Origin of the sequence: Paenibacillus sp. BJ-4, assembly GCF_020404765.1 — a bacterium.
Classification (GTDB): Bacteria; Bacillota; Bacilli; order Paenibacillales; family Paenibacillaceae; genus Paenibacillus.
In genome coordinates this window covers 57,672-98,722 of record NZ_JAIVEM010000190.1, presented here as the reverse complement: position 1 = coordinate 98,722, position 41,051 = coordinate 57,672, and the positions used below count along the sequence as shown (strand labels likewise).

Sequence of the window (41,051 nt, the reverse complement as noted above, 5' to 3'; positions counted from 1 at the left end):
TCCGTTCTATACAATAGTTACCTATATTATACAACATTAACGCGGTGTCGTCTTAAACAAAATCAACATAAAAAAAGCTGTCGAGACTTTCTCGACAGCCTGAGGAGCCGAAAGGCTCCTTTTTCTTTTTTTAGTGCTGAGAGTTGTTATAAAAACAGATCAAGCGGGTAATAACAAAGCGTGATAGACAAACGAAAACTTGCCGTATTGTCGTATTTTCGTATTGTCATATAAGTAACTTTAGACTTGTCTTGATGATAACCGGAAAGGAGATCTGAACGATAATGAGTAAAATTGCATTTTTGTTGGCTGACCAGTTTGAGGATTCTGAAATGCAAGTACCCTATGATGAATTAAAAAAGGCCGGACATGAGACAGATATTATTGGCTTGAAACAAGGTGAGAAGGTGAGCGGAAAGCAAGGCAAAGCAAGCTATACCATTGAAAAAGCGATTGCAGATGTGAAATCAAGCGACTATGATGCGGTTGTTATCCCGGGCGGCTCATCTCCGGAAAATCTGCGTCTGGATGCTAATGTTCTGAAATTTGTGACTGAAATTAACGAATCCAAGAAAACGATTGGCGCTATCTGTCACGGTCCACAAATATTGGCGAGTGCAGATTTGCTACAGGGCCGGACCATTACTGCGTATCCTCCCTTAAAGGATGATTTGATTAACGCAGGTGCCCATTTTGAAGATCGTGAGGCAGTGGTAGACGGTAATTTTATTACGTCTAGAACACCTAAGGATGAACCTGCATTTGTGCGTGAGTTGTTGAAGGCATTGTAATTAGCACTTTGAATGCTTCCATAGATGTATGCCCGTACAATTCCCATACAAGGAGGATTTGATATGGCAAAGCAGATTCAGGCTTATTTTCGTACAGAGGATGAAGCTGAGGGCGCCAGAGCTTCGCTCCAAGCCTATAGAACTGAACATTTGGAAGTAGGTAGGCTTGATAGTGCGCTAAGCCGGGAAACAAGGGTTTTGATTCCGTTGGTCCCGTATAACAATACGAGCACTGTGAGCACAGGTGGCTCTGTTGGTGCGGCGATCCCTGCCACGGGTGCTTATGGCGAGGATATTCTGCCGGATACGGAGAATGACGAGGCAAACCGTAGCTCAACCCAAAGGGATTTGAACGAGGATCGGAGCGGAATGATGGATCACGACAGAGGTTTGCTTGGCGCGACAGAAGTCTATATTAACGGTGATCAGGATGAATTACGATATGTTTTGTCTGCTAAGGTAAATGATGCCGATTATGATGAGGTCATTTATAAAGTGCGTTCAAATCGTGGATATGTGGCGCAGCTGGATTAAAGCCGAGAGATGGTCACAAGAATGTCGATACTTGAGGGAATTAGTCTGTTACAGAATGGCTGTAATGAAATTGTAATATTCGAAACATCATTCCTTAATATTCGTTGTTTATAATAACAGCATGACCCCCTTTTGATATATCTTTTTAAACCTGCGGACCGTTTCCGCAGGTTTTTTTCTTTTTTTAAGACTTATTTGTCTGCTTCTAGTGGGAATGTCTTGACTTTGTCTAAGCAGTTCATTAAAATCATAAAATAATGAAAAATGATTTGATGACGGGACCAAGTACTCCGAACCCACAAGCGCAGAGAGGAATTTCCAGGCTGTAAAAATTCCCTTGATGAGCGGACGAATGACCTCCCCGAGAACAGGCGGCGAACAATTGAGGAGCACCTGCCGAGAGTGCACAGGTAACTGTGCCAAACAGCGGACCATCCTGCATAATAGCCGTACTGCGCGTTACGGGCGTTATACGTATGAGCGGAGTCAGTGTAAGGCTGACGGGCACTTAGCGTTTTTTACACGCTGGCTGTCCCGGTAAACTCCGGAATGTGGGTGGTACCACGGGTGATTTGTAAACGACAATCCCTCGTCCCTGTTAATTTTAACAGGGCGAGGGGTTTTTTGTTTTTATTATGAGCTTAGGTAGCGAGTGATCAAGAAACAAAAATCAAGAAATATACAGACGGGGGGATACGTTTAATGGCCTTTCAAAAGCCGACGGGAACGCAGGATTTGCTGCCGGGCAATGTAGAAAGATGGCAAGTTGTCGAGGAAAAAGCCCGTGAAATTAGCCGCCGCTTTAATTACCGTGAGATCCGTACACCGATGTTTGAACAAACGAATTTGTTCGTTCGGGGTGTGGGGGAAACGACGGACGTCGTGGAAAAGGAAATGTATACTTTTGAGGATAAAGGAAAACGTAGCATGACGCTGCGTCCAGAGGGGACGGCAGGGGTTGTTCGCTCCTATGTGGAGAACAAACTATACGGTGAGCCGGATGTGACCAAGCTGTATTATATTGGCCCGATGTTCCGGTATGAGCGTCCACAGGCTGGACGTCAGCGTCAATTTCACCAATTTGGTATTGAAGCATTTGGTGCGGTTGATCCAGCGCTGGATGCAGAAGTTATCGCTTTCGGGTATCAGTTCTGCCGTGAGCTGGGCTTGAAAGGGGTAAAGGTGGAGATTAACTCCGTCGGCAATGCCGCTAGCCGTGCAGCCTATCGTCAACATTTGGTTGACTTCCTGCTGCCTATTAAGGACACATTGACCAAGGAGAGCCAAGCGCGGATTGATCGTAATCCGCTGCGGGTGCTGGATAGCAAAGATGACCAGGACAAATTTGGCGGTGCACCTTCTATTTTGGATAGCCTCGATGAGGAATCCCGCACGCATTTTGAGAAAGTGAAGCAAAATTTGGATGCAATGGGCGTGGAATATACGGTCAACCCGCGTCTGGTACGGGGGCTGGATTATTATACGCTGACAGCGTTCGAATTCAAAGCCGAAGGTATTGGTGCCATTGACACGATCGGTGGAGGCGGCCGTTACAACGGATTGGTCGGAGAGCTGGGTGGACCGGATCAGCCGGGTATCGGCTTCGGTATCGGCCTGGAGCGTATTCAGCTGATCCTGGAGCATCAGGGTATCCAACTGAACGAAGCCAAGCCGCTGGATGTCTATATGGTGGCATTGGGTGAAGCTGCAGAAACGGAAGTGACCAAACAGTTGTTTAAGCTGCGTCAAGCCGGATTTTCTGCAGAGCGAGATTATCTGGGCCGTAAAATGAAGGCGCAGATGAAATCAGCAGATCGCTTTAAAGCGAGATACACTGCGATTCTGGGTGAGGATGAGCTGGCACAGGGTGAAATCGCACTGAAAAACATGGAAACTGGCGAGCAGCGTACCGTTAAGCTGGATCAACTGGTAGAAGAGCTGGGCTAAAGAATATGATGTAATATCGGTCGGGGGCAGCTTCCTTCGATGGATTCACATAGCATGAACCACTAAAACAATAAACAGGAGTGTGTATAATGAAAAGGAGTCATCAATGCGGCGCATTAACCCATGCGCATATCGGAGAAACAGTTACATTGAACGGTTGGGTACAAACCCGTCGTGACTTGGGAGGTGTACTGTTTATTGATCTGCGTGACCGCAGTGGGATTGTACAAATCGTGTTTAATCCGGCATATTCCGGTGACGCACTGCAAATTGCGGACCGCGTTCGTAGTGAATATGTGCTTGAGGTTACCGGTACCGTTGTCAAGCGTGATGCGGAAACGATCAACCCGAACCTGCCTACTGGTGAAATTGAAGTGCGTGTTACTGAAATTGAAGTGTTGAATGCAGCCAAAACACCTCCGTTCTTCATCGAAGATGGTGTAGAAGTGGACGAGTCGTTGCGTTTGAAATACCGTTACCTGGATTTGCGTCGTCCGCAGATGTATCAGACGTTGAAACTTCGTTCCAAAGCGGCTAAGGTGTTCCGTGACTTCCTGGACGGTGAAGATTTCATCGAGGTGGAAACACCGATTCTGACGAGAAGCTCGCCAGAGGGTGCTCGTGATTATCTGGTGCCAAGCCGTGTGCATGAAGGCGAGTTTTTCGCCTTGCCGCAATCACCGCAAATTTACAAGCAATTGCTGATGGTGAGCGGCTTGGAGCGTTACTACCAAATGGCACGTTGCTTCCGTGATGAAGACTTGCGTGCTGACCGCCAGCCTGAATTTACACAGATCGACATTGAGACCTCCTTCATGGAACGGGATGACTTGCTGCCTATGATGGAGCGTCTTATGGTCAAACTGTTCAAAGAGACGATTGGTGTAGAACTGGAAACCCCGTTCCAACGAATTACACATGCAGAGGCGATGGACAAATACGGCTCAGACAAGCCAGACCTGCGTTTTGGCCTTGAGTTGATTAATGTAAATGATATCGTGGCAAGCAGTGGTGTCAAAGTGTTCGCTTCTGTGATTGAAAAGGGTGGCGAGGTAAAAGTCCTCAATGCCAAAGGATGTGGCACATGGAGTCGTAAGGACATTGATGACTTGGGTCCTTATGCTGCACGTTATGGAGCTAAAGGCTTGGCTTGGATTCAAGTGAAGGAAGGCGAATTCAAGGGACCTATCGTGAAATTCTTTACACCGGAAGAAATCGAAGCACTGAAAGAGCGCACGGGAGCTGAAGAAGGCGATCTGTTGCTCTTCTCTGCAGATAACAAAAAAGTCGTTGCTGATGTATTGGGCGCGCTTCGTCTGAAAATTGGCCGTCATTTGGGACTGATCGACGATAACACATTCAAATTTGCATGGGTTGTAGACTTCCCGCTTCTCGGCTATGACGAAGAACAAAAACGGTATGTAGCGGAACACCATCCGTTCACGCGTCCGAAGGATGAAGACCTTGCCATCTTGGATACAGATCCAGGCCAGGTTCGTGCCGAGGCTTATGATATCGTGCTGAACGGCTACGAAGTAGGCGGCGGCTCGATGCGGATTCACAAACGTGATGTTCAGGAAAAAATGTTCAATGCTCTCCGCCTGTCACCGGAAGAAGTTCAAGATAAATTCGGCTATCTGTTGAGTGCGTTCGAATATGGTGCGCCTCCACATGGAGGTATTGCCTTCGGTTTTGACCGTCTTGTGATGCTGCTCGCAGGCCGTACAAATCTGCGTGAAACCATTGCATTCCCGAAAACAGCCAGTGCGACAGACCTGCTTATGGATGCACCATCCGAAGTGGATCAATCTCAATTGGAGCAGCTTCATATCCGTCTTGCTCCGAAGCCTGTTGTGCCTAAAGCCTAAGACAAACATTTGGCTTAAGCAAGTGCCATCCATTGGCTTGTGAATAGCTTATAAATTGCCATGAACCCGTTACCCTTTTATGGATAATGGGTTCATGGTTTGTATGTTGGTGTTTAAGCCTAAAGTTAAAATCAGTAAGGGAGGATATACCACATGCTGCATCAATTTTCACGAACAGAGCTGGCCATTGGCTCTGAGGGTCTGGAAGTTATGAAGAATAGTACGGTAGCCGTGCTGGGTATTGGCGGAGTTGGCTCGATTGCAGTCGAGGCACTGGCGCGGACGGGTGTCGGACGTATTATTTTGATCGATAAAGATGTCGTAGACATTACCAACATTAACCGCCAGATTCATGCGCTGACAACAACGGTAGGTCAAAAAAAGGCTGATCTGATGGTAGAGCGCGTGAAGCTGATTAACCCTGAATGTGAAGCCATTGCGCTGAACATGTTTTACACCGAAGAAACATATGAAGAGCTGTTTAAATACGATCTGGATTATGTGCTGGATGCCTCGGATACCATTATTTACAAAATTCATTTGATCAAGGAATGTCTGAAACGTGGGATTCCGATGATCTCCAGTATGGGCGCCGCGAATAAAATGGACCCGAGTCGTTTTCGGGTGGTGGATATTTCCCAGACAAGAATGGACCCGATTGCCCGTGTTATCCGCACCAAGCTGCGTAAGGAAGGCATTACCAAAGGCGTTAAGGTTGTCTTCTCCGATGAGGAGCCAATGAAGCCGCGCGAAGACATTACGAAGAAAATCGTACCTGCGAATGCACCTGAAATCCGAAAAGCGAAGCAGCCCCCTGCGAGCAACGCTTACGTACCTCCGGTAGCAGGCTTAATCATGGTCAGTGTAGCCGTTAAGGATTTGCTAGAGCGCGCTGGCGTGTAGTTTCTAAGATAGCATGGCTGTATACTTGTATATTTTGTAGCAGTATGAATTTACTTTAAGACCTGTAGTTCTGTGCGTCACATTCATTGTGTCACAGTCGACTGCAGCTCTTTTTGTTTTGAAAAAGTGCAGCTTGCTGCAACTAGATTGGACAACTTGCTGGAGGGTTTTGCTATGAAGGATGGACTATGGTCCAGAAGTCTCGGTTTCAAAGCCGAGCATCATTGGAAAAAGGAATTGGCCGCCGGTGCCATTTCTTATTTTTCCGTTGTATATATTGTAATGGTCAATGCGACCATTTTGGCAGATGCCGGGATTCCCCTGCAAGGGGCGATGCTCGGGACACTGCTCACGTCCATTATCGGCTGTCTGCTGATGGCTTTTGGTGGAAAATCTCCTATGGTCGTTGTGCCAGGGATGGGGATTAATGCGTTTTTCACTTATACGCTCGTACATTCGATGAAGCTGAGCTGGCAGGAAGCGTTGATGGTGGTCACCGTCACAGGGCTTTTGTTCGCCGTTGTAGCATTTACATCTTTGTACAAGCTGATTAGCCAGGCAATACCCCATAATTTACAGCACGGAATTACGGTAGGAATTGGCTTGTTTTTAACCTTTATTGGATTGCAAAAAAGCGGTATCGTGATTGCTCATCAAACGACCTTTGTGGCCATCGGTCATTTTAATGACCCTAAGGTGATCACGGCTTGTGTAACGTTGCTGCTCGCTATTGTATTGTTTGTCCGTAACGTTCAGGGAGGGCTGCTGATCAGTATTTTGGCGGGAACGGGGCTGGCTTACGTGCTGGGAGCTGTAGAGCCGACAAGTACGGTGCGAACGTCTGAAACCGTGCGGCAGTATGGGCAGTTGTTTGGAGAGCTGTCCTTTTCAGGTATCGCTTCGGTAGCCTTCTGGATCGCTGTTTTTCTCCTGCTGCTTATTGTGCTATTTGAGAATATTGGTATGATTACTGCGCAGACCAACATGATTGGAAGACCGGACACTTTTAAGAATAGCCTGCGTGTATTGGCGGTGACCAATATTTTTGCCGGTATTTTAGGCAGCAGTCCGGCAGTAGCTGCGGCAGAATCGACAGCGGGTATTGCAGCAGGGGGACGTTCGGGCGTAACACCGCTAGTAACTGCTATATTATTCGGGGCCACGTTCTTCTGCATTCCGCTGCTGGCTTATATTCCTGATAGCGCTATTGCCCCCGTGTTAATCATTATTGGCGGGCTGATGGTGCAAAATGTGCGTGAGATGGATTTTAGCGATTTTACCGAGGCCTTTCCGGCATTTCTGATCATGGTGATGATGCCCTTTACTTACAGCATTGTAGACGGGATGGCATTTGGTTTTATTGCATACCCTGTTGCCAAGCTGGCAGCAGGACGAGGCAAGGAAGTGCCTGTCGCTCTGTATATCATTTCTGCACTGTTTGTAGCTAACTTTGTGCTTCATTCTCTGGTGTAGTAAAATCGAAGATAGGATGTATTTTTCATACCCGCGCAGAGCGCGGGTGTTGTTGTTTGGACAAGAATGGTCAGAATCGGAAGCGAGGTTAAGGGTTTATGGAAAATGAGCATCATTTACAGCAAGATGAACAACAGGACTGGAAGCAGAAAAAGCCAACTAAAAGACCCAATAAGGCCGGCATGGGTCGGTTCATCAAATTAATTGCGAGTGCACATCCACCCAAAGCCATTCTCACTATTGCCATGATCCTGACTCTGGTTCAGACGATTGCCGGTTTAATTGTACCGCTGATGACCAAGGGACTGATCGACGGTTTGACCTTTTCTTCACTGAATCGTATGGTCATTTTGGGTTTGCTTGGCGCTTTTGTGCTTCAAGCTGTAGCTTCGGCGGTTTCTATCTATATGCTGAATTATGCCGGACACAAAATTGTGGCTAATTTGCGCAAACGCTTATGGCATAAAATTTTGTCTCTCCCTATCCCGTACTTTGACCGGAATAGGTCAGGAGATACGATGAGTCGTGTCACCAATGATACAAGCCTGATTATGAACCTTATTACGGAGTATCTTGTCAACCTGATTTCTAATGTGATTGCAATTATTGGCGGTATTGCGTTGTTATTTTATCTGGATTGGGTTATGACGCTCATTATTATGACGATTGTTCCGCTAACAGCTCTTATTTTGTTTCCGGTAGGGCGGAAAATGTATCGTATCTCCAAAAAGCAGCAGGACGAGATGGCAGATCTGACCTCAGTGCTGAGTCAGGTTATTGGTGAAATTAGGCTGGTGAAGGCTTATGGAACAGAAAGCAGAGAAGCAGAGGCCGGGGAGGATCGCATCTTCCGGATGTTCCGCTTTGGTCTACAGGAATCCCGTATTTTGGCTCTTGTAGGGCCTATTTCTACCTTTCTGCTAACTGCAGTACTGGTCATTATTTTGGGTGTAGGTGGCGTACGAGTGGCATCGGGCATGCTGACTGCCGGGGATTTGGTGGCTTTTATTTTGCTGCTGTTTCAGGTGATTACACCGATGGCACAATTCACGACCCTGTATTCACGTTTGCAAAAGGTGGTTGGAGCTACTGAGCGGATTCAGACTATTTTGGATCATGAAGAGGAGCCATTGGAATTGAAGCTGGAAGCGGCAAAAGAGAGCAGGGATATTGTGCTGCATGATGTTGCTTTTTCCTATACCGAAGGTGAAGAGGTTCTTCATCACGCAAATTTGGTCATTCCAGCTAACCGTACGACAGCGTTTGTAGGTCCGAGCGGAAGCGGTAAATCCACCCTGTTTTCATTGTTGGAGCGCTTTTATGTACCAAATACCGGGGAAATCTGTTATGGAGATGAACCGATATCGTCATATACATTATCCTCCTGGCGTTCCAAAATCGGCTATGTGTCGCAGGAAAGCTCAATGATGACCGGAACGGTCAGAGATAATATCACGTATGGCTTGGGACGGGAAGCTGATTTGGAAGAGGTAAGACAGGCAGCCAGGATGGCATATGCGGACACGTTTATTATGGATTTGCCTCAAGGCTATGATACTGAGGTAGGGGAACGTGGGATGAAGCTGTCCGGCGGGCAGCGCCAACGGATTGCCATTGCGCGTGCGCTTCTTCGCAGCCCCGACATTCTCATGCTGGATGAGGCTACCTCCAGCTTGGACAGCTCATCCGAACATGAAGTGCAAAAGGCGCTGGCGAACTTGATGGAGGGACGAACGACGATTGTTATCGCTCACCGTTTGTCTACGGTCGTTCACTCCGATCAGATTATCGTGTTGGACAAGGGCAGGGTGACAGGTGCAGGAACTCATGCCGAGTTAATAGAGTCCCATCAGGTATACCGCGAGCTGGCCCAAAAGCAGTTTGTGGAGATGGGGGAAAGGAGTATGGAGCATTAGAGGCCGCTTCGCGTGTGATTTGATCCTCCGATCACTGTTGCCTCTGAATTCCTCTGATTGTAATAAGAGCAGAAGGTTGGAATTCAGAGGCAAAGGCGAACGCTCCGCTTCTTCGGATTCAAATCACTCGCTTCGCTGACGCTTCAAAAGTCCATACATAGGATGAAAACAGGCGGAGATGTTCCACTCACGACAGCAAGTGGGCGGAATTGGTTTTTCCAAAATATTGACGAAAAGGTTTTATAAAGACATTCAACAAGGAATTAGGGATTTTTTGGAGATGTATGACATACAACATATAGAGTTGGCCCAAATGATGCTAGACTAAAAGGTGGACACCGAGAAGCGAGAATAAAATCATCCTTCAAGCTGTCGCCCAAGTGGAGAGAGAGTTGGGCATTTTCGCAAGCACGCTGTATCGTGGGATTGCCAAATACCATTTTTCTTCCCTCACCACATGTATCTTACGGATTATAAAGTGCGCTTACCCGACGAGTGCGTAGCAACTGTAGCCAAGGTACGTGTCTTGATCGAGTCTGCACACAATGGCTATACTTGAAGTATCATAGGTGTTTCGAGCCGTAGGGGCGTTTTTTTGGGGGGGGCATTGCTCCCATTTTTTTGTTTTTTTTGTATTGTTAAAAAGGGTTTTCGTAGGAAGAATTTTAGAAAGGAATGGGGTCAAGAATGAGCAAACCGAGAGTATTGGTTGTTGACGATGAAATCGCTATCAGAAAATTGATTAAAACGGTTCTTGAAGGCGATGGAATGGTTGTGCTTCAGGCTGAAAACGGCATGGAAGCCATGCGGATGATTAGCGAGGAGCCATTCGATCTCGTCCTCCTGGACATTATGATGGAAAATATTGATGGCTATGATGTGCTTGGTCAAACGCGTAATATGGGCATCCATACGCCAATCATTTTTCTGAGCGGAAAAAAAGAAGACACAGATCAGATCATTGGACTTGGACTTGGGGCAGATGCCTATATTACCAAGCCATTTAGTCCTCCTGTGCTTTGTGCTCAGGTAAAGAACCAGATTAAAAGATATCGCCAGCTTCAGGAATCAAAACAACAAGCCTTACACATTGCGTTGGGACCATTTCTATTCAATCATCATACCTATACGTTTCAAAAAAATAATCAGGAAATCGCGTTGTCATCAAAAGAATTACAACTCATGAAATTTTTTATGGAGAACCCCAATCAGGTCTTCTCGAAAGAACAGCTATATCAAAACATCTGGAAAGATACGGTTGTCGATAATAATACGATTATGGTCTATATCAGACACCTGCGGACCAAAATTGAAGAAAATCCCACGAATCCGAAATATATCAAAACCGTCTGGGGAATCGGATATCGTTTTTCAGTTGAAAGATAGATTAACAATATACTTCTATTCAATTGTATACGTTCTCTTGAAAGCACGCCGATGGACTCGGGGGGCTTTTTTTCTACGGCTGATTATTTCTCTAGCCATCCTTAATTTGGTAATAAAAGAGAATACATAACTTTAGAGGGCGGTATCACAAGACCGCAAACTTAAAACTGGACACAAAATCCCTCGCACAAATAATGACCATGAACATTTTTTAGTCAAAATAGGACGATGCACCGACGAACCACGGGACGCCGCAGTGGGAACGAACATATTCTCCGCTGCGGTGAGTTTGTCGTGCTCGTCAAGATCCTTTGGCCTACCTCAAATACGTTGAAAAAAAGCTGTATTAGTAAATGAGTCAACCATAGTTTTTTTCTTGAAAACGCTGACATAATTTTGTCGCATGATTCTTAAAAACATTTAAGAATTAATCAGGATACTTTAAGATTTGCTTTTTACAATATAGTTATCTCGAATCATCCAATGAGTGAAAGCGTTCTACTACAAATCTTGTAAATACCTGGGCCAGCGATTGATTCGAGAATAAAACGCAGATTGATCTCAAGGAGGCGATCAAGTGGTCACTAATAATCTACAAGAAGCCGCAGAGCTTAAGCTACAGCCACGAACAGAGTCCAAATGGCAAAAGGTGTTGAATTACAAGATTGGAGGGGTCATTCCTGTAGGCCTTTACATCCCGTTTATGGCTGTTGTCTACTTGCTGATGAACTCCGGAAAGCTCGGTAATGATATGCCCGGGGCTGTATCTGTCATGGTATTGTATGGCTTTATTCTGGCGGAAATTGGAAAGCGCATCCCTATTCTAAAGGATATTGGAGGCGCTGCAATTATGGCAACGTTTGTTCCTTCTTACATGGTGTATGCTCATCTTCTCCCGCAGTCAGCCATTGATTCCGTTACTGTCTTTATGGATAATACCAATTTCCTGTATGTGTACATCGCAATTGTTATCGCTGGTAGTATCCTTGGTATGAACCGTGAACTCATGATAAAAGCGGTCATTCGATTGGCTGTCCCTTTGACGATCGGATCCATTCTCGGAACAGGCGTCGGTTTGCTTACAGGTGTGGCTTTGGGAATCCCTGCGTATGATACCTTGTTTTACATCCTTGTTCCTATCATGGCGGGAGGCGTTGGTGAAGGTGCGATTCCACTATCTATCGGCTACAGCCAAATTTTAGGTTCGACCCAAGGTGAACAATTTGCCATGGTTATTCCTGCGGTCATGTTGGGTAGCTTGTGTGCTATTATCCTGGCGGGCTTGTTGAAACAACTGGGAGATAGAAAACCAGAACTTACCGGTAACGGCACGCTCCTCAAAACAGGGGATAGCGATGTTTTGGGACTTGCAGAGGATAAAAACAAAAAACCGCTTGATCTTTACCAAATGGCTGCCGGAGCAATTTTAGCTATCGGATTCTTCATGGTAGGTATCTTAGCCGCTGAGTTTATTGGTCTGCCTGGTCCGATCGTAATGCTCTTTGCGGCATTCCTGGCTAAATATTTTGGTTGGTTGCCAAAATTCCTTGAAGACGGAGCGCAACAGATGCAGCGTTTCTTTGTTATCGCCGTAACGTACCCGCTCCTGCTTGCGGTAGGTGTTGCTAAAACACCATGGGAGGCACTAATTTCTGTAATTAGCCCTGCTTATTTCATCACCATTTTTGTAACTGTATTAACCGTGGTTGTGGGTGGATATTTTGCTGGTAAGTGGATGAAAATGTATCCGGTTGAAGCTGCGATTATTACTTCTACTCGATGCAGCCAAGGTGGAACAGGGGATGTTGCGATTCTTTCCGCAGCCGATAGAATGGGACTCATGCCATTTGCCCAGGTATCCACACGTCTCGGTGGTGCAGCAACGGTAACACTTGCTATTTTCCTGCTGCGATACCTTACACACTAAGATAGTGAAATCTTAAAAAAAATTAATAATTTGACAGGATACTTTAAGATCTTGTCATTACAATGAAGTTGTCTTGAGACACCATTTAGTAGACGAACGTGAATAACTGATATAATCGGAAGCGAATTAGCCCTAGCACTGGGGCTAGGGACTGATGGGCTACTAGCTCGATGGAGATGGTAAAACAGGATGAGATTTCAACGAGAGATACTGTTTCATTATCGAAGCCATTTTTCATTCATCATTATGCTAGCGCTTCCGATTTCTTTTCTAGTTCTGCTGTGGATGGCCTACGGCTCGTATATGGACGGAGAACGTACCGTAATTGAGCAGCAGCAGCAGCAATTGCTAACGATTGCCAAATTAAACAGCACGTCTATTGAATCCTTTTTCGACGAACAAATGCACACGCTGCAAATATTGACGGACAACCGACAGATGTCGCTCGCCATAGCAAATAAGAATGAAGCTGTGATTGACGAAAATCTATCTGCTTATTATGCCGCCAAAAAAGATAGCATCTATCGGATTAGCCAGGTGAACCTGGAGGGGAGAGTGGTACACACTTTTCCCAAGCGCAATCGTACGGATGCGATTAAAGCCTATGAATTAATCAAGGATGATATACAAAGGGTGCTGCGAGAAAAAAAACCGTTCATCGCAAGTGCCAAGCTCGAGAAGCAAGGCAATTATATTGTGCATCTGTTTCAGCCTGTTTATCTCGATGGGAAATTTCAAGGTGCGCTCATCAGTGTGGTAAATCTAAACGCTGTGTATGAGAGGCTACTAAAGCCGATTCGCGTGGGGACCAAGGGTTACATCCATGTCAAGGATCAGCAAGGCTACTATCTCATGCACCCAAGCGAAGAAAATATCGGGTTATCGCTATCAGCGATGAAGGCCAAATACCCGGGGCTTGATTACCACGACCTTGAGAAACTGTTCAAAATGCAGCTTACCCATGAACAAGGCTCAGCTTTTTACCATTCGTACTGGTGGGGTGACGAATTCTATACCAAGACGAAAAAGATCGAAGCATTTTCCCGTGTTCATCTCGGTGACTCGTTTTGGGTGGTGGCCGCCGCCATGAACTACGATGATGTGAGAGAACCGATTGCACAAAATCGAATTAAAACCATTGAGATTTTTTCAATGATCGTCCTGACGTTGGCTTGTGCCGTTTATATCATCATGAGGACGAAGAAAAATAAAGAGGCTCTGGAATACGAGACGAGGTATTTGCGGGAACTGAATAACAAAAACGAGCTATTGAGAAAAAAAGACCTACAATTGCAGCACTCGCAGAAGCTACAGTTGATCGGTACAATATCGGGGGAAATTGCCCATGATTTCAATAATTTGCTAACCCCCATCAAAGGCTATGCAGACATCTTGCTTAGCAGGATAGAACCTACTGAAGAAATTTATGATTACGTCAGTGAGATTTATGATGCTTCCGAGAAAGCAAGATTGATAATCGAGGAAATCCTGCTATTGAGCCGGCTGGAGAGTGGAAAGGTCAAGAAAAACGCTCCGGTCAAAGTTGAAGAGCAGGTCAAAGAGGCACTGGGACTCATAAAATCCTTCCTCTCGCCCAAAGTGAATGCTGTATTCAAAAAACGGGTAGATTCAGCCGTTATTTTTGCAAATAAAGTACAGATTCATCAAGTCATTATGAACCTGTGCAATAATGCCTATCAAGCAATGAAAACAACCGGTGGCGAACTAAAAATCATATTGGATACCATTCCCTTGCAAGAGATAAAAAAAATCCGCGAGAACGTCTTGGAAGTCAGCGATTACGTTACTTTATCTGTCTCGGATACGGGAAGAGGGATGAGTGACGACACCTTGCAGAAAATCTTTGATCCTTTTTTCACAACCAAACCGACAGGAGAGGGTACGGGGCTTGGATTGTATATCGTACAAAGTATTCTCGAAAAACATCAAGGATTTATTACCGTGGATTCGGAGCTGGGCAAGGGTAGTACGTTTACGGTGTATCTGCCGAAAACGGAGTTTGTAGCAAAAGAGACAGAGATAAATAAGAACCCTGTGTTTACTGAACAAAAGCGCATTCTTTTGGTCGATGATAAACAGCGCGTATTGAAAGCGATGAGAAGAGGACTGGAATCGTATGGTTTCCACGTTGAGACAGAATCAGACAGTGTGGAAGCATTGCAGCGGTTCGAAAAGTCCCCAAACCATTACGATCTGGTCATTACGGATCAGGCAATGCCTTATCTGACGGGTACGGAATTAGCTGAACGTATCAAGGTAATCAACCCAAGCATGAAGATCATCCTGATTACCGGTTATGTCGAGGATCATGTGGTGACGTACAAGGAGAGATTGATTATTGATGAATACATGTGTAAGCCTGTAGCAGGTTCAGATATGGCACAAATGATTTATAAGGCTCTGCAATCCTGAAGATGGAGAGCATCTACCATCCAATTGGCAAAAGAGGTGTAGACATTGATTATTCAGCAAGTAGGTATGGCCGGCACACTGGAATCAAGCGATATTACGATTTCCATCGAGCCGAACGGGACAAAAGGTATTGAAATCGAGTTGAAAAGTACCGTAGAGAACCAGTTTGGGAACCAGATTCGCAAAGTGATTCTCGAAACATTACAAGAAATGGGCATTGAACATGCATATGTCCGCGCGAATGATAAAGGCGCACTGGATTGCGCCATTAAGGCTAGAGTAATGACAGCCGTAAGCAGAGTGGTCGAGGGCGACTGCCGACCATGGGAGGCGGAATAGATGCAGAAACTGAGAAGGACCATGTTGTATGTTCCAGGCAATAACCCAGGGATGATCCGGGACGCCCATATCTATGGGGCAGATTCGATTATGATCGACCTTGAGGATTCCGTTTCCCTATACGAAAAAGATGCGGCACGTTTGCTGGTTTACCAGGCCTTAAAAACCTTTGATTTCGGGGGCATCGAGGTGCTGGTCAGGGTAAACCCACTCAATACGCCGTATGGCAGAGACGATTTTGAAGCGATTGTACGAGCGAAGCCAACTGCCATTCGATTGCCGAAAACGGAGACAGCCGATGACGTGATTGAGGCCGATGAATTGATTACCGAAATTGAACAAAAGATCGGCATGGAGCATGGGACAATCAAGCTTTTTGCAGCGGTTGAGAGTGGTAAGGGCGCATTGAATGCGGCGCAAATTGCGGTTGCCAGCAAGCGGCTTATCGGCATCGCCATTGGAGCGGAGGATTTTGTCACCGACCTGAAGACAACGCGCTCGCCAGAAGGCATTGAGCTATTGACAGCACGAAGCCTTATATTATTTGCGGCAAGAGCTGCTGGCATTGCTGCTGTCGATACAGTCTACTCGGATGTAAATAATGAGGAGGGCTTTGCCAACGAGGTGAAGCTGATCAAACAGCTAGGCTTTGATGGCAAATCCATTATTAACCCACGTCAGATCGAGATTGTAAACCGCATCTATACACCAACAGAAACAGAGATCAAAAAATCAAAGCGGATCATTGAGGCCAGTCTCGAAGCGGAGGCAAAAGGCTCAGGTGTGATCAGTCTCGACGGTAAAATGATCGACCGTCCGATTATAGAACGTGCACGTAGAGTACTTGACTTGGCGGAAGCGGCAAAAATAAACGTAGAGTAAGGTGAATGTTATGCTAAACGGTGCTGGGAGAGAAATTCCTCTAGCTATTGAGGGACTTGATGCGATAACTCCCTTTGATCGCAAATCAACTTACGGGCAATTTAAAAATACAGAGCGGTTAAAAGACCGCCAGCAAAACCCTGCCAAAAACAAAATCATGGATTCGATGGAGAAAGCCATTGAAGCTACGGGCCTGCGTAATGGGATGACGATCTCGTTCCACCACCATTTCCGCAACGGGGACTTTATCTTGAATATGGTTATTGATAAAATCGCCAAAATGGGTATTCGTGATCTTGTCCTGGCAGCCAGCTCCTTGACGGATATTCATGCGCCGTTGGTAGAGCATGTGCGAAATGGTGTCATCCGCAGAATCGAGACCAGTGGCCTTAGAGGCGAGCTGGCTCAGGCATATTCCTACGGATTGTTTGATATCCCGGTGACGATTAACTCTCACGGTGGTCGCGCAAGAGCGATTGCATCAGGGGAATGCCCGATTGACGTAGCCTTTTTGGGCGCTCCTTCTTGCGATGCATACGGCAATGCAAACGGAACTTCCAGCGTAAACGAGGCTCCATCGGCATGCGGCTCCCTGGGTTATGCCATGGTAGATGCACAGTATGCGCGCAATGTTGTGATGATCACTGACAATTTGGTCTCCTATCCGAACACTCCATTCGCCATTCCTGAAACCCAGGTAGATTATGTGGTCGTCGTGGATCGCATCGGTGATCAGAAGGGGATTGTCTCAGGGGCTACCCGTTACACGAAGAATCCGAAGGAACTGTTAATTGCCAAAAACGCGGCAGATGTGATTGAAGCATCCGGATATTTCGTGGATGGATTCTCATTACAAACCGGCTCTGGAGGTGCTGCGCTTGCAACTACCAGATTTCTACGGGAAAAAATGCTTGCCGCCAATATCAAAGCAAGCTTTGCGCTGGGGGGTATTACCCAACAAATCGTTGACCTGCATGAAGAAGGTTTGATTGAAAAGCTTTTGGACGTGCAGAGCTTCGACCTGCGTGCCGTAGAATCGCTGAGAAAGAACAAATTCCATCAACAAATTTGTGCGGAATATTATGCAAGCCCTGAAAATATAGGCTGCGCTGCTCACCAACTGGATGTTGTTGTGCTGAGTGCGCTGGAGATTGATCTGAATTTTAATGTGAACGTAATTACTGGGTCCGATGGGGTCATCCGTGGAGCTTCCGGCGGACACTGCGACACGGCGGCAGGCGCTGCAGTATCGATCATCGTCGCTCCGCTGATTCGCGGAAGAATGCCTGCCATTCTTGATCGTGTAAATACCATTATCACACCAGGTCATACGGTTGACGTACTGGTTACCGATCAGGGCATCGCTGTGAACCCTCTCCGCCAAGATCTCCTGGCTAGCTTCAAAGCCGCCAAGCTCCCTGTCTTCACGATCGAAGAGTTGCAAGAGAAGGCTACGCGGATTGTCGGCAAACCAGAGCCGATTCAATGGGAAGATAAAATTGTGGGTGTTATCAAATATCGTGATGGTTCTGTAATTGATGTAATTCGTCAAGTGAAACAAGGACGCTAAAATTATAAACCAAGAGGAGGAAGTATTGAGCAGCTGCTCAGTACAAACAAACTTATGAGTATAAAAGAAGCCGCCTTACAGGCACACCGCGTTAGAAACGGTAAGCTGGAGATTGCAGGAACAGTACCGGTTGTAAGTAAACAGGATTTAGCGATAGCTTATACACCTGGTGTTGCCGAGCCATGCAAGGAAATCGCCAAAGATAAGAGCAAGGCCTATGAATACACGATTAAAGGGAGCACCGTGGCGATTCTGACGAATGGGACAGCAGTGCTGGGTCTGGGGGATATTGGCCCTGAGGCAGGGCTGCCTGTCATTGAGGGCAAGGCCTTGCTGCTCAAAGAATTTGGTGGGGTGAATGCGTACCCTATCTGTATCGACAGCACTGATCCAGACGAGTTTGTGCGCACGGTTGAAGTGATCGCTCCAGGTTTTGGAGGCATTCATCTTGAAGACATCAAGGCGCCAGAATGCTTCTATATTGAAGACAAATTAAAAGAAAAACTGAACATTCCGGTTTATCATGATGATCAGCATGGAACGGCAGTTGCTGTGCTTGCAGGGTTATTTAATGCCTTGAAACTTGTGGGCAAAAAAATGGAGGATGTGCGCATCCTCATCAATGGAGCAGGAGCTTCGGGTATTGCCACCGCCAAGCTATTGCTTGTTGCAGGAGCGAAGCGTATGGTTCTCTGCGATATGAATGGTGCCTTGGTCGAAGGCGACACCTCTCTCAATGAACCTCAGCAGCAAATCGCCAAGCTGACGAATCGTGATAAAGAAACAGGCAGCCTTGCAGAAGTCATCAAAGGCAAGGACATCTTTATCGGCTTATCGGTTGCAGAGGTGATGACAAAAGAAATGGTGCAAACCATGAGCAATGAAAGCATCATTTTTGCACTTGCCAATCCGATTCCAGAAATTTTGCCGGAGGAAGCACACAAAGGCGGAGCAAGAATTGTTGCGACCGGCAGATCGGATTTTCACAACCAAATCAATAACCTGCTGGCATTCCCCGGTATTTTCAGAGGCGCGTTTGATGCCAAAGCCACAGACATCACGATGGAAATGAAATTAGCGGCAGCCAGAAGCATCGCAGATTTGGTAACAGATGAGGAGCTTGATGATACCTATATCGTTCCAGATGCGATTGACAAAAGAGTAAGTGCAGCAGTTAGTAAAGCAGTAAAAATCGTCGCAGAACAAAGCGGTGTTGTAAGAAAATAAAGATATTGTCTTTTCAGAACAAATAAACAGGATGCGCATCCTATCCTTTCGCTTGCAGAGTGTTGGATGCGTCATTCTACTTATTCGGACTTCCATGCAGAAAAACGGTGATCATTATGGCTATGTGGATGGAACATTTGCGTGAAGAGGTTTTAAATCCAACCTCTGAAGACGCTCAAAGAAGGCTTCGCGATTTCCTCAAGCGCCAAGGTCTTAGAATAGACCATCAAATTGAATATACGATGGAAATTGTAGATGGCAGCGACATTGCCGCTACGGGTTCCTTTTCAGGCAGTGTGCTGAAGTGCATTGCTGTGGATGAAGCTTATAAAGACCAGGGGCTATCGGCACAAATCGTTAGCCATTTAGTAAATGAAGAATACAGGCGGGGAAGGGCTCACCTGTTTATTTATACAAAACCAGCAAATAAACAAATTTTCAAGGATCTCGGCTTTTATCCAATCGTGGAGGAATCCTCCAAGGCTGTCTTGTTGGAAAACCGATGGGACGGTGTCAGGCAGTATCAGCAAGAGCTTTTGCAGGAATCGGGCGATCTCGTGCCTTCGGCTGCGATTGTCATGAACTGTAATCCATTCACACTTGGACATCTGCACTTAATCGAGCATGCAGCGGCGGTGTGGGAAAAGGTACATCTTTTTGTAGTCTGGGAGGACCGATCCATTTTTCCATCAGATGCCAGATACAGACTGGTGGAAGAAGGCGTGAGACATTTGGCCAATGTGGTCTTGCACAAAGGCAAAGACTATATCATCTCGGGCGCAACGTTTCCTTCTTACTTCCTCAAAAATGATGAAGAGGCAGCAAGTACGCATATATCACTAGATTTAAAAATATTTAGCCAGTATATAGCTCCGTTGCTAAATATTCAAAAACGGTATATTGGTCAGGAGCCAAGCTGTGACTTGACCCGCAGGTACAACACGATCATGAAAAAATTACTGCCTTCCGTTGGAATCGAGGTAGAGGAAATACCGCGACTGCTATGGGAAGGGGACGCAATCAGCGCCTCTGCGGTCCGCAAATATATCCGTCTGGGTCAAATGGATAAAGTGAAGCAGCTTGTACCGGACACGACCTATCAGTTTCTATTGTCAGTGGAAGCTGGAGAAATCATCAGGCGTATCAGGGAGATGTCATAACATGTATTCGTATGAGGTGACCCTTGAAGAAATGCTACAGGCACGCGAAAACCGGGCAGATAGACAAAGACAACTGATCAGCAGGTACGCGGTACCTCTAATCAGCATGACGATCAATATCCCAGGACCACAGAAGTCCTCTCCAACTAGTAAATACGTTTTCCATGAAGGCTATCGTATCTTGATGAGTCAGCTGGCGGTGAACCAAATGACACCGCTGCACAGTGAAGCGTATGATCTGCTAACAGGCCCAGAAGCATATGTTGCCGTTCAGGCAGACGCGCGAATATTGAAAAAGTTGGTCATTGCGATTGAAGATGGGCATCCACTAGGAAGATTACTGGATCTGGATGTGATTGGACCCCATGGAGGGGCAATCTCCAGAGATGAACTTGGCTTGGGCAAGCGAAAATGTCTCATGTGCGAGCAGGCTGCGCATGGTTGTGGACGGAGTAGAGCACATGCACTTCCCGAATTGCTGGAAGCTATCAAAGCACTGGTGGACAGTTACACGCGAAAGCATCAAGTAGTCAAACGAGCATGATCGTTCATCATCATTAAAAAATCCAGGGAAGAAGGTTGTTAGTATGTATGATTACAATAAGCTTATTATGTGAAAGCCTTGGTCAACAAGCTGTCCTTGCGCTGTTAACAGAGGTCTCCGCCAGTCCAAAGCCGGGACTGGTAGATCGGTTTAATCGTGGTGCTCACAAGGATATGGACTTCTTTACGTTTATGTCTAGTGCGGCCGCACTTTCTGGCTATTTTGAAAGATGTGCAAAGGCAGGAGGTTCCTTTCATGGAGAGGATCTTCGTATACTATTTACGAATCTGCGTCCCTTGGGGCAGGAAGCCGAAAAGGCTATGTTTGCCGCAACAGGCGGGGTGAACACACATAAAGGTCTTATTTTTTCGTTAGGAATTATTTGTGCAGCTGCTGCGTATTGTTGCACGACACGAGCAGCTGCCAGCAGGCTGGATGAACAAATTATTTGTGAGACCATTGCTCAGATGACCAAAGGTTTATGTGCGAGTGAGCTTGCATCCCTGAAAAAATCAACAGGCTTAACGGTCGGCGAACGGTTGTATAAAGAGTGGGGAATGACGGGGATTCGTGGTGAGGTGGAAGCAGGCTTTCCCACCGTGCGAGAGTATGCTCTGCCCGTCTATCGTGAGTTGAAGTCATCGCAACGATACCATGTGAATGATATCTGTGTTCAAACCCTGTTACAACTGATGGTTGTCAACGAAGATACGAATGTTGTTGGCAGACACGATAGGGAGATGCTAACCTATGTCCAGCAATATGCCAAGCAGGTGCTAGAGGCGGGCGGTATCTTGTCAGAGAGAGGTGTCGCCATGATTCATCAAATGAACGATGATTTTGTACAAAAAAATGTTAGTCCTGGTGGCTCCGCTGATTTACTGGCAGTCACAATCATGTTGGAATATTTGTGTAGTGATATGTTCCCCTTGCAACAGACAGGTTAATTCGTAAAACCTACTGCTGTAAGGGGCGTTTTTTATATCAAAGCAACCATATCGTTCACCAGAGAAGTATGCAATCTTCGCTGAACTGGAGAATGGGCAATTTTCGGATTCAAATCACCCGCTCTGCTGCTTCGGCAAAGCTCCATATCTGAATAATCCATTAGTTTGTGCTTTAATAAGAGGTCTTTCTTATATGAAAGCAGGCGTATTTAAGAAAATAAGATTGGATTTTTGTGGTTAAATGTGTTACGCTTACTTTCCTTTTTTTGTGTCGGAGCAAGTGGATGATGCAGAAATCGAGACTTGATATTCTTAGGAGGTAACTGAAATGGAGAATGAGTTTCAAAGTGCCTATCAAGAAGAACAGCACAGGCTGTCGCTTGCTATGGAGGAAATTGATCGGAGATTGGAACGGCTTCGCAATACGCCGATATACACCGGGCATGATTTTACGGAGCAAGTGCTGGAATCCGCGCGGGAGGAAAAACGTCAGGCTTTGGCCAAAAGCGCGCAGGAGCCTTATTTTGGGCGAATGGACTTTGACGAGCGTGGCAGAGGGCAGCGTAAGCCGTTGTACATCGGTAAAGTCGGAGTGGAGCGTGAAGAAACATCGGCGTATCCGCTTGTGATTGATTGGCGTGCGCCGATTGCCAGCTTGTTTTATTCGTTTACAGGTGGTGAAGAAACCGCGTCCTACGAAGCTCCCGAGGGAACCATTGAGGGCTTGGTGTATCTGAAACGCAACGTTGTCATCCGTAAAAGAATTCTGGAACGGGTAGCCGATACATACAATCGTGAAAGCGATGGGCCTGCCGTTTCCGATGAATTTCTCGTTTACCGTTTGGGAGAGAACAAGGATAACCGTTTACGGGATATCGTATCCACCATTCAGGCCGAGCAGGATCAGATCATCCGTGCGGCCAAAAATACAGCCCTCGTTATTCAGGGGGTAGCGGGAAGTGGCAAGACGACGGTAGCGCTGCATCGTCTCGCATTTTTGCTTTATCAATACAAGGATCAAGTGTCGGCGGACAAGATGGTCATTTTCGCGCCGAACCATATGTTTCTCGATTATATTTCAGATGTACTTCCAGAGCTGGGGGTCGGAAATATTCAGCAACGTACATTTGGGGACTGGGCGCTCCATTTGTTGGGGCTGGATTTACCTCTGGCGGACCCTGCCGAAACGTTATCTTATTGGTTTGAGAGCGGCAACCTGCGGACGAAGTCTATGGATGAGGCGCCGGGACGATTCAAAGGTTCGGTTCACTTTATGAAGCTGCTTCAGGCATTTGTGGAGCGGCTAGAGCCTATCTCGGTACCGGAAGGCGATTTTTCACCTTGGGATGGGGCGGTGCTGCCGCGAGCTGAGATTTGGAATTGGTTCAATGAGGAATACAAGCCCTATCCGCTCGCGAAGCGGAAGGAGCGTGTGCTAGCAAGAGTCCATCGCTGGATTGAAATGGAGCTGAAAAAATCGCCTTCGGCGGCTGCACTCAAGGAACGTAAGAAAAAAGCAGGGACACGTGAAAAGGCATATGCTAAAAAATGGCCTCAATACGACGCATTAACGCTTTACAAGCAGCTTTTTCAGGCAGCCAAAGGATTACCCGCAGAAACGGCTACGGAGATGAAGGCCTCATTGCCGGCTGCTATTTTCAAGACTACACAGTCGGATCTACGAAATCAGGTTATCCGCGAAGAGGATTTGACTGCCTTGGTGTATCTCCACGTGCTGATTCATGAGGTAGAATCGTCTCAGCGTTTTGACCATGTGGTCATTGATGAAGCGCAGGATTTTTCGCCTTTTCATATCGCATTGCTGGATTTGTTCGTAAAAGGGCATTCCTTCACGATACTTGGCGATTTGTCGCAGGGGATTCACGAATACCGTGGCGTGCATGCGTGGGAGGAAATGAGTTCTCTTTTTGTACCGGAACATACGGGGTATTTTGCACTTACGCGAAGCTATAGATCAACCCTGGAAATTATAGAATTTGCAAATTCGATTTTGGAGCAGGGAGTTCGTGGCGGCATTACAGCAGTTCCGGTATTTCGTAGTGGCGATCCGGTGCGTACCGTGTCTTATGACACATCGGGGCGTGAACAGCATTTGCTTACCGCTCTCAAAGAGCTGTCCTCCAAGGAATATCGCACCGTATCCGTGCTGACACGTACCTTAAAAGAGGCTGTAGAGCTGCATGAGGTTTTCATAAATGCTGGGCTGGACGTAAATCTGATTGACGGCGGTAAAAAGCAATATGAGGGTGGCTTGTCCGTTCTGCCTGTGTATCTCTCCAAGGGATTGGAGTTCGATGCAGTCATTGTAGCGGATGCTGACCATGAGCATTATGGAGAGCTGGCCTGGGATGCCAAACTGTTGTATGTGGGATGTACCCGTGCGCTTCATGAGCTGTGGCTCATGCATGATGGTGCGCTTCCAAGCTATGTGCAGAAGCAGCCAGAGTAAGGGGAAAACACAGTAGAAAGTCGCTTTCGTCATTATTTAAGCTACTGTTCACCGTTGTGGTCGATATTATAGAAGTACCAGTCTGAGAACAGCCACGGAATTCATCTTTCGTCCAAGGCTGTTCTTTCTTATTGTGTAGGCCATACTTGCGGATATTGTGCCATGACCATGCTATCTGCAACTTATGAGCGGTTATGATAGAATAAAAGGCGGTTCAACCCGTTTTAATGCAATAGAGGACTTGAATTTTAAGGAAGTGAATGAAATGGACTTATTTTCATATTCCCAGGAGTCGACGTCAAGCAATCGGTTGCTTGCGGATCGCCTGCGTCCGACCTCGCTGGATGAATATATTGGACAGGAGCACGTCGTCGGTGCGGGCAAGCTGCTACGAAGAGCTATAGAGGCGGATCAGGTTTCTTCTATTTTGCTGTACGGACCGCCGGGATGCGGCAAAACAACGCTGGCGCATATCATCTCACAGCATACGCAAGGCGATTTCGTCCGTCTGAATGCAGTAGAAGCATCTGTGAAGGACGTAAGGGAAGTCATTGACCGTGCACAAACGAATAAATCGATGTATGGGAAAAAAACCATTCTGTTTCTCGACGAGGTGCACCGTTTTAACAGCTCACGTCAGGATGCACTGCTGCCTGCGGTGGAAAAGGGTACAATCGTGTTTATTGGCGCCACGACCGAAAATCCCTTTCACTACGTGAACGGCGCCTTGATGAGCCGTTCTACGTTGTTTCAGCTTGAATCACTGACCCAGGAGCATTCGCTGGCTGCTATGCGCCGCGCCTTGGGCGATGCGGACAAGGGGCTTGGCTATATGCAGCTTCAGGTAGACGAAGCTGCGCTGGATCACATCGCATCCATGGCGAACGGCGATATCCGCCGCGCCTTGAACGCGCTGGAACTGGCGGCGCTCACGACGCCTCCGCTGGCAGACGGCACGGTTCACGTGACGCTGGAAGTCGCGGAGGAATCCATCCGCCGCCCGATTGTCAAGGCAGATGAGTCCACACAGTACGACGTGCTGTCTGCCTTTCACAAAAGCATTCGCGGCTCCAGCGACGCGGCGCTGTTCTGGTTCCTGTACGCCGTAGAGAAGCTCGGCATGGACCCGATGACCTTTATTCGCCGCCTGATCGCGGCGAGCAGCGAGGACATTGGCTTGGCGAATCCGCAGGCGATGGTGCAGGCAGTGAGTGCGCTTGAGGCCTACCGCAATAACGGTTGGCCCGAGGCCAAGCTGAATATTGCACAGGCTATTTTGTTCGCTGTGGAAAGTCCCAAATCAAATGCCGTATACACGGCGATTTCACGGGCCATGTCGGCTATGGACGATATCAAATCGGCCGAGGTGCCGCTGCATTTGCGCGACGCACACTACAAAGGCTCGGAAAAGCTCGGACATGTTGGCTATCAATACCCTCATAACTTTCCGAACCATTATGTCAAACAGCAATATTTGCCCGATTCGATAGCAGATCAGACCTTTTACCAGGCTACTGAGCAGGGGAATGAGTCAAAAATCAGGCAAAATCAACGGTGGCGGGAATCACAATCGTAGAATATTAAATGCAGACAGATATTCGGCGCGTAAGTGATAGACGATTGAACCATGATTCTGCAAGAGCGAAGAAGGGGATATAAAGATGAAAGACGTGCTATTCGTTGCCGCGGGTGGAGTGCTCGGAACCTCTGCCCGCTATGGCGTGCAATCATTGTTGCCTGCGGCTGGGGCCGATTTCCCACTTGGCGTGCTGCTAATCAATTGGATCGGCTGCCTGTTCCTTGGCTGGTTCTTTACGGTAACCTTGCGCTCATGGCGGATTAAGCCCCGCTTGCGACTTGCCATCGGGACAGGCTTTACAGGTAGCTTCACTACCTTTTCCACCTTTGCAGTTGATGCTGTACGCCTCACGGTTCACGATCGTATGCTGACGGCTGTGTTATACCTGCTGCTTAGTGTGGGCGGCGGTCTGTTTTTGACGTGGACAGGTATCCGTCTGGGTACAAATATGACGGAAGCTGTCCCCAAGGAGGAACGGATATGATCTGGTGGGCGGCGGCAGGTGGGGTTGCGGGTACACTGGCCCGGTACGGGCTTGGCATGTGGGCCGGAAAGAGGTTTGGCACTGCATTTCCGTGGGGAACGTGGCTCATTAACATTAGTGGCTCCTTGCTGCTGGGTTGGTTGTATGGTGAATTTACGCAGCACCATCTGTCTCCTGCACTCTGGATGCTGCTAGGAACAGGCTTTTGTGGCGGCTATACGACCTTTTCGACATTCGGCTATGAATCTCTTCAACTGATGGAGCGTGGGGAATACCGGCGCATGACTGCGTATGTATTGGCTTCTATGGTAATAGGAGTTGTTGCTGCAGTTATCGGTTATAGACTTAGTTAAAACCTTATAAGCCTCCGCATGGAGACTGTAAAAGAAATAAAAGCTTCCAAAACTAGACCGTGGCATGTTCTGCCGAGTAAAGTTTCGGAAGCTTTTTTATGAAGCGTGTGTATAAAAATATGGATTGAGTGCAGCACCTATGAGGTTATTTTTTATCTCGTTCTTTATAAAGCTCAGGCAAAAGGGACTCCAGTTCCGGTCTTGGATCAGGATCGGACAGCTTCATTTCCTCTAGCGTTTGGACGGCAATTCGCAAAACGGTATAATCTCTATACCAACGATTATCCGAAGGAACAACGTACCACGGGGCTTGTTTGGTTGCGCTAAGCTCCAGTACGTCCTCATAGTATTGGGTATATTGCTTCCAAAATTTTCGTTCCTGCAAATCGCTTGGATCAAGCTTCCAGTTTTTGTGAGGCTTCTCGATCCGGTCGATCAGCTTTTCCAACTGGAATTGCTTCGAAATATGTAAAAAGATTTTAACCACCTTTACACCACTATCCAGCAACAGCTGTTCAAAATGCTTGATATGTTTAATATTCCGTTTGGCCTGCTTATCGGATACCTGTCCGTGAACACGCGTAATCAGTACGTCCTCATAATAAGAACGGTTGAATGCTGCAATATATCCACGCCCCGGAGTTACACTGTGGGCACGCCACAGGAAATCATGGCTTAATTCCTCAGTCGTAGGTGATTTAAAGCTATGGACCGTCACCCCCGCTGGATTCAGATTAGAAAATACCTGCTTGATCACGCCATCTTTTCCGCTGCAATCCATGCCCTGAAATACAAACAAAACGGCTTGTTTCTTCTCCGTAAATAATTTACTTTGCAATTCCGCGAAACGTTCCTTCAATTGATTTGTTTCCTGCTGTATTTCTTCTTTATTTTTGATATCCTGCGTATCTTTAGGGTTCCATTCTTTTAAAGAAACTTTTTTACCCGGTGTCAGCATTCCTAATGAATCAGACATAAAGGCACGCTCCTTTTCAATTGAAGTATGATATCTGTCTACATCATATACCCAAATGAGATTGTTATCAAAAAAATTCCTTGTGATCCAAGGTAAAAAGCTTTTAGCCCTCATCCCTAAGCTGTAACATATGGTTGAGGATCAGGATTTAGAAGCGGCAATTGCTATATACTAACTCTTAATACTAACTCTTAATAGCAATATTTATTACTATAGTCTTAGCCATCTCTATTTTATTTCAGTTCATATGTCACATCAATTAAAAGGAAATATCAGGATAATTGATGGATATCCCTAAACATCTCCTTCTGATAAGATTATTTCCATCTAAATTAAAGCGGGCGTGATGGAATGGGCAGAATATTAGTTCCACCTGACAAGCTGATGCAAGTGGCTGACCAGTTCTTGCAGGGTAAACAGCAAATGGGACACATGTGTGATCAACTAAATCGGCAAATGATGTTCGTCCAAGGTGGATGGGACGGATTGACAAGTCAACGCTTCTTCCAAGACTTTCAAAGATCCCAACAATCTATGAGTGTGACGCTTGAACGATTATCTACGGTAGCACAGGAACTCATTTTTATTTCAAAAAGTTTCACACAGATAGATGGAGAAAAGGTCATATTAAATGTGCCGGGGAATGGCCTCCCTGTCCAACAAACAGCATCCAGCGGCGAAGGCTGGCTACATAAAATTTTTGAACAGATCGGACAAGCTGAGATAACTAAGGCTGAAGCCCAGATAGAAGCTAGCAAGCTTCAAGGTGAAATTTTATGGGATACTGCTCAGGGAGCGAAGGGTGCCGTTCAGGAAGATTTAACGTTGGGGATGTTGCCCGATAAAGACCGCGACTATAATCATCCCATGGCAGCTAAAGTAGGCGAAATTCTCGGCCACGTAGCTACGACATTACAGGGGGCTGGTGAGGTAATCGTTGGAGCAGGTGGAGAAGGACTATCCGTTGCTGTTTCATCTACGGGAGTCGGTAGTATAATCGGAATACCGGGATTGATCGGCTCAGCGGCTTTAGTGACACATGGAGGTACAACCGCAGTTAAAAGCGCAAGTGGAATAGGGAGAAGCTCATCGGAACTGTTGCAGATGATAAAGGGAGAAGGTGGAGGTTCATCTAAACAAACACTTACTTCAAACAAAGGAACGCCCATTGATGTTACCCCCTCATCTAATCACACAAGCACGATAACGAATCCGCATCCTGCTAAAGGTGAACCTAACTCATCTGTTGATATTCTGGATAAAAATACAGGCGAGATAAAAACAAGAAGATATTATGATGAGAATGGAAGAGCTATACGAGATGTAGACTATACGAATCATGGAAATTCGAAGCAGCATCCAGAGTGGCCTCATGAACATGTTTTTGAATGGAAAGAAGATGGGACATTTAAAAGAGTTAACAAGAAATAGGAGGGATTGTTTTGGAATACAATGAATTGGTGGAACGTTTTGAAATGGGGGAAGAGTTTCAGTTCCACTATAAAAATGAAGGCTACTGGATTAGCCAGAATGAAGAAGAGTATTTTCTTACTCGTGAAAGAGATAGTTTTACGCAGTCGTTTGAATCAGCAAGGGAGTTGTTTGCTGATGGGAAGATTGACGATAAAACTATTTTAGAATTGTGGGATAACATAGAAATTTGAAAAAAGTATATTGTGAGCTTGCTCCTTTAACGATAAAAAAGGGAGTGAGCTTTTTTATACATCATTCTCTAATATAAGCCATGATCAAATTGTTGTGTTTGGATGCAGGAAAGAGAAGCTTAATGGGCCAAGTCCATCTAAAAGATGTAGTTGATGCAATTGGTGAAGAAGAATAGAGCAGCCTCAAGTAGATTGAAATAATAGCATGAATTATATACATTTCTGATTGTACATACGGGTTAAAACTCACAAATCCTGATTAAAAAAATATTAATATACTATTTAAAGAATAAATACATTACATACTATGTACAGTTCTCGTAGACATTACAGGGTGCTGGTGAGACGCTGGTTGGAGCTCGAGAAGAAGGATTATCAGCTGTCGTTTCCGCTTCAGGCGTAGGGAGTATCGTTGGCGTACCGGGACTAATTGGATCAGCAGCTTTGGCGGCGCATGGAAGTACCACCGCATAAAGGTGTAAACGGAAGAGGGAAAAACTCAACATAATTGTGGCAGATAACGAAGGGGGAAGGTGGAGGCTCATTCTCACATCATGAAGCAACAAACCAATCACTTCCTACAATTAAAAATCCAAAAAAAGTTGAGATTGTCAATAAGAAAGGTGAGTCTATAGGTGAATTCGATGAAATTGATTTGAATAAGAAGATAGAGAATAACGCATTCTCTACAAGAGCAACAAAGAATGGTTCATCTGATACTCCCCATCTTGATAGTATCAAAGATATTCGAGAATTTGTTTTTAGATTAGACGGTGATCAAAAAGTCGTTCCTCCCAAATAAGGAGAAACGACTTTTTTTAATTTTTACTGTGCTGATGAAAATGGTCATTCATTTAAACTGTTTCAGGCAGAAGTTTTTGCACCTTATCAATGGTTCCGCCGCCCAAGCACCGCTCCCCATCATAAAACACGACAGCTTGTCCAGGGGTAATAGCCTTTTGATGCACATCGAATACGACGTGTACGGTTCCATCCTCAAGCCACTGTAAAGTCACTTGCTGGTCAGGCTGGCGGTAACGGAATTTGGCAGTGCAACGGAATTCCCCGGATGGACGTGCATCTGCGCCTTCAATCCAGTTCACATCGGTTGCAATCAGGCTGGTGGAATACAAGCTGTGGTGACGATCACCTTGTACCACATACAAAATATTCTTCTCCAGATCCTTATCGGCTACGAACCATGGTTCACCTGAACCTGAGCCGCCGATGCCCAAGCCTTGCCGTTGACCAAGTGTATAGTACATTAGCCCATCGTGGCGTCCTTTGACTTCACCAGTAGCGATATCCACCATGTCTCCACCTTTTGCAGGCAGATATCCACTCAGAAACTCCTTAAAGTTACGCTCGCCGATAAAGCATACGCCCGTGCTGTCTTTCTTCTTGGCCGTATATAGTCCCGCGGCTTCGGCAATTTTGCGAACTTCCGGCTTTGGCAAATGACCAATCGGGAACATGGCCCGGGACAGCTGCTTTTGACTTAACGCATTCAGGAAATAGGTCTGATCCTTGTTGCTATCCACACCGCGCAGCAAAGTAAAGCGGCCGTCTTCTTCCACAACCCGTGCATAATGTCCCGTAGCAACATAATCTGCTCCCAAATCCAGCGCTTTATTGAGAAACTCGCCGAATTTAATCTCTCGGTTGCACATGACATCCGGGTTGGGTGTGCGTCCAGCTTTATATTCATCAAGAAAATAGGAGAATACTTTATCAAAGTATTCTTTTTCAAAATTGACGGTATAGTAAGGAATGTCGATCTGTTCACAGACGCGGCGCACATCCTCCGCATCCTCTTCAGCCGTACAACGGCCAAATTCATCCGTGTCATCCCAATTTTTCATGAAGATGCCGATTACGTCATAGCCCTGCTCCTTCAGCAGCAGCGCGGTAACGGATGAGTCGACGCCACCGGACATCCCGACGACGACACGGGTTTCATGATTGGCTTTAGCCATGGTCATCACCCAATTCTTTCATTATTGTTGTAGAACCCACCTATTGTAACATAAACGATAATAAGTTACGATGTTTGGACGATTAAACGACAAGGCGAACGATGGGAGAAAACTACATAAAACGGGCTAAAGCCGTTCCAAATCGCTCGAAAACAACTTTTTTTAAGATTGTAACTGTAATGTTTCCCTTTACCTGCCCTAATATGTTAACATAAGCTGAGGGTTAGGATCGGAATAGAGAGGTTTACAACACCAGTTATTCCGCGTGTTTAACGGAATTGTTACTATAAGTGAGGTGGCGCAATTGAAAATATCAACGAAAGGTCGTTATGGCCTGACCATTATGATGGAACTTGCAGCCAGATTTGGCGAAGGTCCGACTTCTTTGAAAAGTATTGCCGAAAAAAATCAGCTCTCCGAGCATTATCTGGAGCAGCTTATTGCACCTTTGCGTAATGCAGGTTTGGTAAAAAGTATCCGTGGTGCATACGGCGGTTATATTCTTGCGAATGAACCAGGAGGGGTAACCGCGGGAGATATCATTCGAGTATTGGAAGGTCCGATTTCTCCGGTCGATTTCACGGAAGAAGACGATCCAGCAAAACGCCAGCTCTGGCTGCGAATTCGTGACAGCATTGCAGAAGTGCTGGATTCCACAACGCTGAAGGATTTGATCACATACCAAGAACATGATGAGTTGGATAATTATATGTTCTATATTTGAGGTGGATTAACATGAACAGAATTTATCTGGATCATGCCGCATCGACTCCTATGCATCCTGAGGTTGCGCAGACTATGATGGACATCATGACCGGCCAATTCGGCAACGCTTCGAGCGTTCATGTCTTTGGCCGGGATGCCAAGCGCACTGTCAGTGCTGCGCGGGATGCCGTTGCGGCCTCTTTGGGCTGCAAGCCTGAAGAAATCATATTTACAAGCGGAGGAACAGAAAGCGACAATCTGGCCCTGTTCGGGACGGCTACGGCAGATGGCCGTACTTCCGGCCACATCATTACAACCGCGATTGAACATCATGCGGTGCTTCACGCCTGCAACGAGCTTGAAAAAGCAGGTTATGAGGTAACCTACATTCCGGTCAACGGCTTTGGGCGTGTGAACCCTGCGGATGTAGAGGCTGCCATACGGCCGGATACGTTTTTGATCAGCATGATGTATGCCAACAATGAGATAGGCGTCATCCAGCCGATCCATGAGATAGGACAGATTGTGAGAGAACGTGGCATCATATTCCATGTAGATGCGGTTCAAGCTTTCGGTCATGTTCACATAGACTGCCAGACTCTTCCGATTGATTTGCTTAGCGTATCTGGCCATAAAATTAACGGTCCGCAAGGGATGGGTGCTTTGTATATCCGTCAGGGTACACGCATCCAGCCGCTAATGCATGGAGGACTTCAGGAGAAGAAGCGCCGTGCCGGTACTGAAAACATTGCGGGAATTGCTGGTCTGGCAAAAGCCGCAACGCTTGCTAGTGCGTCCATAGAGGAACGTTCGGCGTACGATACAACGCTTCGTCAGACCTTGCTGAAAGCATTGGGAGACACTTTGGGGAACGATGCTTTTGTGATCAATGGGGATCCAGAGCATTCTTTACCCAATGTCCTAAATGTAAGCTTCCCCGCCATTGGTACGGAAACCATGCTGATGAATCTCGATATGGAAGGAATTGCAGCGGCCAGCGGTTCAGCCTGCACTTCCGGGTCTCTGGAGTTGTCGCATGTACTGCAGGCGATGAATCTTCCTGAAGATGTTTTGAAATCAGCGATTCGTTTTAGCTTCGGTTTGGGTAATACTACGGAAGAAATGGAATACACGGCCAAGAAAATTGAAACCATATGGAAGCGACTGCGTACTAGGTACTAGGGTTTTCTCCGCATTTCAATAAGAAGGGAGGGCGGTTTTCCATTTCATTGCATGAACGGAAGCAAGGTCTGACAGGCATGTACGAAAAGGACCGCACCTTCGTTCGGAATTTGCAGAATGAGGAGGTACCCTATATTATGAGGCTTCAAGATATGATCGGGCTTGCCGTTTTCGATGTAGAGGACGGGAAGCAGATTGGTAAAATACATGACTTTATGGTGACAGCTGATTGGAGAATTACAGGAATCGAGTTGGAGGGCAAAGGCCTTTTCTCTTCTCAAGTGAAAGTGGTTGCTTGGGATGACATTGTTGCTTATGGTGAAGATGCGATCATGATTCGCAATCAGCAGGTTGTCCGTAAAAAGGAAGCCAGTGATATACAACATACGTACTTGCTCGGACCCGGTAAACTGAAGGATTTATCCGTGCTGACAGAGGAAGGGCTTATGCTCGGACACATTTCGGATGTTTATTTCGACCAGGAAATGGGCAATAACATAATAGGCTTGGAAATCAGCGATGGTTTTGTATCGGATATTATAGAAGGGCGGAAATGGCTGCCCTGCACCGAAGATATGTCCATCGGGGAAAATGCTGTTATGGTGCCCCCGTTAAGCGAGCAGCGTCTGGAAAAAGCCATATATTCTGTTAATGGATAGGGTGAGTTTATTGAGATGTCCGAATTGTAATTCGAAAGATATCGGCAAAATCGGCTCCCATCAATTTTATTGTTGGGGATGCTTTATCGAACTTCAGGTGAATGGTGAAAAAATGTCCGTCTACCAAGTAGAAGAGGATGGAACGCTTAGTTCGTTGGATGACCTGTTCTTCGGAGATGAAATGGTACAACAGGACTTGCCGCAGATCCACGCTTCTTCTTAAGCTTTCACATGGAGCGGACAGGCTGCCTACTATGGAGTGATCTCTAACCCATTGCTTAAAATATAACAAAATGGGTAGATAAGGCTTTATAAAAATAACGAAGAGGGTGACCCCGATGGCTGTATTGGCCTGAGGGTCACTCTCTTTTATTTTGCATGGTTCTGTGAGAAAACTATTTCTACAGTTTAAAGCGTTTGACCTCTTCCAGTAGAAGATCCGCGTGCGAATCGAGTTTGGAGGAAAGGACGGCAATATTGTTCATGGAATGGCCTTGTTCCTGCACAGAGGAAGCTACTTCCTCGGTAGAAGCTGCACTTTGTTCAGAGACGGCCACCACGCTGGAGATAACATCTGAAATATGTCCGGCATTCACACGGAGTTGATCCGTCGCGGCGGTAACGTCCTCAATTTGGGTAAGCATATGCTGAGAAGCTCCACGGATGGATTCAAACGCCTGTCTCGTTGCGGTGGAAGCCTGCTCCTGTTCTACAGTTACAGAAAGAGCCTTCTTCATTTCCTCCGCGCTTCGTAGTCCTGCAATTTTGATTTCTTCCAGCTTACTCATGATACTGTCACTGGAACTGCCCGCTTGTTCAGCCAGCTTCCGCACTTCCCCTGCGACGACGGCAAAACCTCGTCCGTGTTCCCCGGCTCTTGCTGCTTCGATGGATGCATTGAGGGCCAGCAGGTTTGTTTGTGCAGCGATATCGTGGATGGCACCGGCCAGTCGCTCAATATCCTGAGTTTTCAACGTGAGCGAATCTACGGCTTCTCCTGCCGCAGTCGTCGTTTGTCTGGACTCAGCTGCCAGCTTCGCTTGACGCTCTGCTGTTTCATACCCTGCCAGCACGGCAGCATCTGTCTCGAACACGGCGGATTGGGTTCGTTTGACACTTTCGCCAATCAGGTTGATGGAATCAGTCATGTGAGTCAGCTTCTCAGACCCGGAATACACGGCCTCAGCCTGATCGCTCGCTCCTTGAGCAAGCTCCTGAACTGCACTGGAGATTTGTGACGCGATGGTTCCAGTATCTTTGGCATGCTGGTGCATATCATGCGAAGCTGAACTGACATCGGCGGCTGTATCTGCTACCTTACGCAACAGGTTGGAGAGATTATCCGACATGATGTTAAAATCCGTGCCCAGGCTGGCAATTTCATCCTTACCCTTAATTTCCACTCGTGTTGTCATATCTCCTTCAGCTACCCGTTTGACATTCACTTGAAGCTTCCGAATCGGCTTGATAAAGCTGTTTGCGGCCCAGACTGCCAAAAGCATAGCAACGACGAAAATAATAGCAACAGTAATCAACAGTTGATTACGAGTGGCGTAGTACTCCTGAAAAGCAATATCTTTAGAAATAGACAATCCTACAACCCAGCCTGTGCTGGGCATTTTTTTAAAATAAAGCTGACGGTCACTGCCATTATAGCTGTAGTCTGTTTCTCCCGAAGGTGCGCTCAGCAGGGCCGCAGTTGTTGAGCCCAACTCAGGCATATCCTTGAGGTTTTTACCGGCCAGCTTGCTATCGGGGTGGGCGACCACGACTCCATTCTGGTCAATCAGAAATGCGTAGCCTAATCCGTTGAGGTTTATGTCTTTAATGATTTTTGTCATATCGTTTAATAAAATGTCCTCACTGACTACCCCGGTAATGGAACCGTTGGAATCTTTGAGAGGTTTGGCAATCGAAATCGTAAAATCCGTGCTAGCCGCGTCAATATACGGTGAGGAATAATACATTTCCCCCTTGGCTTTGGCATCCTTGTACCACGGACGGGCGCGAGGATCGTAACCCGCTTCAAACCAGCCGGAGCCATCCCAGTAGGTTCCATTCTCAAATCCGGCATAAATGTTAGAGATGCTTTGATCCTTATACTTTTGAAAGGCTGCCTTTAAAGAAGTTATTTTGGCATCTGACGGAATATTGCCTGATTCCAAACCTGCAGCCAGTGTCTCGATAATTTTGGCATTCCCACGTGTCCATCCATCAAGCTGATTGACGGTTTCGGTGGCTTTACTGCTCATAAGCTCCTGTATGTCACGGTTGGCCTGATTTTTAATGCTTGTCAAGCTAATGACCGACAAAGGCCCGGCTGCAACGATAACAATGCAGGTGAAGAGGAGAATAAGCTTCATTTTTAAGTTCATACTACGACCTCCGATGATTCAGAAATGTGAAAGCTTAAATGGTTCTTTGTACTTAATATCGTCAGATGGAAAGACTTTGTTAATCATTTTCAATTGTTTTCATTCTTTCTTCATAGTCATTATTGAAATTTCTTCCAATGTTAAAGCCTCAAAGTCAGGGGAAGGATTAAAGTAGAGGTACGAGCATATACTTAAAGGAGGCTAGTCCGGTAAGGGGGCACGATATGGAACAACTAACCAAAAGCAGACTGTTCCGGTACGGAATATGGACGCTGCTGGGACTTGTCATTCTATATTTTATCTGGTTGCTGCGACCACTATTTTTGCATCTGTATGAATTTCTGAAAACGATCATTGCTCCGTTTGCAGTAGCGATGATCATTTCCTATGTACTTAACCCTATTGTCAATATGCTGGGCGGTCGCAAGGTGCCTCGAAGTGTAGCGGTGCTGCTTATTTATGCTGTATTTTTAGCCAGCCTTGTTGTCATTTTGATGAATCTGATCCCCATGTTTATTGAACAACTGGATGAGCTGAATGAGCATTTGCCTGAGCTGACTATGCATGCACAGGGATTAATGTCGAATATGGATAGCGGGATTTTGCCTCCAGGGGTGCGAACCGGTATGAATCAGTGGTTTTTCCAACTGGAAAACCGGATGGCTACGGGAATTTCCACCTTTATGGATAACATCGGTGGCATGATCAATATGCTGTTCAATGTGTTCATTGTGCCATTTCTCATTTTCTATATTTTAAAGGACTTTGATATGTTCGAGCGGACGATTGTATCTTATCTCCCGCGTTCTCGCCGTAAGGCAATTGTAACGGTACTTAAGGAAATTGATCAGGCGCTTGGCAACTATGTCAGAGGCCAACTGCTGGTATGCGTCATTATTGGCGTAATGGCTTATATCGGATATATGCTGATTGGCATGCCTTATGCACTGTTGCTGGCAGGTGTAGTAGCGGTTTTCAATATTGTTCCGTATTTGGGGCCTTTTTTGGGGGCTGCTCCGGCGGTAGTTATGGCTTCTACGGTTTCCTTCAAAATGGTGTTGCTGATCGTAGTCGTGAACACCTGTATTCAAGTACTGGAAAGCAATGTCATTTCACCTCAGGTTGTCGGACGAACCTTGCATCTGCATCCGATAGCCATCATATTCGCCCTGTTGGTGGGTGGAGAAATAGCGGGAATTACTGGCTTGATTTTGGCAGTTCCGGTGATGGCCGTATTGAAGGTAGCGCTTCAGCATTTTTTTGCTTATTATGTGAAGCGTAAACCGATCTGATTTTGTGTGTTCTCCTTATCTATCCCGTCTGAAATCGCGTTGACACGGCTAAATGACACGGATATACTGAAATGAGTATGTTTAAATGTGTTTATCCAGTAGGGAAAGCTCATTTCGGAGTGCGGGCTGAACCCGCCGGGATGCTCCCGTTACCAGTGAAAACAAGGCGATCGCTCGTTCGTTAAGCAGATGCCCGAGTGTGCAGCTTGCACATGTGGCATTTCGTACAGAGGGGACGGCGATAACCAGGGTGGTACCGCGATACAATCGTCCCTGATCCGTTCAGGGGCGTTTTTCTGTTTTTATGGCCTGTGCCAAGAACAAGTGACACCATAACTAGGAGGCAACTTATATGAAAGCTAGTGAAATCCGCTCCAAATGGCTGGAGTTTTTTGAAAGCAAAGGACATGTGATTGAACCAAGCGCACCGCTTGTTCCTCATAAAGATCCTTCCCTGCTGTGGATTAATGCGGGCATGGCGCCGCTTAAGCCTTATTTTGACGGACGTGTGAAGCCTGAAAATCCACGTATCGCCAATTCGCAAAAATGTATTCGTACGAACGACATTGAAAATGTCGGCAAAACACGTCGCCACCACACTTTTTTCGAAATGCTCGGCAATTTTTCCATTGGTGACTATTTTAAGGAAGAAGCCATTACGTGGGCATGGGAGTTTCTGACTGATCCGAAATGGATTGGCTTTGATCCAGAGCGTTTAGCTGTCACCGTGTATCCTGAAGATGAAGAAGCGTACAAGCTGTGGACCGAAAAAGTCGGCCTTCCTGCTGAACGTATTATCAAATTGGAAGATAACTTCTGGGACATCGGCGAAGGCCCTTGTGGACCATGTACGGAAATCTTTTATGATCGTGGCGAAGCCTACGGCAGCGATATGACAGACCCTGAAATGTATCCGGGTGGAGAAAATGAGCGTTATCTGGAAGTATGGAACCTCGTATTCTCACAATTCAACCATAACAAAGATGGCAGCTATACGCCGCTTCCAAACAAAAATATTGATACAGGGGCCGGCCTGGAGCGTTTTGCATCCATTTTGCAAAATGTAGATTCCAATTTTGATACGGATATTTTCCAGCCGCTGATCCAGAAAACCGCAGCAATGGCAGGAGTCAAATATAACGAAAATGTGGACAGCGACGTGGCTCTCAAAGTCATTGCCGACCATGTTCGCACCGTAGCTTTTGCGATTGGTGACGGTGTACTGCCTTCCAACGAAGGACGGGGCTACGTAATTCGCCGCTTGCTGCGCCGAGCTGTGCGTTATGGAAAAATGCTCGGTATGAACCGTCCATTTATGTTTGAACTGGTGGAAACGGTTGGAGATATCATGGGCGTATACTACCCAGAAGTGGTGGACAAGCGTGATTTCATCATCAAGGTGATCAAAACGGAAGAGGAACGCTTCCACGAAACACTGACAGACGGATTGGCTATTTTGGCTGATATCAGTGCTCAGGCGAAGGCGGAAGGCCGCGATATGATTAGCGGAGCAGACGCATTCAAACTGTACGATACGTACGGGTTCCCATTTGACCTCACTGAGGATTATGCAGATGAGCAGGGCTTGAAAGTAGACCGTGAGGGCTTTGATGAAGCGATGCAGGAGCAACGCAAACGCGCGCGCGACGCTCATCAGGACAATGCCAGCATGAAGATTCAGGGCGGAGCTTTGTCCGATTTGGCGGTTAAAAGTGAATTTGTTGGATATAATGACCTCGTAACTGAGTCTAAAATTATGGCAATTGTATATGAAGATGTTCTGGTGGACAGTGTTAGTGAAGGACAGACTTGTCAGGTCGTGCTGGATGTGACTCCTTTCTATGCCGAAAGCGGTGGACAAGTCAGTGACCAGGGCTTGCTGCGTGGAGGTACGGTAACCGCGAAGGTCGAAGGACTGTTCAAGGCACCGCAAGGCCAGCATGTGCATCAGGTTGTCGTAGAAGCCGGTGAGCTGAACGTTGGCGATACGGTGAAAGCAGAAGTAGATCAAGCCTCGCGTGGAGAAATTGAGAAAAATCATACAGCCACGCATTTGCTTCACAAAGCGCTTAAAGAAGTGCTGGGTGACCATGTCAATCAGGCAGGTTCTTTGGTAGAGCCTGGGCGTCTGCGTTTCGACTTCTCCCACTTCGGAAGCATTACAGCGGAAGAGCTGGCGGATATTGAGTTACGGGTAAACCGTGCCATCTGGAGCCAGCTGGATGTGAATATTGAACTGAAACCGATTGATGAAGCTAAGGCACTGGGAGCGATGGCGCTGTTTGGTGAAAAATACGGAGATATCGTGCGTGTCGTTAAGGTAGGCGATTACAGTATTGAGCTGTGCGGTGGCTGTCATGTCAGCAATACCTCGCAAATCGGACTGTTCAAGCTTGTCAGCGAGAGCGGTATCGGATCAGGTGTACGTCGTATTGAAGCAGTAACCGGGCGTTTTGGCTTTGAATATATGGAAGGTCAATTGGAGCTGTTGAAGGTGTCGGCCGGGCTGGTTAAATCCAAGCTGTCCGAGGTGCCGAAGCGCATCGAATCCTTGCAGCAGCAAATTAAAGACCTCAGTCGTGAAAATGAATCGCTGCAAAGCAAGTTGAGCGCTATTGAGGCAGGTCAACTGACGGATCAAGTCGTGCAAGCTGGTGGAGTACAACTGTTGGCTGCACGCGTGCAGGCTTCCAGTATGGACGCCTTGCGGGCCATTGCCGATGAGTTGAAAGGAAAGCTTCCGGCTGCTGTGCTGGTGCTCGGCGCTGCTATGGACGACAAAGTCAATTTTGTCGTAGCTGTACCGGCAGAGCTTACCAAGGCAGGACTTCACGCAGGCAAGCTCGTGAAGGAAATTGCTGCCGTATGCGGCGGCGGCGGCGGCGGACGTCCTGATATGGCACAAGCTGGGGGCAAGGATGCCAGCAAGCTGGACGAAGCACTTCAACGTGCGCATGAACTGGTGGCGGCAGCTTCTCAAGGATAAAGTTCGATAATTTTTGCGGATTTTTGGAAAAAACCGGACTAAGGCATTTCCTTGAAGGGCTTTGCTTATGGTATGATGTATAAGAATAAGCTGGCATAAACATGTACACATGTTTTGTGGAAGCGAGGTGTCAACAATGGATTTCATGGACAAAACGGTCAAATTTAATGTCAAGGCGGACGAGAAGGAAGCTTCTGCTCAGGAAATTTTGTTGACCGTATATGATGCTCTGGTAGAAAAGGAATACAATCCGATCAATCAGATTGTCGGGTATTTGCTATCAGGTGATCCGGCTTATGTGCCGCGGCATAATAATGCCAGAAGCCTGGTACGCAAAAAAGAACGCGATGAATTGATTGAAGAGTTGGTTCGTTTCTATCTGGCGAAGCACCGTTAGGAGACAGGCATGAAAGTAATGGGATTGGATTACGGGGACCGCCGAATCGGGGTCGCCGTAAGTGATGCCTTCGGCTGGACCGCCCAAGGATTGGAAGTCATTGAAC

The 41,051-nt window shown here is 46.6% G+C and carries 36 protein-coding genes (1 of these 36 only partly in view); 32 read left to right on the top strand and 4 right to left on the bottom strand.

Translation table 11 applies throughout. The annotated features are described in order from the left end of the window. The first annotated feature begins 284 nt into the window (after positions 1-284). The 17 genes from LCF57_RS27435 to citG all read left to right on the top strand — a co-directional run bounded on the left by LCF57_RS27435 (position 285) and on the right by citG (position 21,847). Positions 285-791, top strand: coding sequence for a type 1 glutamine amidotransferase domain-containing protein (locus LCF57_RS27435; protein WP_226003492.1), 507 nt, complete (start codon positions 285-287; stop codon positions 789-791). Positions 792-854: 63 nt separating this feature from the next. Then, positions 855-1,325, top strand: coding sequence for a hypothetical protein (locus LCF57_RS27430; RefSeq protein WP_226003491.1), 471 nt, complete (start codon positions 855-857; stop codon positions 1,323-1,325). Positions 1,326-2,027: 702 nt separating this feature from the next. Further along, the gene (gene hisS, locus LCF57_RS27425) at positions 2,028-3,272 is read left to right on the top strand and encodes a histidine--tRNA ligase (RefSeq protein ID WP_068505631.1); all 1,245 of its coding nucleotides are present in this window, start codon (positions 2,028-2,030) and stop codon (positions 3,270-3,272) included. Between the two features lie 89 nt (positions 3,273-3,361). After that, the gene (gene aspS, locus LCF57_RS27420) at positions 3,362-5,140 is read left to right on the top strand and encodes an aspartate--tRNA ligase (RefSeq protein ID WP_226003490.1); all 1,779 of its coding nucleotides are present in this window, start codon (positions 3,362-3,364) and stop codon (positions 5,138-5,140) included. 153 nt (positions 5,141-5,293) lie between these two features. Further along, positions 5,294-6,043 carry a ThiF family adenylyltransferase gene (locus LCF57_RS27415; protein ID WP_226003489.1) on the top strand — a complete coding sequence of 250 codons (750 nt, stop codon included), beginning with the start codon at positions 5,294-5,296 and terminating at the stop codon, positions 6,041-6,043. Positions 6,044-6,217: 174 nt separating this feature from the next. Then, positions 6,218-7,516 carry an NCS2 family permease gene (locus LCF57_RS27410; RefSeq protein WP_226003488.1) on the top strand — a complete coding sequence of 433 codons (1,299 nt, stop codon included), beginning with the start codon at positions 6,218-6,220 and terminating at the stop codon, positions 7,514-7,516. A gap of 98 nt (positions 7,517-7,614) precedes the next feature. After that, positions 7,615-9,432 carry an ABC transporter ATP-binding protein gene (locus LCF57_RS27405; RefSeq protein ID WP_226003487.1) on the top strand — a complete coding sequence of 606 codons (1,818 nt, stop codon included), beginning with the start codon at positions 7,615-7,617 and terminating at the stop codon, positions 9,430-9,432. A 687-nt stretch (positions 9,433-10,119) separates the two neighbouring features. Then, the gene (locus LCF57_RS27400; protein WP_226003486.1) at positions 10,120-10,818 is read left to right on the top strand and encodes a response regulator transcription factor; all 699 of its coding nucleotides are present in this window, start codon (positions 10,120-10,122) and stop codon (positions 10,816-10,818) included. A gap of 577 nt (positions 10,819-11,395) precedes the next feature. Beyond that, a complete protein-coding gene (locus LCF57_RS27395) occupies positions 11,396-12,745 on the top strand; it encodes a 2-hydroxycarboxylate transporter family protein (RefSeq protein WP_226003485.1) in 1,350 nt (449 codons plus the stop codon). A gap of 189 nt (positions 12,746-12,934) precedes the next feature. Continuing rightward, positions 12,935-15,178 carry an ATP-binding protein gene (locus LCF57_RS27390; RefSeq protein ID WP_226003484.1) on the top strand — a complete coding sequence of 748 codons (2,244 nt, stop codon included), beginning with the start codon at positions 12,935-12,937 and terminating at the stop codon, positions 15,176-15,178. Positions 15,179-15,223: 45 nt separating this feature from the next. Next, positions 15,224-15,517, top strand: a complete 294-nt coding sequence (gene citD / locus LCF57_RS27385; RefSeq protein ID WP_160789916.1) for a citrate lyase acyl carrier protein — start codon at positions 15,224-15,226, stop codon at positions 15,515-15,517. Next, on the top strand, positions 15,518-16,399 hold the full coding sequence (gene citE, locus LCF57_RS27380; RefSeq protein WP_226003483.1) for a citrate (pro-3S)-lyase subunit beta: 882 nt from the start codon (positions 15,518-15,520) through the stop codon (positions 16,397-16,399). A 10-nt stretch (positions 16,400-16,409) separates the two neighbouring features. Further along, positions 16,410-17,969 (top strand): citrate lyase subunit alpha, encoded by a 1,560-nt coding sequence (citF, locus tag LCF57_RS27375; RefSeq protein ID WP_226003500.1) that lies wholly within the window; start codon positions 16,410-16,412, stop codon positions 17,967-17,969. Positions 17,970-18,023: 54 nt separating this feature from the next. Next, entirely contained in the window at positions 18,024-19,196 is a 1,173-nt protein-coding gene (locus LCF57_RS27370; protein WP_226003482.1) for an NADP-dependent malic enzyme, read from the top strand. A 128-nt stretch (positions 19,197-19,324) separates the two neighbouring features. Next, the gene (citC, locus tag LCF57_RS27365) at positions 19,325-20,356 is read left to right on the top strand and encodes a [citrate (pro-3S)-lyase] ligase (protein ID WP_226003481.1); all 1,032 of its coding nucleotides are present in this window, start codon (positions 19,325-19,327) and stop codon (positions 20,354-20,356) included. 1 nt (position 20,357) lies between these two features. After that, on the top strand, positions 20,358-20,900 hold the full coding sequence (gene citX, locus LCF57_RS27360; protein ID WP_226003480.1) for a citrate lyase holo-[acyl-carrier protein] synthase: 543 nt from the start codon (positions 20,358-20,360) through the stop codon (positions 20,898-20,900). A 47-nt stretch (positions 20,901-20,947) separates the two neighbouring features. After that, positions 20,948-21,847: a triphosphoribosyl-dephospho-CoA synthase CitG gene (gene citG, locus LCF57_RS27355; protein ID WP_226003479.1), complete on the top strand. Its 900-nt coding sequence runs from the start codon at positions 20,948-20,950 to the stop codon at positions 21,845-21,847. Between the two features lie 32 nt (positions 21,848-21,879). Here citG and LCF57_RS27810 read toward each other — a convergent pair whose 3' ends face one another. Further along, positions 21,880-22,008 carry a hypothetical protein gene (locus tag LCF57_RS27810; RefSeq protein ID WP_264083842.1) on the bottom strand — a complete coding sequence of 43 codons (129 nt, stop codon included), beginning with the start codon at positions 22,006-22,008 and terminating at the stop codon, positions 21,880-21,882. Between the two features lie 167 nt (positions 22,009-22,175). Between LCF57_RS27810 and LCF57_RS27350 the strand changes: the two genes are divergently transcribed. From LCF57_RS27350 to crcB (LCF57_RS27335), 4 genes are all read left to right on the top strand, one after another. Beyond that, positions 22,176-24,317: a HelD family protein gene (locus LCF57_RS27350; protein WP_226003478.1), complete on the top strand. Its 2,142-nt coding sequence runs from the start codon at positions 22,176-22,178 to the stop codon at positions 24,315-24,317. Between the two features lie 265 nt (positions 24,318-24,582). After that, entirely contained in the window at positions 24,583-25,893 is a 1,311-nt protein-coding gene (locus LCF57_RS27345) for a replication-associated recombination protein A (RefSeq protein ID WP_226003499.1), read from the top strand. 85 nt (positions 25,894-25,978) lie between these two features. Beyond that, positions 25,979-26,380, top strand: coding sequence for a fluoride efflux transporter CrcB (crcB, locus tag LCF57_RS27340; protein WP_226003477.1), 402 nt, complete (start codon positions 25,979-25,981; stop codon positions 26,378-26,380). Beyond that, complete coding sequence (gene crcB, locus LCF57_RS27335) at positions 26,377-26,733, top strand: fluoride efflux transporter CrcB (protein ID WP_226003476.1); 357 nt, start codon at positions 26,377-26,379, stop codon at positions 26,731-26,733. The genes crcB (LCF57_RS27340) and crcB (LCF57_RS27335) overlap by 4 nt, the downstream gene beginning before the upstream one ends. Positions 26,734-26,878: 145 nt before the next feature. On the opposite strand, the gene LCF57_RS27330 is transcribed toward crcB (LCF57_RS27335), so the two are convergent. Beyond that, entirely contained in the window at positions 26,879-27,709 is an 831-nt protein-coding gene (locus LCF57_RS27330) for a PPK2 family polyphosphate kinase (RefSeq protein WP_226003475.1), read from the bottom strand. Positions 27,710-28,093: 384 nt separating this feature from the next. On the opposite strand from LCF57_RS27330, the gene LCF57_RS27325 reads away from it, so the two are divergent. From LCF57_RS27325 to LCF57_RS27310, 3 genes are all read left to right on the top strand, one after another. Beyond that, on the top strand, positions 28,094-29,140 hold the full coding sequence (locus tag LCF57_RS27325) for a WXG100 family type VII secretion target (RefSeq protein WP_413232240.1): 1,047 nt from the start codon (positions 28,094-28,096) through the stop codon (positions 29,138-29,140). Between the two features lie 11 nt (positions 29,141-29,151). Beyond that, positions 29,152-29,373, top strand: coding sequence for a hypothetical protein (locus LCF57_RS27320; protein ID WP_226003473.1), 222 nt, complete (start codon positions 29,152-29,154; stop codon positions 29,371-29,373). Positions 29,374-29,881: 508 nt separating this feature from the next. After that, positions 29,882-30,175: a hypothetical protein gene (locus LCF57_RS27310; RefSeq protein WP_226003472.1), complete on the top strand. Its 294-nt coding sequence runs from the start codon at positions 29,882-29,884 to the stop codon at positions 30,173-30,175. Positions 30,176-30,227: 52 nt separating this feature from the next. On the opposite strand, the gene mnmA is transcribed toward LCF57_RS27310, so the two are convergent. Beyond that, positions 30,228-31,349 (bottom strand): tRNA 2-thiouridine(34) synthase MnmA, encoded by a 1,122-nt coding sequence (gene mnmA / locus LCF57_RS27305; protein ID WP_226003471.1) that lies wholly within the window; start codon positions 31,347-31,349, stop codon positions 30,228-30,230. Positions 31,350-31,653: 304 nt separating this feature from the next. Here mnmA and cymR point away from each other — a divergent pair, with 304 nt between their 5' ends. The 4 genes from cymR (at position 31,654) to LCF57_RS27285 (ending at position 34,118) form a co-directional block, all read left to right on the top strand. Continuing rightward, positions 31,654-32,073 (top strand): cysteine metabolism transcriptional regulator CymR, encoded by a 420-nt coding sequence (gene cymR, locus LCF57_RS27300; RefSeq protein WP_226003470.1) that lies wholly within the window; start codon positions 31,654-31,656, stop codon positions 32,071-32,073. A gap of 11 nt (positions 32,074-32,084) precedes the next feature. Beyond that, positions 32,085-33,236, top strand: coding sequence for a cysteine desulfurase family protein (locus LCF57_RS27295; RefSeq protein WP_226003469.1), 1,152 nt, complete (start codon positions 32,085-32,087; stop codon positions 33,234-33,236). A gap of 137 nt (positions 33,237-33,373) precedes the next feature. Further along, entirely contained in the window at positions 33,374-33,895 is a 522-nt protein-coding gene (locus tag LCF57_RS27290) for a PRC-barrel domain-containing protein (protein WP_226003468.1), read from the top strand. 10 nt (positions 33,896-33,905) lie between these two features. Then, the gene (locus LCF57_RS27285) at positions 33,906-34,118 is read left to right on the top strand and encodes a hypothetical protein (protein WP_025718630.1); all 213 of its coding nucleotides are present in this window, start codon (positions 33,906-33,908) and stop codon (positions 34,116-34,118) included. 178 nt (positions 34,119-34,296) lie between these two features. Here the strand turns inward: LCF57_RS27285 and LCF57_RS27280 are convergent, their stop codons facing one another. Then, positions 34,297-36,270 (bottom strand): methyl-accepting chemotaxis protein, encoded by a 1,974-nt coding sequence (locus tag LCF57_RS27280; RefSeq protein ID WP_226003467.1) that lies wholly within the window; start codon positions 36,268-36,270, stop codon positions 34,297-34,299. Positions 36,271-36,494: 224 nt separating this feature from the next. Here LCF57_RS27280 and LCF57_RS27275 point away from each other — a divergent pair, with 224 nt between their 5' ends. From LCF57_RS27275 to ruvX, 4 genes are all read left to right on the top strand, one after another. Next, entirely contained in the window at positions 36,495-37,562 is a 1,068-nt protein-coding gene (locus LCF57_RS27275; RefSeq protein WP_226003466.1) for an AI-2E family transporter, read from the top strand. Between the two features lie 352 nt (positions 37,563-37,914). Continuing rightward, on the top strand, positions 37,915-40,548 hold the full coding sequence (alaS, locus tag LCF57_RS27270) for an alanine--tRNA ligase (protein WP_226003465.1): 2,634 nt from the start codon (positions 37,915-37,917) through the stop codon (positions 40,546-40,548). Positions 40,549-40,684: 136 nt separating this feature from the next. Further along, entirely contained in the window at positions 40,685-40,945 is a 261-nt protein-coding gene (locus LCF57_RS27265; RefSeq protein WP_045902591.1) for an IreB family regulatory phosphoprotein, read from the top strand. Positions 40,946-40,954: 9 nt separating this feature from the next. After that, on the top strand, positions 40,955-41,051 hold the 5' portion of the coding sequence (ruvX, locus tag LCF57_RS27260) for a Holliday junction resolvase RuvX (RefSeq protein WP_226003464.1). 320 nt of this gene lie beyond the right edge of the window; only the first 97 of its 417 coding nucleotides appear in the window; it begins with the start codon at positions 40,955-40,957; its stop codon lies beyond the right edge, outside the window.

Excerpts from the sequence above, each read along its gene's own strand:
- LCF57_RS27435 (WP_226003492.1), top strand. The coding sequence starts at position 285 with ATGAGTAAAATTGCATTTTTGTTGGCTGACCAGTTTGAGGATTCTGAA.
- LCF57_RS27430 (WP_226003491.1), top strand. The coding sequence starts at position 855 with ATGGCAAAGCAGATTCAGGCTTATTTTCGTACAGAGGATGAAGCTGAG.
- hisS (WP_068505631.1), top strand. The coding sequence starts at position 2,028 with ATGGCCTTTCAAAAGCCGACGGGAACGCAGGATTTGCTGCCGGGCAAT.
- aspS (WP_226003490.1), top strand. The coding sequence starts at position 3,362 with ATGAAAAGGAGTCATCAATGCGGCGCATTAACCCATGCGCATATCGGA.
- LCF57_RS27415 (WP_226003489.1), top strand. The coding sequence starts at position 5,294 with ATGCTGCATCAATTTTCACGAACAGAGCTGGCCATTGGCTCTGAGGGT.
- LCF57_RS27410 (WP_226003488.1), top strand. The coding sequence starts at position 6,218 with ATGAAGGATGGACTATGGTCCAGAAGTCTCGGTTTCAAAGCCGAGCAT.
- LCF57_RS27405 (WP_226003487.1), top strand. The coding sequence starts at position 7,615 with ATGGAAAATGAGCATCATTTACAGCAAGATGAACAACAGGACTGGAAG.
- LCF57_RS27400 (WP_226003486.1), top strand. The coding sequence starts at position 10,120 with ATGAGCAAACCGAGAGTATTGGTTGTTGACGATGAAATCGCTATCAGA.
- LCF57_RS27390 (WP_226003484.1), top strand. The coding sequence starts at position 12,935 with ATGAGATTTCAACGAGAGATACTGTTTCATTATCGAAGCCATTTTTCA.
- citE (WP_226003483.1), top strand. The coding sequence starts at position 15,518 with ATGCAGAAACTGAGAAGGACCATGTTGTATGTTCCAGGCAATAACCCA.
- citF (WP_226003500.1), top strand. The coding sequence starts at position 16,410 with ATGCTAAACGGTGCTGGGAGAGAAATTCCTCTAGCTATTGAGGGACTT.
- LCF57_RS27370 (WP_226003482.1), top strand. The coding sequence starts at position 18,024 with ATGAGTATAAAAGAAGCCGCCTTACAGGCACACCGCGTTAGAAACGGT.
- citC (WP_226003481.1), top strand. The coding sequence starts at position 19,325 with ATGGAACATTTGCGTGAAGAGGTTTTAAATCCAACCTCTGAAGACGCT.
- citX (WP_226003480.1), top strand. The coding sequence starts at position 20,358 with ATGTATTCGTATGAGGTGACCCTTGAAGAAATGCTACAGGCACGCGAA.
- citG (WP_226003479.1), top strand. The coding sequence starts at position 20,948 with ATGATTACAATAAGCTTATTATGTGAAAGCCTTGGTCAACAAGCTGTC.
- LCF57_RS27810 (WP_264083842.1), bottom strand. The coding sequence starts at position 22,008 with ATGGATTATTCAGATATGGAGCTTTGCCGAAGCAGCAGAGCGGGTGAT.
- LCF57_RS27350 (WP_226003478.1), top strand. The coding sequence starts at position 22,176 with ATGGAGAATGAGTTTCAAAGTGCCTATCAAGAAGAACAGCACAGGCTG.
- LCF57_RS27345 (WP_226003499.1), top strand. The coding sequence starts at position 24,583 with ATGGACTTATTTTCATATTCCCAGGAGTCGACGTCAAGCAATCGGTTG.
- crcB (WP_226003477.1), top strand. The coding sequence starts at position 25,979 with ATGAAAGACGTGCTATTCGTTGCCGCGGGTGGAGTGCTCGGAACCTCT.
- crcB (WP_226003476.1), top strand. The coding sequence starts at position 26,377 with ATGATCTGGTGGGCGGCGGCAGGTGGGGTTGCGGGTACACTGGCCCGG.
- LCF57_RS27330 (WP_226003475.1), bottom strand. The coding sequence starts at position 27,709 with ATGTCTGATTCATTAGGAATGCTGACACCGGGTAAAAAAGTTTCTTTA.
- LCF57_RS27325 (WP_413232240.1), top strand. The coding sequence starts at position 28,094 with ATGCAAGTGGCTGACCAGTTCTTGCAGGGTAAACAGCAAATGGGACAC.
- mnmA (WP_226003471.1), bottom strand. The coding sequence starts at position 31,349 with ATGGCTAAAGCCAATCATGAAACCCGTGTCGTCGTCGGGATGTCCGGT.
- LCF57_RS27295 (WP_226003469.1), top strand. The coding sequence starts at position 32,085 with ATGAACAGAATTTATCTGGATCATGCCGCATCGACTCCTATGCATCCT.
- LCF57_RS27290 (WP_226003468.1), top strand. The coding sequence starts at position 33,374 with ATGAGGCTTCAAGATATGATCGGGCTTGCCGTTTTCGATGTAGAGGAC.
- LCF57_RS27280 (WP_226003467.1), bottom strand. The coding sequence starts at position 36,270 with ATGAACTTAAAAATGAAGCTTATTCTCCTCTTCACCTGCATTGTTATC.
- LCF57_RS27275 (WP_226003466.1), top strand. The coding sequence starts at position 36,495 with ATGGAACAACTAACCAAAAGCAGACTGTTCCGGTACGGAATATGGACG.
- alaS (WP_226003465.1), top strand. The coding sequence starts at position 37,915 with ATGAAAGCTAGTGAAATCCGCTCCAAATGGCTGGAGTTTTTTGAAAGC.
- LCF57_RS27265 (WP_045902591.1), top strand. The coding sequence starts at position 40,685 with ATGGATTTCATGGACAAAACGGTCAAATTTAATGTCAAGGCGGACGAG.